The sequence below is a fragment of the Phytohabitans sp. LZ39 genome (assembly GCF_059359075.1).
In genome coordinates this window covers 1-56,507 of the sequence record NZ_JCADBM010000002.1, presented here as the reverse complement: position 1 = coordinate 56,507, position 56,507 = coordinate 1, and the positions used below count along the sequence as shown (strand labels likewise).

53 protein-coding genes and 1 tRNA gene (1 of these 54 running past the window's edge) are annotated in these 56,507 nt (G+C 71.2%); 20 read left to right on the top strand and 34 right to left on the bottom strand.

The window, feature by feature from the left end:
- Together AC5L36_RS03855 and AC5L36_RS03850 are read right to left on the bottom strand one after the other, a co-directional pair.
- Window positions 1-1,429, bottom strand: partial view of an MDR family MFS transporter gene (locus AC5L36_RS03855; protein WP_441213922.1) — the 5' portion only. The gene continues 179 nt to the left of window position 1, outside the view; the window shows 1,429 of its 1,608 coding nt (coding positions 1-1,429); its start codon is at window positions 1,427-1,429; its stop codon lies beyond the left edge, outside the window.
- Window positions 1,430-1,507: 78 nt separating this feature from the next.
- Window positions 1,508-2,056, bottom strand: a complete 549-nt coding sequence (locus AC5L36_RS03850) for a type 1 glutamine amidotransferase domain-containing protein (protein ID WP_441213921.1) — start codon at window positions 2,054-2,056, stop codon at window positions 1,508-1,510.
- A gap of 69 nt (window positions 2,057-2,125) precedes the next feature.
- Between AC5L36_RS03850 and AC5L36_RS03845 the strand changes: the two genes are divergently transcribed.
- Window positions 2,126-2,464 (top strand): PadR family transcriptional regulator, encoded by a 339-nt coding sequence (locus tag AC5L36_RS03845; protein WP_441213920.1) that lies wholly within the window; start codon window positions 2,126-2,128, stop codon window positions 2,462-2,464.
- Window positions 2,461-3,441 (top strand): hypothetical protein, encoded by a 981-nt coding sequence (locus AC5L36_RS03840; RefSeq protein WP_441213918.1) that lies wholly within the window; start codon window positions 2,461-2,463, stop codon window positions 3,439-3,441. Before AC5L36_RS03845 ends, AC5L36_RS03840 begins: the two co-directional genes overlap by 4 nt.
- A gap of 293 nt (window positions 3,442-3,734) precedes the next feature.
- On the opposite strand, the gene AC5L36_RS03835 is transcribed toward AC5L36_RS03840, so the two are convergent.
- The gene (locus AC5L36_RS03835; protein ID WP_441213917.1) at window positions 3,735-4,250 is read right to left on the bottom strand and encodes a DUF2231 domain-containing protein; all 516 of its coding nucleotides are present in this window, start codon (window positions 4,248-4,250) and stop codon (window positions 3,735-3,737) included.
- Window positions 4,251-4,391: 141 nt separating this feature from the next.
- Complete coding sequence (locus AC5L36_RS03830) at window positions 4,392-6,101, bottom strand: metallophosphoesterase (RefSeq protein ID WP_441214468.1); 1,710 nt, start codon at window positions 6,099-6,101, stop codon at window positions 4,392-4,394.
- A 97-nt stretch (window positions 6,102-6,198) separates the two neighbouring features.
- Here AC5L36_RS03830 and AC5L36_RS03825 point away from each other — a divergent pair.
- Window positions 6,199-6,271, top strand: a tRNA-Thr gene (locus AC5L36_RS03825).
- A 41-nt stretch (window positions 6,272-6,312) separates the two neighbouring features.
- Here AC5L36_RS03825 and AC5L36_RS03820 read toward each other — a convergent pair.
- Window positions 6,313-7,155, bottom strand: coding sequence for a PSP1 domain-containing protein (locus AC5L36_RS03820; protein ID WP_441213916.1), 843 nt, complete (start codon window positions 7,153-7,155; stop codon window positions 6,313-6,315).
- A 158-nt stretch (window positions 7,156-7,313) separates the two neighbouring features.
- Here AC5L36_RS03820 and AC5L36_RS03815 point away from each other — a divergent pair, with 158 nt between their 5' ends.
- The gene (locus AC5L36_RS03815) at window positions 7,314-8,600 is read left to right on the top strand and encodes an LPXTG cell wall anchor domain-containing protein (RefSeq protein WP_441213914.1); all 1,287 of its coding nucleotides are present in this window, start codon (window positions 7,314-7,316) and stop codon (window positions 8,598-8,600) included.
- Window positions 8,601-8,764: 164 nt separating this feature from the next.
- On the opposite strand, the gene AC5L36_RS03810 is transcribed toward AC5L36_RS03815, so the two are convergent.
- The 5 genes from AC5L36_RS03810 to tmk form a co-directional block, all read right to left on the bottom strand.
- Window positions 8,765-9,403 (bottom strand): hypothetical protein, encoded by a 639-nt coding sequence (locus AC5L36_RS03810; protein WP_441213913.1) that lies wholly within the window; start codon window positions 9,401-9,403, stop codon window positions 8,765-8,767.
- Window positions 9,403-9,705 (bottom strand): hypothetical protein, encoded by a 303-nt coding sequence (locus tag AC5L36_RS03805; RefSeq protein WP_441213911.1) that lies wholly within the window; start codon window positions 9,703-9,705, stop codon window positions 9,403-9,405. Before AC5L36_RS03805 ends, AC5L36_RS03810 begins: the two co-directional genes overlap by 1 nt.
- Window position 9,706: 1 nt before the next feature.
- Complete coding sequence (locus tag AC5L36_RS03800) at window positions 9,707-10,033, bottom strand: YbaB/EbfC family nucleoid-associated protein (RefSeq protein ID WP_441213910.1); 327 nt, start codon at window positions 10,031-10,033, stop codon at window positions 9,707-9,709.
- Window positions 10,034-10,139: 106 nt separating this feature from the next.
- Window positions 10,140-11,324: a DNA polymerase III subunit delta' gene (locus AC5L36_RS03795; RefSeq protein ID WP_441213908.1), complete on the bottom strand. Its 1,185-nt coding sequence runs from the start codon at window positions 11,322-11,324 to the stop codon at window positions 10,140-10,142.
- On the bottom strand, window positions 11,321-13,333 hold the full coding sequence (gene tmk / locus AC5L36_RS03790; RefSeq protein ID WP_441214467.1) for a dTMP kinase: 2,013 nt from the start codon (window positions 13,331-13,333) through the stop codon (window positions 11,321-11,323). The genes AC5L36_RS03795 and tmk overlap by 4 nt, the downstream gene beginning before the upstream one ends.
- Window positions 13,334-13,616: 283 nt before the next feature.
- Here tmk and AC5L36_RS03785 point away from each other — a divergent pair, with 283 nt between their 5' ends.
- Window positions 13,617-14,822 carry an amino acid deaminase/aldolase gene (locus AC5L36_RS03785; RefSeq protein WP_441213907.1) on the top strand — a complete coding sequence of 402 codons (1,206 nt, stop codon included), beginning with the start codon at window positions 13,617-13,619 and terminating at the stop codon, window positions 14,820-14,822.
- Window positions 14,823-14,830: 8 nt separating this feature from the next.
- On the opposite strand, the gene AC5L36_RS03780 is transcribed toward AC5L36_RS03785, so the two are convergent.
- Window positions 14,831-15,382, bottom strand: coding sequence for a TetR/AcrR family transcriptional regulator (locus AC5L36_RS03780; protein WP_441214466.1), 552 nt, complete (start codon window positions 15,380-15,382; stop codon window positions 14,831-14,833).
- 225 nt (window positions 15,383-15,607) lie between these two features.
- On the opposite strand from AC5L36_RS03780, the gene AC5L36_RS03775 reads away from it, so the two are divergent.
- Window positions 15,608-16,915, top strand: a complete 1,308-nt coding sequence (locus AC5L36_RS03775; RefSeq protein WP_441213905.1) for a D-arabinono-1,4-lactone oxidase — start codon at window positions 15,608-15,610, stop codon at window positions 16,913-16,915.
- A 131-nt stretch (window positions 16,916-17,046) separates the two neighbouring features.
- Here the strand turns inward: AC5L36_RS03775 and AC5L36_RS03770 are convergent, their stop codons facing one another.
- The 7 genes from AC5L36_RS03770 to AC5L36_RS03740 form a co-directional block, all read right to left on the bottom strand.
- Window positions 17,047-17,355: a hypothetical protein gene (locus AC5L36_RS03770; RefSeq protein WP_441213904.1), complete on the bottom strand. Its 309-nt coding sequence runs from the start codon at window positions 17,353-17,355 to the stop codon at window positions 17,047-17,049.
- Window positions 17,356-17,380: 25 nt separating this feature from the next.
- Window positions 17,381-20,191 carry a type I DNA topoisomerase gene (gene topA / locus AC5L36_RS03765; protein WP_441213902.1) on the bottom strand — a complete coding sequence of 937 codons (2,811 nt, stop codon included), beginning with the start codon at window positions 20,189-20,191 and terminating at the stop codon, window positions 17,381-17,383.
- A 175-nt stretch (window positions 20,192-20,366) separates the two neighbouring features.
- Window positions 20,367-20,975, bottom strand: coding sequence for a hypothetical protein (locus AC5L36_RS03760; protein WP_441213901.1), 609 nt, complete (start codon window positions 20,973-20,975; stop codon window positions 20,367-20,369).
- Window positions 20,966-21,496 carry a hypothetical protein gene (locus AC5L36_RS03755; protein ID WP_441213900.1) on the bottom strand — a complete coding sequence of 177 codons (531 nt, stop codon included), beginning with the start codon at window positions 21,494-21,496 and terminating at the stop codon, window positions 20,966-20,968. The genes AC5L36_RS03760 and AC5L36_RS03755 overlap by 10 nt, the downstream gene beginning before the upstream one ends.
- 76 nt (window positions 21,497-21,572) lie before the next feature.
- On the bottom strand, window positions 21,573-23,933 hold the full coding sequence (locus AC5L36_RS03750) for a sodium-translocating pyrophosphatase (RefSeq protein WP_441213898.1): 2,361 nt from the start codon (window positions 23,931-23,933) through the stop codon (window positions 21,573-21,575).
- 203 nt (window positions 23,934-24,136) lie between these two features.
- A complete protein-coding gene (locus tag AC5L36_RS03745; protein ID WP_441213896.1) occupies window positions 24,137-24,574 on the bottom strand; it encodes an ATP-binding protein in 438 nt (145 codons plus the stop codon).
- Window positions 24,571-24,921: an STAS domain-containing protein gene (locus AC5L36_RS03740; protein WP_441213894.1), complete on the bottom strand. Its 351-nt coding sequence runs from the start codon at window positions 24,919-24,921 to the stop codon at window positions 24,571-24,573. The genes AC5L36_RS03745 and AC5L36_RS03740 overlap by 4 nt, the downstream gene beginning before the upstream one ends.
- A gap of 136 nt (window positions 24,922-25,057) precedes the next feature.
- Between AC5L36_RS03740 and AC5L36_RS03735 the strand changes: the two genes are divergently transcribed.
- Window positions 25,058-27,337 carry a DEAD/DEAH box helicase gene (locus AC5L36_RS03735; protein WP_441213893.1) on the top strand — a complete coding sequence of 760 codons (2,280 nt, stop codon included), beginning with the start codon at window positions 25,058-25,060 and terminating at the stop codon, window positions 27,335-27,337.
- Between the two features lie 50 nt (window positions 27,338-27,387).
- Window positions 27,388-27,585, top strand: a complete 198-nt coding sequence (locus tag AC5L36_RS03730; protein ID WP_441213891.1) for a hypothetical protein — start codon at window positions 27,388-27,390, stop codon at window positions 27,583-27,585.
- A gap of 100 nt (window positions 27,586-27,685) precedes the next feature.
- On the opposite strand, the gene AC5L36_RS03725 is transcribed toward AC5L36_RS03730, so the two are convergent.
- From AC5L36_RS03725 to ssd, 7 genes are all read right to left on the bottom strand, one after another.
- The gene (locus AC5L36_RS03725) at window positions 27,686-28,099 is read right to left on the bottom strand and encodes an Rv3654c family TadE-like protein (RefSeq protein WP_441213890.1); all 414 of its coding nucleotides are present in this window, start codon (window positions 28,097-28,099) and stop codon (window positions 27,686-27,688) included.
- The gene (locus AC5L36_RS03720; RefSeq protein WP_441213888.1) at window positions 28,096-28,500 is read right to left on the bottom strand and encodes a TadE family type IV pilus minor pilin; all 405 of its coding nucleotides are present in this window, start codon (window positions 28,498-28,500) and stop codon (window positions 28,096-28,098) included. The genes AC5L36_RS03725 and AC5L36_RS03720 overlap by 4 nt, the downstream gene beginning before the upstream one ends.
- Window positions 28,497-28,715, bottom strand: coding sequence for a DUF4244 domain-containing protein (locus tag AC5L36_RS03715; protein ID WP_441214465.1), 219 nt, complete (start codon window positions 28,713-28,715; stop codon window positions 28,497-28,499). The genes AC5L36_RS03720 and AC5L36_RS03715 overlap by 4 nt, the downstream gene beginning before the upstream one ends.
- Window positions 28,716-29,130: 415 nt before the next feature.
- Window positions 29,131-29,841, bottom strand: coding sequence for a type II secretion system F family protein (locus AC5L36_RS03710; protein ID WP_441213886.1), 711 nt, complete (start codon window positions 29,839-29,841; stop codon window positions 29,131-29,133).
- 174 nt (window positions 29,842-30,015) lie between these two features.
- Complete coding sequence (locus AC5L36_RS03705; RefSeq protein ID WP_441213884.1) at window positions 30,016-30,630, bottom strand: hypothetical protein; 615 nt, start codon at window positions 30,628-30,630, stop codon at window positions 30,016-30,018.
- Between the two features lie 679 nt (window positions 30,631-31,309).
- Window positions 31,310-32,500, bottom strand: coding sequence for a TadA family conjugal transfer-associated ATPase (locus AC5L36_RS03700; protein WP_441213883.1), 1,191 nt, complete (start codon window positions 32,498-32,500; stop codon window positions 31,310-31,312).
- Complete coding sequence (gene ssd / locus AC5L36_RS03695; RefSeq protein ID WP_441213881.1) at window positions 32,497-33,591, bottom strand: septum site-determining protein Ssd; 1,095 nt, start codon at window positions 33,589-33,591, stop codon at window positions 32,497-32,499. The genes AC5L36_RS03700 and ssd overlap by 4 nt, the downstream gene beginning before the upstream one ends.
- 144 nt (window positions 33,592-33,735) lie before the next feature.
- Between ssd and AC5L36_RS03690 the strand changes: the two genes are divergently transcribed.
- Window positions 33,736-34,614: a 1-aminocyclopropane-1-carboxylate deaminase/D-cysteine desulfhydrase gene (locus AC5L36_RS03690; protein ID WP_441213880.1), complete on the top strand. Its 879-nt coding sequence runs from the start codon at window positions 33,736-33,738 to the stop codon at window positions 34,612-34,614.
- Between the two features lie 1,032 nt (window positions 34,615-35,646).
- Entirely contained in the window at window positions 35,647-36,243 is a 597-nt protein-coding gene (locus AC5L36_RS03685; RefSeq protein WP_441213878.1) for a hypothetical protein, read from the top strand.
- Window positions 36,244-37,449: 1,206 nt separating this feature from the next.
- Here the strand turns inward: AC5L36_RS03685 and AC5L36_RS03680 are convergent.
- Window positions 37,450-37,671, bottom strand: a complete 222-nt coding sequence (locus AC5L36_RS03680; RefSeq protein ID WP_441213876.1) for an NUDIX hydrolase — start codon at window positions 37,669-37,671, stop codon at window positions 37,450-37,452.
- On the opposite strand from AC5L36_RS03680, the gene AC5L36_RS03675 reads away from it, so the two are divergent.
- Window positions 37,639-38,382, top strand: coding sequence for a tyrosine-type recombinase/integrase (locus AC5L36_RS03675; protein ID WP_441213875.1), 744 nt, complete (start codon window positions 37,639-37,641; stop codon window positions 38,380-38,382). The two genes, AC5L36_RS03680 and AC5L36_RS03675, sit on opposite strands and share 33 nt — an antisense overlap.
- 211 nt (window positions 38,383-38,593) lie before the next feature.
- Window positions 38,594-39,403, top strand: a complete 810-nt coding sequence (locus AC5L36_RS03670) for an HAD family hydrolase (protein WP_441213873.1) — start codon at window positions 38,594-38,596, stop codon at window positions 39,401-39,403.
- A gap of 372 nt (window positions 39,404-39,775) precedes the next feature.
- On the opposite strand, the gene AC5L36_RS03665 is transcribed toward AC5L36_RS03670, so the two are convergent.
- Entirely contained in the window at window positions 39,776-40,261 is a 486-nt protein-coding gene (locus AC5L36_RS03665) for a PH domain-containing protein (RefSeq protein WP_441213871.1), read from the bottom strand.
- Between the two features lie 22 nt (window positions 40,262-40,283).
- Between AC5L36_RS03665 and AC5L36_RS03660 the strand changes: the two genes are divergently transcribed.
- On the top strand, window positions 40,284-41,126 hold the full coding sequence (locus AC5L36_RS03660; RefSeq protein ID WP_441213869.1) for a DUF1932 domain-containing protein: 843 nt from the start codon (window positions 40,284-40,286) through the stop codon (window positions 41,124-41,126).
- Here AC5L36_RS03660 and AC5L36_RS03655 read toward each other — a convergent pair.
- Window positions 41,116-41,853, bottom strand: a complete 738-nt coding sequence (locus AC5L36_RS03655) for a Fic family protein (protein ID WP_441213868.1) — start codon at window positions 41,851-41,853, stop codon at window positions 41,116-41,118. The genes AC5L36_RS03660 and AC5L36_RS03655 overlap by 11 nt on opposite strands.
- 223 nt (window positions 41,854-42,076) lie before the next feature.
- Between AC5L36_RS03655 and acs the strand changes: the two genes are divergently transcribed.
- The 3 genes from acs to AC5L36_RS03640 all read left to right on the top strand — a co-directional run bounded on the left by acs (window position 42,077) and on the right by AC5L36_RS03640 (window position 47,136).
- A complete protein-coding gene (gene acs, locus AC5L36_RS03650) occupies window positions 42,077-44,038 on the top strand; it encodes an acetate--CoA ligase (protein WP_441213867.1) in 1,962 nt (653 codons plus the stop codon).
- A 232-nt stretch (window positions 44,039-44,270) separates the two neighbouring features.
- Entirely contained in the window at window positions 44,271-46,652 is a 2,382-nt protein-coding gene (locus AC5L36_RS03645) for an immune inhibitor A domain-containing protein (RefSeq protein WP_441214464.1), read from the top strand.
- A 94-nt stretch (window positions 46,653-46,746) separates the two neighbouring features.
- Complete coding sequence (locus AC5L36_RS03640) at window positions 46,747-47,136, top strand: hypothetical protein (RefSeq protein ID WP_441213865.1); 390 nt, start codon at window positions 46,747-46,749, stop codon at window positions 47,134-47,136.
- On the opposite strand, the gene AC5L36_RS03635 is transcribed toward AC5L36_RS03640, so the two are convergent.
- Window positions 47,114-48,232 (bottom strand): C45 family autoproteolytic acyltransferase/hydrolase, encoded by a 1,119-nt coding sequence (locus AC5L36_RS03635; RefSeq protein ID WP_441213864.1) that lies wholly within the window; start codon window positions 48,230-48,232, stop codon window positions 47,114-47,116. The genes AC5L36_RS03640 and AC5L36_RS03635 overlap by 23 nt on opposite strands.
- Before the next feature lie 254 nt (window positions 48,233-48,486).
- Here AC5L36_RS03635 and AC5L36_RS03630 point away from each other — a divergent pair, with 254 nt between their 5' ends.
- Window positions 48,487-49,395 (top strand): alpha/beta fold hydrolase, encoded by a 909-nt coding sequence (locus AC5L36_RS03630; protein ID WP_441213862.1) that lies wholly within the window; start codon window positions 48,487-48,489, stop codon window positions 49,393-49,395.
- Here AC5L36_RS03630 and AC5L36_RS03625 read toward each other — a convergent pair.
- From AC5L36_RS03625 to eccB, 5 genes are all read right to left on the bottom strand, one after another.
- Window positions 49,392-49,757, bottom strand: coding sequence for a UCP033725 family protein (locus tag AC5L36_RS03625; protein WP_441213861.1), 366 nt, complete (start codon window positions 49,755-49,757; stop codon window positions 49,392-49,394). The two genes, AC5L36_RS03630 and AC5L36_RS03625, sit on opposite strands and share 4 nt — an antisense overlap.
- Window positions 49,754-52,345 (bottom strand): SseB family protein, encoded by a 2,592-nt coding sequence (locus tag AC5L36_RS03620; protein WP_441213860.1) that lies wholly within the window; start codon window positions 52,343-52,345, stop codon window positions 49,754-49,756. The genes AC5L36_RS03625 and AC5L36_RS03620 overlap by 4 nt, the downstream gene beginning before the upstream one ends.
- Window positions 52,346-52,546: 201 nt before the next feature.
- A complete protein-coding gene (locus tag AC5L36_RS03615; RefSeq protein WP_441213858.1) occupies window positions 52,547-52,837 on the bottom strand; it encodes a WXG100 family type VII secretion target in 291 nt (96 codons plus the stop codon).
- Window positions 52,838-52,851: 14 nt separating this feature from the next.
- Entirely contained in the window at window positions 52,852-53,169 is a 318-nt protein-coding gene (locus AC5L36_RS03610; protein ID WP_441213856.1) for a WXG100 family type VII secretion target, read from the bottom strand.
- Window positions 53,170-53,247: 78 nt separating this feature from the next.
- On the bottom strand, window positions 53,248-54,552 hold the full coding sequence (gene eccB / locus AC5L36_RS03605; RefSeq protein ID WP_441213855.1) for a type VII secretion protein EccB: 1,305 nt from the start codon (window positions 54,550-54,552) through the stop codon (window positions 53,248-53,250).
- 49 nt (window positions 54,553-54,601) lie between these two features.
- Here eccB and AC5L36_RS03600 point away from each other — a divergent pair, with 49 nt between their 5' ends.
- The 3 genes from AC5L36_RS03600 to rarD are packed head-to-tail and all read left to right on the top strand — an operon-like array spanning window position 54,602 to window position 56,395.
- The gene (locus tag AC5L36_RS03600) at window positions 54,602-54,979 is read left to right on the top strand and encodes a phage holin family protein (RefSeq protein ID WP_441213854.1); all 378 of its coding nucleotides are present in this window, start codon (window positions 54,602-54,604) and stop codon (window positions 54,977-54,979) included.
- Window positions 54,980-55,036: 57 nt separating this feature from the next.
- Window positions 55,037-55,465, top strand: a complete 429-nt coding sequence (locus tag AC5L36_RS03595) for a GNAT family N-acetyltransferase (RefSeq protein ID WP_441213852.1) — start codon at window positions 55,037-55,039, stop codon at window positions 55,463-55,465.
- A 21-nt stretch (window positions 55,466-55,486) separates the two neighbouring features.
- Window positions 55,487-56,395, top strand: coding sequence for an EamA family transporter RarD (gene rarD / locus AC5L36_RS03590; protein WP_441213850.1), 909 nt, complete (start codon window positions 55,487-55,489; stop codon window positions 56,393-56,395).
- Window positions 56,396-56,507 lie beyond the last annotated feature (112 nt).

The following is a 56,507-nucleotide window of genomic DNA, read 5'->3' as shown; positions in this document are numbered from 1 at the left end:
CCTCCCGCAGCGGCTCGGGCAGCGCCCGGATCACGGCGGGCTCGTTGATCGAGAAGTGCGAAGCGCCACCCGACGCTTGGAACCGCGCCGCCTGCTCGGGCGTGAGCTGGCTGATCGCGCCCGGCAGCCGGTCGGCGAGCTCCACGCTGAGCCGAGAGGAGAGCACGGCGCCGAGGATCGCCACGCCGAACGAGCCGCCCAGCGAGCGGAAGAACGTGGCGGCGGACGTACCGGCGCCGAGGTCCCGCACCTCGACCGCGTTCTGCACGGCCAGCACGAGCGACTGCATGCACAGGCCGAGGCCGACGCCGATCACGACCATGTAGACGAAGGCAAGCCACAGCGACGTGTCCACGTGCAGCTGGGTGAAAAGCAGCATGCCCGCGGTCAGCACGATCGAGCCGGCGACGGGAAACCACTTGTAGCGGCCGATCCGGCTCATCGCCCGCCCGGACAGCACCGAGGTCACGATCACGCCGGCCATCATCGGCAGCATCAGCAGGCCGCTGCGGGTCGGTGTGGCGCCCTTGACGATCTGAAGGTACAGCGGGATGAAGATGATCGAACCGAACATCACCAGGCCGAGTACGAAGCCGGCGCTGTTGGCCAGCGCGAACGTGCTGCGGCGGAAGAGCTTCAGCGGCAGGATCGGCTCGCGGGCCCGCGACTCCTGGAGGAGGAAGAGCACCGCGAGCACCCCGCCCGCGACGAAGAGGCCGATGATCGTGGGCGAGCCCCAGGCGTACTGGTTGCCGCCCCAGCTGAGCCCCAGCAGCAGGCTGCTCACGCCGGCGACCATGAGCGCCGCGCCGAGCCAGTCGATCGAGTGCGGGCGGCGGTGAAACGGGATCAGCCGCATCACGTGGTAGCAGACCACGATGGCGAGGATGGCGATCGGCACGTTGATATAGAAGATCCAGCGCCAGTCGTGCTCGGCGAAGTAGCCGCCGACCAGCGGGCCGGCGACCGAGGCAACGCCGAAGACCGCCCCGAACAGGCCTTGGTACCGGCCGCGTTCGCGGGGCGAGACAACGTCCGAGATGATCGTGAAGGCGAGCGTCATCAGCCCGCCCGCGCCCAGCCCTTGGATACCGCGCGTGATGATCAGCTGGGTCATGTCCTGCGACAGGCCAGCCAGCAGCGAGCCGAGCAGAAACGTGCCGATCGAGAACAGGAAGACCGGCCGGCGGCCGTACAGGTCGGAGATCTTGCCGTAGAGCGGCGTCGACGCGGTGGACGCCAGCAGGTACGCGGTCACCACCCACGAGTAGTGGTCGATACCGCCGAGTTCCCCGACGATCGTGGGCAACGCCGTACCCACGATCGTCTGATCCAGTGCGGCCAGCAGCATGCCGGTCATCAGACCGGCCATCAGAAGGAGGATCTGCTGGTGGCTGAGGCGTGGCCGGGTCTCGTCGGCAGTGGTCATGATCTTAGTTTTGACCCGTTCGCAGCCGCCGCAATCGGATTGGCGCGAAAGGTGACCGACGAGACCGGGCCACGGTCGTCAGTGCTTGCCCTCGGCGATCTCCTCGACCATCTTGTCGCAGAAGGCCGGCAGGTCGTCGGGCTTGCGGCTGGTCACCAGGCCGTTGTCGACGTGCACCTGCTCGTCGACCCAGTTGGCACCGGCGTTACGCAGGTCGGTGCGGAGGCTGGGCCAGGAGGTGACGGTGCGGCCGTCGAGCACGCCGGCCTCGATCAGGGTCCAGGGGGCGTGGCAGATCGCGGCGACCGGCTTGTGCGCGTCGAAGAACGACTTCACGAACCGGACCACGTCCGGGTCGGTGCGCAGCGCGTCCGGGTTGGCCACGCCGCCGGGCAGCACGAGCGCGTCGTACTCGTCCGGGTTGGCGTCGGCAACGGTGCGGTCGACCGGGTACGTGGCTGACTTGTCCAGGTGCTTGAACGCCTGGATCTGGCCCGGCTTGATGGAGATCAGCTCGGGCTGTCCGCCCGCCTGCTCGACCGCCTCGCGCGGCTTGGTGTACTCGACCTCCTCGACGCCGTCGGTCGCGAGGAAGGCGACCCGCTTGCCCTGCAATGTCGTAGTCATAACTCCCCCCTTCCCGGGTGAGAGCGAGGCAAACTTGCGATACTAAGATCAACTGAATACTCTACCCACATGAGCACGATGCGAGAGCCCACCTACTTCACGCTCGCCGCGTTGATGGACGGGCCCCTCCACGGCTACGCGGTGATCAAGCGGGCCGAGGAGCTCTCCGGCGGGCAGGTGCGGATGGCCGCCGGCACGCTGTACGCGGCACTTGACCGCCTCAGCGCCGAGGGCCTGGTCCAGGTCGTCGACGAGCAGGTGGTCAACGGCCGCGCCCGGCGCTACTACGAGCTGACCGCCGCCGGCGCGACGGCACTGGAGGCCGAGGCCGAGCGCATGACCCGGGCGGCACGTGTGGTGACCTCACGCCGCCCGGCGCTGGGCTTCGGGGAGGTGCGTCCGGCATGAGCGCGGTCCTGGAGGCTCGCTACCGCTGGCTGCTGCACGCATACCCGCCGGCCTACCGGCGCGAGCGTGGCGACGAAATGATCGGCACGCTGATGGAGGCGGCCACACCCGACCAGAGCCGCCCATCCCTCCGCGAGTCACTGTCACTGGCGGTGCGCGGCCTACAGACCCGCGCCGGCGTGCACCGCCCCCGCCCGGCGGGCGGCGTCATGGCCGGCGCCATCCGCATCGCGGTGCTCCTGCTGCTCGCCCACGCCACCGCGGTGAGCCTCGCCCGCAGCGGCGCCGTCGTCTCCCGGTGGGTCGTCGACCGCGAGCTGGGCCTGGCCACCAACCTGCTCCATCCACTGGAGACGGTCCTGGTCGCCGCCGCCCTCGTCCTCGTGGCGGCTGGCCGCTACCGGCTGGGGCTGCTGACGGCCCTCGCCGGCTGGGTCACGATGTACACGATCGAACTCTTCGCCTTCAACTCGTCCGTGTCGACCGACCCGGCCACCGGCACTTTCGTGTACACCTACCCGGACAATCTGTGGCAGTCGATCACCAGGACGTTCGACGTCATCGGGATCGACGTGACGATGTGGCCGCTGCCGCTCGCCGTGCTGCTGACCCTGCCGCTGCTGCGATGGCGCCCGACCGGCACGCCCCGGCCGTGGCTGTGGCTGCTGGCCGTGCCGGCGGCAATCATCCTGCTGCCGACCGATTTCGACGCGACGACCGAGCTCCACCCGTGGGGCAGCGTGATCGCGATGATCGCCCTGCTCCTCTGGGCGGTCGTGGACGCGCGGACCACGATCGCGGCCGCCACACTCCTGCTCCCGCCGGTCGCGGCACCGATCTTCTTCTACGCCCATCCCCACTGGGCCAAGGAAGGCACGCCAGCCAGCTACTGGACCTGGATGTGGATCTTCGCCGCCGGTGCCGTGGTGCTGCTGGCCGTCGGCACGCTCAGCGCCCGCCGCCAATCCCGGATCTAGTGCGGTGGCCACACTAGAGAGCTTTCGCGGTCGAGGTAGCGAGCCTGTCCACAATGCACGGTCAAATCCGGGACAGATTTCCCACGTCCGTGTCAGCGGCAGACCGGATGCTCCCGCGGGCACCGCTCCCGGCCGGCGGCTCGCGGGGCGAGCCGAAATCCCCGGCCGTCCACTGCCGGCTCCGCGGGACAAGCCCCCAGGCCCGTTCGCGGACAGCCACAGGCCCCTAACCCGCGACATCCTGACCCAGCGTCACCAGCCTCGGGGACCAGACTCTAGTGCGGCGGCCGCGCTTACGGGCGTGAGGACGGTCGCGCGGGCGCTGGGCGGGGACGGCGGGCGTCCGCGGGGAAGATGACGTCGGTGGGCAGGTCGTCGACCGGCTCGGCGCCGATCCGAAACTCACGGACCATCGAGGCGCCCAGCCAGGCCCCGTATCCGCCGATCGCGAGGGCGAGCAGCTCCACCAGGAAGATGCCCGCGGTCGGCGGGCCGGTCTGGTCTTCGACCCGCACCAGGCACACGATCGCGAAGAGCGCGACCATGCCGAGGTTGACCATTTCGTACGCCACGACGCGCCGCTTGCCCGCGCCTGCCGGCACGTCCCACAGGTCGATCAGCCCCGCCCCCACGGCGAGGATCGCGGCGAACAGCCCCGCCACCAGCGTCCAGTAGCCAACCTGCCCGAGGAAGTGCAGCCCGACCAGCGCGCCGAAGTCGAAGAGGACCGCACACACGATCAGCCCCAAGGGCAGCGTCATCATCAACGGGTGAACCGGATGACCGGAGATGTTGAGCCGTGTCTGCATGATGGCTGCACTTCCGAATGGGTAGGCGCTGTCAAAGACGTCGATGCGGTACCCGGATAGCTGTCCACCAAACATACGCCCCCACCAGCCGTCTGCCCGCGTCTCACCACGTGCGGTCGCCCCCGTGAGCGGGTCGCTGGCCTAGCGGATCACGATGGGGGCTTCGGCGAGGCGTACCGTCAGCGGCTCTTTGGGCTCGACCCACGGCGTGCCGGGGGTGCCGCCCGGGTTGGCCTCCCAGCCGTGGCAGACGCGGTCGATCGCGACCGGGTAGATCGTGAGGCTGCCGTCGGCCGCGATGTGCATGCGCAGGAAGCTCTTGGCGTCTTCGATGCCCTGGCCGGCGAACAGCTCGTTGAGGTTGACCCCGAACGCGCCGGCGACCAGCAGGTAAGCCGCCACCAGCAGGCTCGCCGCGTAACCGACGATCGGGCCGTAGACCACGACGGCGGCGACCGGCGGCAGGGGCCAGGGCCAGTCGACGAAGGGGAACTGTAGCCACGCCCAGGTGCCGGCGATGGCGAGCCCCACGTGGGCCAGCCCGTGGCCCAGGCCGAGCAGCCACTGCCGCACGTGGCCCTTGCCGCTCGCGCTGGGTGGTTTGGCGAAGAGCACCGCGCCGCCGATCGTGACCAGCAGCATGATGGCCAGCGGGATGCTGAAGATGCGGGTCTCGCTGGCGCCGTTGCGGTGCACCATGCCGACCATCGGCAGCATCAGCAGCGTGTGCAGCAGGCCGAGCATGATGGCGAAGCCCGGGTTGCGCAGCGGCAGCCGCCCGAAGATGCCCCAGCTGAAGCGGCGCGAGCGCTCGGGCTCGGGATAGGTGCCGGCCAGGTCGTACGACAGGCTGCGGCTGGCCCGGCGGGCGAGGGTGTCCGGCGGCGGCACCGAGATGCGCTGCGGCAGCTTGTGGGTCGGGTACAGGTAGGCGCCACCACCGCCGCAGGTGATGAGCTGGCGGTCACCGTTCGCGTAGCGGGCGTAGTGATGCAGGTCACCCGCGATGATCAGCGGGACGCGGGCGCCGGTCGGGGCGATCACCGTGCGGATGAAGTAGTCGACCGCGTCGTACGCCTCCGGGTTGTCCACCGCCTTCACCCACGTCGGCGCGGGCACCACCAGCACCACGCGGTCGTCCGGCCCCAGCTGGCGGGCGGCCTCCTCGAAGTAGATGAGCTGCGGGTCGTCGAGATACGCCCCGAACTGCTCGTCGATGCCGAAAAGCCACCAGTCCGCCGGCAGCTCGGTGGCGAAGTACGACCTGTTCTGCTCGGTGCGCCACCCGCCGATCGCGCCGTCCTTGCGCCGCGCGAACAGCCGCAGGAAAGCGGTCAGCCCGTCGTACCAGTCATGGTTGCCGGCGATCGCGAAGAGCGTGGGCCGCGGACCTGAGGCCGGCGGCCCAGGCAGCGCGGCCTGGTATGGGCCCTTGCACCGGTCTTCGTAGGCCGCCCCACTCGCGGTGGGATAGACCTGGTCACCACCCATAACCAGGACCTGGCCGCGCGGCAGTCGCCGCCCGTCGAGGTCGAGCTGCGGCTGCGCCAGCAGGTACGCCACCGAGTACGTGGCGTCGAAGCCGTCGCCGAGGTCGGCCACGTAGTCCAGCCACAGCTCGCCGTCGACGCCCTCCTGGCGGTAGATCCGTCCGGGCAACGCGTTTTGCAGCTCGCGCTTGTCGAGGTAGGCGCCGAAGAGGATGGCCAGCAGCGTGCGGAGGCCGGTGCTGAGCAGCAGGAGCGGCGCCAGCCAGGGCACCCGCTTGCGCGGGGTGAAGCCGAGCTCAAGGGGGTCGAGGGTGCGCGGGCGCGGGGGTGCCGTCTGCTGGGCTTCGCTCACCGCAGGCAGCCTAGTGGCGGCGAGCGTCTATGCGCTGCCCCCAGCCAGCCGATGGGGGGAACCCGTGCGACCTGGCCGCCGGTGTGCCGTACACTTGACCACCGTTGCCGCCTTAGCTCAGTCGGCAGAGCGATTCACTCGTAATGAATAGGTCGACGGTTCGATTCCGTCAGGCGGCTCGGCAACGAAGGGGCCCTGGGTCGACGACCTGGGGCCCTTTTCAGCTTCCGTAGGCCTCGTCGTGGGCCTTGCGTGGGCCGCAAACCGACGCCCGGCTGCACATGCACCGCGAGCCGTCCGCGTCCATGCGCACCACGACCGAGTCGCGGGGCACGCTGTGGGCGACCACCCGGCCGTCACCCTCCGGTGTGGACACCCGGCTGCCCACGGCCGGCGCGGACGCCTGAAACTTCTGGTAGAGCGGGTGCTCGTACTTCAGGCAGCACATCAGCCGCCCGCACGCGCCGGATATGCGCAGTGGGTTGAGCGGCAGGTCCTGGTCTTTGGCCATCCGGATGGTCACCGGCTCGAAGTCGGTCAGGAAGGTGGCGCAGCACAGGTCGCGGCCGCACGAGCCGATGCCACCCTGCACGCGCGCGGAGTCGCGGGCGGAGAGCTGGCGCAGCTCGACCCGGCACCGCAGGGTGGCGCCCAGGTCGCGGACCAGCGAGCGGAAGTCGACGCGGTGCGGGGCGGTGAAGTAGATCGTCGTGCGCGCGCCGTTGGTCCCGCCGCCGGACTCCTGCACGTGGTCGACGGCCACCACCTTCATCGGCAGGTCGTGCTCACGGATGAGCCGCTTGGCGGCCACCTTCGCCTCGGCCTTGCGCTTGCGCTGGGTTTCGTCGCGGCGCAGGTCTCGCTCGCTGGCCATGCCGGCCAGCTTGGGAAATCCGTCGGTGTCTTCGCTGACCCACTGCGGCGCCCACACGCACTCGGCGACCTCGGTGCCGTCGTCGGTGGGCACCAGCACGCGGTCGCCGACCTGCGGGCGGAACTCGCCCGGGTCGAGGTAGTAAAGCCGGCCGTAGCGGTTGAAGCTCACCGCGCAGAGCATCCCCATGCGCCCACCCTACGGCGACATCCGACTCGTGTTGAAGAGCAGCCATTCGGACGATTCACCCCTGTCCTTAGGAACCGGACCTATCGCGACGCCGCAACGCGCTCGGAAAGCCTTCGTTGGGCTCCCGCGTACGCCCCCGAATGCCGGAGGTCGCCGCCATGACGCTGTCCAGGATCGCCGCCATCGCCGTCGCCGGTGCGCTCACCGTCGGGCCGGCACCCGCCGTCGCCGCACCGGCCTGCCAGACCCCCACCGGGTACGCGGCGGGTGCGGGCGCCGAGGTGCTGGCGCTCAGTGCGCTGGACCTGCGCCCGCTCGGGCTGCCCGTCGGCCCGGTCACCGACCTCCGCCTCGGCTCGACCCGCTCGGCGATGGATCCCGAGGCCGGCCCGGTCAAGGCCGCCGCGGCGGCGCGCTATCTCGACGCGACGATGCTCGGCGTCGAGTTGCCCACCGGCCCGCTGTCCCGCTCGGCCTACCAGCAGGCACCGCCTCGCAACGCCAAGCCGGTGACCGTCCACGCCGACCGCCGGGACCTCGGGGTCGCGGCGGCCGGGTCGGGCGACCTGACCGCGTACGCGACCTGGCACGCCGGGCTGGCCTGCGGCACCAAGCGGGCGGAGGCGACGCGCACCAGCGCCACGGTCGCCGGCGCGGACGTGCTGGCCGGGCCGGGTGGAGTGGCGCTGGTGCGGATACCGGCCGCGCCGCGCGCCCGTACGGCCACCGGGCTGCGCGCGGGGGGCAGCCCGGTGGCCACGGCCTCGGCCGGGCTGGCCGAGGCGCTGCTGTTCGCCGGGACACCGGCGCAGGTGAGCGTGAAGGTGGTCCAGCCGGCGGAGCTCACGGTGGGGCGGGACGTGGCCTACAAGGCACCGATCGTCGAGGTGTCCGGGCCGGGCCTGGGCGCGCGCCGGCTGGACGCGCCCGGCCAGGTGCTCGACGTGCCCCTGGACGGCCTCGGCGGCACGATCGGCGCGCTGAAGCCCGAGCGGCTCAACGGCGTCACCGGCCGCGCCGGCGACGGCCCGCTGGCCCTGCCCGGCCTTCCAACGCTGCCCGGACTGCCGGAGGTCGGACTCCCGCTGGACGGCTCGCTCCTGCGGGTGACCGTCGGCACGCTCGCCAAGGACGTGACCGCCGACTCGGCGCGCGCCGAGGCCACGACTGTGCGCCTCCAGGTGACCACCCGGCCGCCGGACGAGGACACCGCCGCGGTGCTGGACGTGCACCTCGGGCGGCTCGACGCGATCGTGCTGGCGCCCCGCCCGCACTCCGCCGCCCCACCGCTCGGCAGCGCTGGCGGACTGCCCGTGACCGGCGCAAACGTCACCTGGGCCACAATTGCGGGCGCACTATTGATCATGGCGGGTATGGTGGCTGTGGTAGCCACTCGGCGCCGCCGCGCGACGGTTCGTCCCATTCACGATCGCACTTACGGATGATTCCGGGACGGTGCCCACGACAAAGGTCGGACATCGGCGTTGAGTGGAATGTCCACAGACCTGCGGGGGGTGCAGGAAAGGGCCACGGCGTCGCAGCCGGAGCGGTGGGAGAGCATCCGCCGCTTCAGAGCGCGACGCCGTTGCCATAGGCGAAGACGGATGGCTCAGGCTCGGGTCGTCGGCCCGAACGCCACCGGTCCGGTGTCTGGCGGCCGGTATGGCAGCTCGGCGAGGTCGGCCGCCCAGCGGTGCAGCAGCGCCTCGGCCCGCTCGTAGGCCACGTCGATCGCGCCGAGCACGCGCGCGCCGATCTCCGCCGCGGCGACGGCGGCCGGCACGCCCAGCGGCTCGACGGTGACGGTGACCGCCTCGCGCGAACCCAGCACCGCGGCCAGCTCACGGGCCAGCCCGGCGCGGCTCTGCTCGACCCACTCGGCCACTGCGGCCGAGTAGCCCTCGGTGGCGGCGAGCTTGCCGGCCATCGCACCGAGGTGTGCGGACAGGGCCGCCCGACGCGCACCGAAGACCTCCGCACCCGCCCCCTCCCAGGAGCCGGAATCCGCGATCGTCTCGCCCCGCTGCTGGTACACCTCGATGAGGCCGTGCAACGACGGGCCGGCGGCGGCCAGCGGCGCGGGACGGAGCCCGGCGATGGTGCTTGTCGCGGCGCCCGGCAGGGCGCCCAGCCGGCGCAGGAGCGGCCAGATGGGGTGACTACCGGGGGCGCCGCTGGTGGCGAGCGTGCTGTCGACGCGGTCGAGCAGCGCGGTGGCCGAGCCGGCGAGCTGGTCGAGCGCGTCCATCACACCTCCCCGGCACGGCCGCGGGCGGCATCGTCTACATCGGAGTAGTCGGCGGCGGTGACGCGCAACGCGCCGGCCACCTCGGCCAGCCGGTCGCTGGCCAGGGCCGCCTCGCGAGCGCGTGCGTCGAACGCGTCGAGCCACTGGCGGTGCAGCGCGCGCCCCAGCTCGCCGAGGCGCCCGGGCCCGCCCGCGCCGAAGGACGAGGCCGGCGGCTCGAGGTGGGCCAGGCGCCGGCCGGCGGCGGTGAGCGCTGTGGCCGCGTCGTCGAAACCGGCCGCGAGGTCGCGCAGGGTCTGCATCTCAGACCTCCCGCAGCGACCGGTAGCCGGCGAACATCTCGGCGTGCAGCTTTTCCCGGGCCCACCGGGCGGCATCGGCGGCGGCCGTCACCGCGGCCTGGATCGAACGGGACAGCTCGGTGCTGCTGCGGCCGTCGAGCGGGCCGGTGATGCGCACCTCGGTGACCGCACCGGCGGCGGTCACGACGAGCTCGACAAGCCCGTCGGGCGAGTGGACGGTCACCTTGAGGCCACGGGCCGCCTGGTCGAACTCGGCCTGAAGCGCTTCGATACGCCGATAGCGCTCGACAGCCTCCTCGATCCAGCCCTCGTCGATCTCACGCCCCATGTATGCAGGCCCTTTCACCCGACGTGGCAACCCGACCTCAGACCGTACCGGCCGAGGGCGGCAGCCCGCTGCCCCGTGAACGCGCTATTCGCACGCCTTCGTGGGTTTAGCCCCGCCAGAGGGCCAGCATCATCGACTCGACCGCGATGCGCGGCTTGACGTTGGCCTCGATCGCGTCGCGGCAGGCGAGGATCGCCTCCAGCCGGCGCAGCGTGCTCTCCGCGGTCCACCGCTCGGCGGCGGCCGAGGCGAGCGGCGCGGTGTCGGTGTGTACCGGCGAGACCGGCGCGCCCATCTTGACCGCCAGCACGTCGCGGTAGAAGCCGACCAGGTCGACCAGCGCGCGGTCGAGCGCGTCGCGCTGGGCCCGGGTGGCCCGCGACTTCTGGCGGCGTTCGAGGTCTTTGAGCTGGCCGGCGGCGCCCCGGATCGCACCGGCCGCGCCCCGCCCGGTGCCGCCCGCTCCAAGCGCGGTCTCCAGCGCGGACCGCTCGTTGGCGTCGGTCTCCGCGACCGCCGCCTCTGCCTCCGCCTCGGCCGCCTCGATCAGCGCGGACGCCGCGTCGAAGCAGGCGCCGACGCCGGTCAACCGCCGCGGCACGGCCAGCACGGCCTCACGCCGCTTGCGCGCCTCCGGATCGCGGGCCAGGCGCTTGGCCCGACCCACGTGGCCCTGCGCCGCCGCCGCGGCCCACCGCGCCACGTCTTCGGCGATGCCGTCGCGGGACGCCAGCACCGTCGCGACCGCGGTGGCCGAGGGCTGCCCCAGGGGTACGACCCGGCAGCGCGACCGGATCGTCACCGAGATGTCGTCGGGGTGGGTCGAGGGCGTGCAGAGCAGGAAGACGGTGCGCGGCGGCGGCTCCTCGATGGCCTTGAGCAGCGCGTTGCCGGCCTGCTCGGTGAGCCGGTCGGCGTCTTCGATCACCAGCACCTGCCACCGGCCGCCGGACGGGGTGCTCGCCGCCCGCAGCACCAGCGCGCGCATCTCGCCAACCCCGATCGAGAGCCCTTCCGGCACCACGAACCGCACGTCGGAATGCGTGCCGGCCAGCGTGGTGTGGCAGCCGTGGCACTCGCCGCAGCCCGTGCCGAACTCGCACTGGAGGGCGGCCGCGAACGCGCGCGCGGCCACCGAGCGGCCCGAGCCGGGCGGGCCGGTGAAGATCCAGGCGTGGGTCATGCCGCCGCCGGAGCCTCCACTCAGGACACTGGCACCGGCGGCCGCGGCCCGGCGCAGCGTCTCGACCGCCTCGTCCTGCCCGACCAGATCAGCGAACACGTCGGTCATGACGGCCTCCGCTCCAGGTCTATTTCCGCCACGGTGTTGAGCGCGTCGGCGACCTCGTGGGCCGGCGGCTCGTCCGGGAGGATCTGGCCGACCCGCTCGACGACCGCCTCGGCGATCTCCTCCGCCGGCCGGGTGGCGTCGAGCACAAGGTAACGCTTGGGATCCGCCGCGGCCAGGTCGAGGAACGCGAAGCGCACGCGCTCGTGGAACGCCACCGACTCGCTCTCCAGCCGGTCGGCGGCACCTCGCCGGGCCGCCCGCCCCAGCCCCACCTCGGGTGGCACGTCGAGCAGCACGACCAGGTCGGGCCGCAGCCCACCGGTGGCCCAGGAGGAGAGCCAGGAGACCTCGTCGACCGGGAGGGTGCGGCCGGCGCCCTGGTACGCGAGGGAGGAGTCGACGTATCGGTCGCTGATCACCACCGCGCCTCGGGACAGGGCCGGACGCACGACCGTGGCCACGTGGTCGGCGCGGTCGGCGGCGTAGAGCAACGCCTCGGCGCGGGGTGACAGGACGGACTGCTTGCCGAGCACCAGGCTGCGGATGCGCTGCCCGACCTCGGTCGCGCCCGGCTCACGGGTGACCACCACCTCGCGGTGGTCTGCCCGCAGCGCCTCGGCCAGCGCGGTGACCTGCGTCGACTTCCCGGCGCCCTCGCCGCCCTCGAACACCACGAACGTGCCCCGCCCGACCAGCCGCTCGCCGGCCGACAGCGGACGGCCGCGCATCGAGCCCCAGAGGTCGGGCAGCACCGGCACGCCCGGCTTGTCGTCCATCTGGCGAAACGCGCTGATGCCGGTGAAGATGCTGGCGAGCCCGGCGGCCAGCAGCAGCAGCCGGGTGGAGGAGATCGAGATGTCGCCGACGTGCCACGAGCCGCCGAAGCCGACCAGGCTCGAGGAGAGCGCGATGGCGAGCATCAGCACGACCCGCACGGCGGTCTGCACGAACGCGAAGACCCGCCCGCGCACGTCGTCGCCGACCTCGCCGCCGAGCAGGGTGACGCCGGAAAGGAACGCCATCCCGGCCCCGCTGCCGACCAGCAGCGCGCCCAGCACGGCCATGCTGAGGTGGATGGCGACCGCGAGAAACAGCACCGAGCCGCCGGCCAGCACGATGCTCATGCCGAACCAGCGCCGCCGGGACAGGTCGCGCACCACCGTGGGCCCCAGTCCGATGCCGAGCCCCAGCCCGACGAACAGCGTGCCGAACAGCAGGTAGAAGGCGGCGTCACCGGCGTTGAGCGAGCGGGCGAAGAACTGCGCGGTGCCGATCACGATGCCGCCGCCGGCGAACGCGCCGAGGATGCCGAAGACCAGGCCGCGGACCAGCGGGGTGCGGCCGACGTACTTCCACCCTTCGAGGAACTGCCGCAGCAGGCTCTGCCCGTGCTCCTTGGCGCCGTGTGCCCGGCCGCTGATCTCCTTGATGCCGAAGAACACCACCAGCGCCATGGCGAGGCGGGACAGCGAGTTGAAGTAGAGCGCCAGGTTGGACGCCTCGGCCCACTCCGGCGGCGTGGTGTTGCCCGAGCGCACGATGCGGTCGAGCGCGGCGATGCCGAGGCCGGCCAGGACGGGCGTGATCCCGTACGTGGTGATGAGCGTGAGCTGGTTGGCGATCTCCAGCCGCGAGCGCGGGATCAGGTTGGGGACCGCCGCCTCCTTGGCGGGAATCCACAGCAGCGTGATGGTCTCGATCAGGAAGGTGGCAATGGCCGCCCAGCCGACGGTTATGCCCGCGTTTTCGGAGAACAGGGCCACGATCGGGATCGACGCGAAGAGCACGAAGCGCAGCAGGTCGCAGATGACCATCGTGTAGCGGCGGTCGAAGCGGTCGGCCATGACGCCGGCGACCGGGCCGAGCACGAGGGCGGGCAGCAGCCGCACGGCGATGACCGAGCCGAACGCGAGACCTTTGGCCGCGTCGCCGCTGACCTGCGCGGACGCGAACGTGGCGGTGGCGAGCAGGCCGAGCCAGTCGCCGAGCGAGGCCACGCCGGTGACCATCCAGAGCCGGCGGAACGCGCGGATCCGCAGCACCGATCGCAGGGCCTTGAACCCGGACAGCTCGACCTGGGCCGACGACGAACCCTTCGCCGACCCGCTGGAGCGGCCGCCGCCGCTATCGCTCTCGTCGCGGGAAGTCGCGTCGATGGCCGTGGTCCCTCCGCGTGCGGGTATTCGCTGACACTCTAAACGCGCCGTCTGACTTCGCTGGTGGCGCGCTCGTCCGGATGATTGATACGCGAAGGAGTTTCGCTTTCCAGCGCGGAACCGCTAGCGTGCACCTGTGACGACGACCGCACGCGACGCGCTCCGCGAACGCCTCGACAAGGCGACCGCGGAGCTCGACCCGCCGTTCGCCGTCGTCGATCTCGCCGCCTTCGACGCGAACGCCCGCGACCTCGCCCGCCGCGCCGCCGGCAAGCCCCTGCGCGTGGCTAGCAAGTCGGTGCGCAGCCGCGCCCTCATCGAGCGCGCGCTGGCCACCCCCGGCTGGCACGGGGTGATGTCCTACACACTGGCCGAGGCTATCTGGCTGGTCCGCACCGGGATGACCCATGACGTCCTGCTCGCGTACCCGACCGCCGACCGCAGCGCGCTGTGCGAGCTTGCCGCGGATCCCGGCCTTGCCGCCGCGATCACGCTGATGGTCGACGGCCCCGCGCAGCTCGATCTCGTCGACTCGGTCGCCGCGCCCGGACACCGCGCCGAGATCCGGGTCTGCCTCGACCTCGACGGCTCGTGGCGCCCGCTGGGCCTGCACATCGGCGTGCGCCGCTCGCCGGTGCACACGGCCACCACCGCGGGCAAGGTGGCGCGGGAGATCGCATCCCGGCGCGGGTTTCGGCTGGTGGGGCTCATGGCGTACGACGCGCAGATCGCCGGCCTCGGCGACGCCCCGCCGCAGCAGGCACTGCGCGGCTTCGCCATCCGGCTGATGCAGGGCGGCTCCTACCGCGACCTGCTGCGCCGGCGTGGTGCCGCGCTGGCCGCCGTGCGCGAGCACGCCGACGTGGAGCTCTTCAACAGCGGCGGCACGGGCAGCGTGGCCGCCACCGCCGCCGACCCGGCCGTGACCGAGGTGACCGCCGGATCCGGCCTGTACGGGCCGGCGCTCTTCGACGGCTACCGGGCCTGGCGCCCCGAGCCGGCGGCGTTCTTCGCGCTCGCGGTGGTCCGCCGCCCGGCGCAGGGCTTCGTGACCGTATCCGGCGGCGGGTGGATCGCCTCCGGCCAGACGCACGCCAGCCGCCAGCCGGTGCCGTGGCTCCCGGCGGGGCTGCGACTGGTGGGCACGGAAGGGGCCGGTGAGGTGCAGACCCCGCTGCGCGGCCCGGCGACCGGGGGCCTGCGGGTGGGCGACCGCGTGTGGTTTCGCCACGCCAAGGCTGGTGAGCTCTGCGAACACGTCAACGAGCTGCATCTTGTCGACGGCGCGGAGGTGGTGGAGACGGTGCCCACCTACCGCGGCGAGGGCCGCGCCTTCCTTTGAGTCTGGGCTCAGGCGTCCACGTGGCGGTGGAGGTACTCACGGATCAGCGCCTTCGCTTCGCCCAGCACGGTGTCGTCGCCATCCGGGTCGCGGCGGAACGCGAGCTTGATCAGTGCGTCAGCGGCCTCGACCGCGATCTCCAGCGCGAACCGCAGCCGCTGCGTCTCGGCCACCCCGAACTGCTCGACCAGCACCCGGGCGACCCTGCCGGCGATCACCGCGTTGTTGTCGCGCTCTTCGTCGAGCAGGTGGACGTCGACGACGTCACCGAAGTGCAAGGTGCGGAAGCCGGGGACGGAGCGGTGCATCGCGATGTACTCGTCGATGGCCGCGTCGACGCCGTCCCACCAGCCGGCGAACGAGCCACCGGCCCAGCTGGCCGCCAGCCGCTCGAGGTAGGCCTCCATGTTGCGCAGGGTGAGCGCCTGGACGATCGCGCGCTTGTCCGGGAAGAACTGGTAGACCGAGCCGATGGCGACCTCGGCGCGCTCGGCCAGCAGGGTCGTGGTGAGCCCTTCGTAGCCCACCTCGTCGACGAGCTCGGCACAGGCGTCGAGCATCCGCTGGACACGCGCCACGCTGCGGCCCTGGACCGGGACGCGGCGCAGCGGCCCGGTGGTGACGGTCGCGGTAGATGTCGACACTCGTCGCCACTCCCTTTCGAGGTTTTCGACGGTGAGAACCTTACTCAAGTTAACGAGCGAGGCCGGCCCACGGATCGCGGCTGTTTACGCGGAGTGGTTGCCACTGATATGAATGTTACTCACGTTTAGCCGGAGGTTCGGATGGCCTCGACGACAGCCACCTGGCGTAACTGGGCCGGTAACCAGAGCGCTACACCGGTCACCGTAATACGCCCCACCAGCATCGATGAGGTGACGGCCGTCATACAAGACACCGCCGCCGGTGGGCGCCGGGTCAAGGCGGTCGGCAGCGGGCACTCCTTCACCGATATCGCCCTGGCGGAGGACATACGACTCGACCTCTCGGGCATCGGATCCACCCTTTCGGTCGACCTCGATTCGAGGGTGGTGACCGCACCCGCCGCCATGCCCCTGCGCGCGCTCAACGAGGCGCTCGCCGCGCGCGGGCTCGCCCTGCCCAATCTCGGCGACATCGACGCGCAGACCATCGCCGGCGCCATCTCCACCGGCACACACGGCACCGGCGCCGCGTACGGGTGCCTTTCCACGTTCGTGGTCGGCCTGACCCTGGTCACCGGCACCGGCGAAGTGATCACCTGCGGCCCGGACGAGCGCCCGGACGTCTTCGTGGCCGCCCAGGTGGGGCTCGGCGCACTCGGCGCCATCACCGAGGTCAAGCTGCGCTGCGTCGACGCATTCGTGCTGCACGCCGACGAGCGCGCCATGCCGCTCGACACCGTGCTGGCCGGCCTGCCCGAGCACGTCGGCGGCAACGACCACTTCGAGTTCTACTGGCTGCCCTACACCGAGAGCACCCTGACCAAGCGCAACAACCGCGTCGCCGCCGACGACCGTCCGCTGTCGAAGCTGCGCGCCTGGTGGGACGACGACTTCCTCCAGAACACCGTGCTCGGTGGCCTCTGCCGTGTCGGCCGCCGGATGCCCGCGCTGGTGCCGGCCATCTCCCGCGCCGAGGCCCGCGTGATCAGCCCACGCGTGTACACGGCCCGCTCCGACGAGGCTTTCGTCAGCCCGCGGCGGGTCCGCTTCACCGAGATGGAGTACGCGCTGCCCCGCGCCGCGCTGCCCGAGGCCTTCGCCGGGCTGCGTCGGGTGGTGGAGTCGTTGCCGTTCAAGGTGCTGATCCCGGTCGAGGTGCGCTTCAGCGCTCCGGACGACATCTGGCTCTCACACGGGCACGGCCGCCAGTCCGCGTACATCGCGATACACCAGTACGTGGGCGTCGAGTACGAGCCGTACTTCCGCGCGTTCGAGCGGGTCGCACAGGATCTGGGCGGCCGTCCACATTGGGGCAAGCTCCACTACCGCGACGCCGAGTCGCTGCGCCCCGCTTATCCCCACTTCGACGACTTCCTCGCCGTCCGCGACCAGCTCGACCCCTCCCGCGTCTTCGCCAACGCCTACACCGAGCGCGTGCTCGGCCCCTGACGCTCGTTGCGGCCGGCGGCTCCGCCCTTCCACCCCAGAAACGCTCCGCCGCGCTCCACGTTTCCCGGGTCCGCGCATATGCCCGCACTGGCGGACGGGCGAATTGTCCAAGAAAGGGCGATCCCGAAACGTCAAGCGGCCAGGCTTGGGTGGCGGCGCTCCCAGTCGCGGCGGACGGCTGGGGGCAGCGACAGGCTGTGCCACTCGCGGCGCAGGGTCGGCACGTCGAGCCAGGTGCGCAGCTCGTCATACGACAGGGCCTCGCGCAGCACGATCTCGTACATCCGGCGGAGCGCGGCCGGCTTGTCGAGGTCGAACACGCGGTCGGCGTGCCAGAACATGCGGTGCGGCAGCCTCACCCGGCCCCTGACCGGCCCATGGAAGCCGGACAGGCTGTGGATGACGACGGCACGCTTGTCAGGGACGTCGCGGTCATACACGCGCCTTATCGTACACGTGTTCGAACTACTCGGAAGCCTTCCGCGCGGCCGCCTTCCGTGGGGCGGCCTTCTTCGGCGCCGCCTTCTTCGCGGCGGTTGTCTTCTTGGCGGCCGTCTTCTTCGCCGCGGTCTTCTTCGCCGGCGTCGCACCGTCGCCCGAGGCCGCAGCCGTCGTCTTCTTCGCCGCGGCGGCCTTCTTGCGCGGCTTGGCCGGGCCGCGTGCCCTGCGGTCGGCCAGCATCTCCGAGGCCTGCTCGATCGTGAGCGACTCCGGCGTCTGGTCGCGCTTGAGCGAGGCGTTCGTCTCGCCGTCGGTGACGTACGGCCCGAAGCGGCCGTTCTTGATCGTCATCTGCTTTTCGGTGAGCGGGTCGACGCCCAGCTCGCGCAGCGGCTCGGCGGCCGCGCGGCGCTGGCGGGTCTTCGGGGCGGCCAGCAGCGCCAGCGCCTCGTCGAGCGTGACCGTGAAGATCTTGTCTTCGTTGTCGAGCGAGCGGTAGTCGTCGCCGCGCTTGACGTACGGGCCGTAACGCCCGGCGGCCGCGAGGATCTCGTTGCCCTCCGGGTCGGTGCCGACCAGGCGGGGCAGCGTGAGCAGCTTGAGCGCCTCTTCGAGCGTCACGGTCTCGGGTGACTGCGAGCGCAGCAGCGAGGCGTTGCGGTCGCCGGTGGACACGTACGGGCCGTAGCGGCCGGACTTGAGCACCACTGGCTCGCCCGTCTCCGGGTGCTCGCCGAGCTTGCGCTCGCCGCCGCCGCCGAGGAACAGCTCCTCGACCTTCTCCGGGGTGAGCTCGTCGGGCGCCAGCCCTTCGGGGATGGAGACCCGGTCGTCACCGTTGTCCGACCCCTCCGAAGGCGTGGCGTCGGGCAGGGTGCGCTGGAGGTAGGGCCCGTAGCGGCCGACCCGCACCACCACGTCGCGCCCGTCGTCGTCGCGGAACAGCGGGATCGAGTTGACGCTGCGGGCGTCGATGTCGCCGAGGTTTTCGGTGACCATCTTCTTCAGGCCACCGGAACGTGCGATCGACCCGTCGTCACCCACCGGCGAGCCGAAGTAGAACGAGGTCAGGAAGTCGATCGAGTGGGCGTCGCCGGAGGCGATCTCGTCCAACTCGTTTTCCATCGCCGCGGTGAAGTTGTAGTCGACGAGCCGCGGGTAGTGCCGCTCCAGCAGCCCCACCACCGCGAACGCGAGGAAGGACGGGATCAGCGCCTGGCCGCGTTTGAACACGTAACCGCGGTCCTGGATGGTCGCCATGATCGACGCGTACGTCGACGGGCGGCCGATCCCCAGCTCTTCCAGCTGCTTGACCAGCGACGCCTCGGTGTAGCGGGACGGCGGCTGGGTGGTGTGCCCGACCGCGGCCAGCTCCTCGGCGGTGAGCGGCTGGTCCTTGACCAGGGTGGGCAGGCGCCGCTCCTGGTCGTCGGCCTCGGCGTTTTCGTCGTCGGAAGACTCGACGTACGCGCGCAGGAAGCCCGGATCGGTGATCGTCTTGCCGGTAGCACCGAAGTCGGCCTCCTCCCCCGAGGTGGAGACGGCCCGGATGCGCACGGACACGGACGAACCGACCGCGTCGGTCATCTGGGACGCGATCGTGCGCCGCCAGATCAGCTCGTAGAGCTTGAACTCCTCGGTCGACAGCTCCTTGGCCACCTCGCCAGGTGTCCGGAAGTTGTCACCCGCGGGGCGGATCGCCTCGTGCGCCTCCTGGGCGTTTTTGACCTTGCCGGTGTAGCGGCGCGGCTCCGGCGGCACGTTGCGCTCGCCGTACAGCTCGGCGATCTGCCGGCGGGCAGCGGCGAGGGCGGTCTCCGACAGATTGACCGAGTCGGTACGCATATAGGTGATGTAGCCGTTTTCGTACAGCCGCTGCGCCACCCGCATCGTCTGCTGCGAGGACAGGCGCAGCTTGCGTGCGGCCTCCTGCTGGAGCGTGGAGGTGATGAACGGCGCGTACGGCTTGCGCCGGTACGGCTTTTCCTCCACGCGGGTGACAGTGAACGGCCGCCCGTCCAGGCGAGCGGCCAGCCCACGAGCGCCGTCGGCGTCCAGATGGACGACCCCGGCCCCCGGCCTCACCTGCCCGGTCGTCGGCTCGAAGTCTTTGCCGGTGGCGATGCGGTCGCCGTCGAGCGCGATCAGCGTCGCCCCGAACGTGCGAGGGCCCTCGACCTGGCCCTGCACCGCCAGGGTGGCGGCGATGTCCCAGTACTCGGCCGTGCGGAACGCCATCCGCTGCCGCTCGCGCTCCACGACGATGCGCGTGGCGACCGACTGCACCCGGCCGGCCGAGAGCCGCGGCATGACCTTCTTCCACAGCACGGGCGAGACTTCGTACCCGTAGAGGCGGTCGAGGATGCGGCGGGCCTCCTGCGCGTCGACGAGATCGCGGTCGATATCGCGCGGGTTCGCTATCGCGGCCTGGATCGCCGACCTGGTGATCTCGTGGAAGACCATCCGGCGGACCGGCACCTTGGGCTTGAGCGTCTCCACCAGGTGCCAGGCGATGGCCTCGCCCTCGCGGTCTTCATCGGTGGCGAGGAAGACCTCGTCGACCTCCTTGACCAGCGAGCGAAGCTTGCGTATCTGGTCCCTTCGATCGGGAGAGACGACGTAGAGGGCGGCGAACCCGTTGTCGACGTCGACGCCGAGCCGGGCCCAAGGCTCCTTCTTGTGCGAAGCCGGCACGTCGGCGGCGTTGCGCGGAAGGTCACGCACATGGCCCAGGCTCGCCTCCACGACGTATCCCGGGCCCAGATAACCCGAGATCGTCTTGGCCTTCGCCGGTGACTCGACGATGACCAGACGGCTGCTGGCGTTGCTCGGCACTTCTCTCCTGACCTTTACTACTTGGGCCCTCACGTCCGGTTACAGAATCGGACGCCAGATGTCCAACGTAACGCGCCGTCGGCCCGGCGGTTGCGCGGACCGGTCGGCGACACCGTACACCGAACTGCAACATGGACGTCGGCCACCGCCGTTCTACGAGCCTCTTTTCCCCCGATCAACCAGGCCATTCGGCCGGTGGCGCGGCAGCCGGGCGGTCGCCGACAAGCTCCGCCAGACGGCCCAGCCGGCGCCGTCCCGTTATCCGGTACGCGGGACCGCCGGCACGCGGCCCGAGCAGCACTCCGGGCAGCCCGATGGCCGCCAGCGCCGCACCCACCGGCTCCCAGCAGTGCTCGTCCGGGGCGCCCAGGCGCAGCACGTATCCGTGCTGGTCAGAGCCGCCCGCCGCGGCCGCCCACAGGCGCAGGCGGGGCCCGTTGAGGTGGAACCCGGCCGGCGGGCGCTTGACCGCCGTACGCAGCCAGGCGGCGCCGAGCGCGGCCAGGGTTGTCGCGTACGCGGTACGCACGACCAGCTGTCCCTCGACCGTGGCCAGTTCCCAGGTCGCCTGGAGGCCGCGCAGGGCGAACTCCGCGATCAGCACGTGTACCCGCCAGGCCCCGTCGACCTCGACCGAGACCCGAGCGGTGCCGCCCATCCGGACCACCTGCGCCGGGCCGGCGAGCAGGCCGGCCAGGTCGGCCGGGGTGGGGTCGTGTGCCTCCACCCCGAAAAGCGACAGCTGCCGCCGGGTCGGCTCGTGGGCGCCCGGGGTCAGCGACACTCCGGGACCTCGTCGAAGGCCGCCCGCAGCTCCTCCGAGTCGAGCGAGCTGGTGTCCAGGGCGCTCTGGTTGTACTCCGTGGTCAGCGTGCTCATGACCGACTCGACGCCGTCGTAGAAGGGGTCGGCGCGTCCCGCGTCAAGCCCTTCGATGCTCTGCCTGGCCCGCCCGTACGCGTCGCGCATCGCGGTCAGCGAGCTGACGAAGCCCTTGGCCACGCCCTCGCCGCCGTCGACATCGGGCACGCCGGCCTCTTCGACCTTGGCGCGAGCCGCCTCGCTGGCCGACTCGGCACCGCCCAGCAGGCGTACCAGGTTTTCCTTGGCCTGCGCGGGCGTGGTCTTCGCCGTCATCTGCTGCTGGGTGCGGCTGGTCAGCGTGCTGATCTCGGTGCGCCAGGGACTCAGCGCGGTGCACACGTTGGCCGCCCACGCCCGCGGCGCGGGCCCTCCCCCGCAGCCCCCGGCCAGGAGCGCGAACGCCGTCATGAGTGCGACGAGTATCGCGCGGGGCGTACGCATGCGTTGCAGCGTAGCGGTTTGCGAAAGGGCGCCCCGTACACGTACGGGGCGCCCTTTGTCGTGCACTACCGAGATATCAGGCGTTCACTCGCTCGGGCTCCTGGTCGGACGAGCCGTTACCGGCTTTTCCCGACTCCACACCGGACCCCTCGTCGCCCATCGCGACGGGCTTGCGCTTGCTGAACGCCACCGCCGCCACGATGATGAGCGCGGCCACGATCGCGATGGTGATACGGACCGGGTCGTTCTGGTCGTCGCCGATGCTGAACGACACGACGGCCGGGGCGATCAGCAGCGAGACCAGGTTCATCACCTTGATCAGCGGGTTGATGGCCGGACCGGCGGTGTCCTTGAACGGGTCACCCACCGTGTCGCCGATGACCGTGGCCGCGTGCTGCTCCGAGCCCTTGCCGCCGTGCGCGCCATCCTCGACAAGCTTCTTGGCGTTGTCCCAGGCACCGCCCGAGTTGGCCAGGAAGACCGCCATGAGAACACCCGTGCCGATGGCGCCGGCCAGGTACGCGGCGAGCGCACCCGCGCCGAGACCGAACCCGACCGCGATCGGGGCGAGCACGGCCAGCAGGCCGGGGGTCATCAGCTCGCGCTGCGCGTCCCGGGTGCAGATGTCGACGACCTTGCCGTACTCCGGACGCTGGGTGCCGTCCATGATCCCTGGGAAGTCGCGGAACTGGCGCCGCACCTCCATCACCACCGCGCCCGCCGAGCGGGACACCGCGTTGATAGCCAGACCGGAGAAGAGGAAGACCACCGCGGCACCGATGATCAGACCCACCAGGTTGCGCGGGTTGGCGACGTTGAGCAGTTCGTCGATCGACAGGTCGGAGCCGGCATCGGTGAGCGAGCCGACCACCGTGTCCTGGTACGAGCCGAAGAGCGCGGTCGCCGCGAGGACGGCCGTCGCGATCGCGATGCCCTTGGTGATCGCCTTGGTGGTGTTGCCGACCGCGTCGAGCTCGGTCAGTGTCCGAGCGCCCTGCTCGTCGATGTCGCCGGACATCTCGGCGATGCCCTGCGCGTTGTCCGAGATCGGGCCGAAGGTGTCCATCGCGACGATCACGCCGACTGTGGTGAGCAGGCCGGTGCCGGCCAACGCGACCGCGAAGAGCGAGAGCGTGATCGAGCCGCCACCGAGCAGGAAGGCGCCGAAGACGCCCGCGCCGATGAGCAGCGCGGAGTACACGGCCGACTCGAGGCCGACGCTGATGCCGGCGAGGATGACGGTGGCCGCGCCGGTCTCCGAGCTGTTGCCGATGTCGCGCACCGGCCGCCGGTTGGTCTCGGTGAAGTAGCCGGTCAGCGCCTGGATGGCGGCGGCCAGCACGATACCGATCACGACCGCGCCGATCGCGATGAGCTCCGGGCTGCCGTCGAGGTCCGGCACGCCGCCGCCGAAGTCGGCGAAGTCCGAGGGCAGGTACGCGAAGGAGGCGATGCCCACGAGCACGGCCGCGATGAGCGCGGAAATGTAGAAGGCGCGGTTGATCGCGGTCAGGCCGTTGCGGTCCGAGGCGCGTAGGCGGGTGATGAACACGCCGACGATCGCGATGACCACGCCGATGCCGGAGACAATCAGCGGGAAGATCAGGCCGTCCTCGCCGAACGCGGCCCGGCCGAGGATCAGCGCGGCGACCAACGTGACGGCATACGACTCGAAGAGGTCCGCCGCCATGCCGGCGCAGTCGCCGACGTTGTCGCCCACGTTGTCGGCGATGGTGGCGGCATTGCGCGGGTCATCCTCGGGGATGCCCTGCTCCACCTTGCCGACCAGGTCGGCGCCGACGTCCGCGGCCTTGGTGAAGATGCCGCCGCCGACCCGCATGAACATCGCGAGCAGAGCGGCACCGAAGCCGAAGCCCTCCAGCACGGTGGGCGCGTCGCCCTCGTACAGCAGCACCACGAGCGCGGCGCCGAACAGGCCGAGGCCGACGGTGAGGAAGCCGACTACGCCGCCGGTGCGGAAGGCGATCTTCATCGCCTCCTCGCGACCGCCCTCGCTGGCCCGCGCCGCGGCGGCCACCCGAAGGTTGGCGCGCGTCGCCAGGGCCATGCCCGCGCCACCGATGAACGCGCTGAACACCGCACCCACGATGAAGAACGCCGACCTGCCGATCTTGACCAGCGTCTCGTTGTCGCTGTCACCGTGCACCGGCAGCACGAACAGGACCACAACAGCGATAACGACGAAGATGCTGAGGGTCCTGAACTGGCGGAACAGGTAGGCCGAGGCGCCCTCCTGTACGGCGCCAGCGATCTCCTGCATTTTTTCGGTGCCCTTACCAGCCGCCAGCACGGCCCTGACCAGGGCTGCCGCGAAGCCGAGCGCCACCAGCGCGATCACTGCCGCGATGATGACGTACGTAAGGTTGCTACCGGTGATGGACAGCCCGCCGCTGTCGGCGGCCAAGCTTTCGGACATCTATGTCCTCCTGAGCCGTTGCGATTCCCGCCCAGCCGGCGGACGAACCGGCGGAGCGCCTGCACGCGATTGAGCAATCGAACCCCGGCGCCCGCGCACCCGGGTTCTTGCAGATAACCCGGGTACTGTAGCGGCACACCGTGTCGACGGTCACACCGCCCACCAGCTGTGTGACGGTGATATTCGCCGCTGTGTTAGCCGGTTTACTTCCCCACGGGCCAGACCATACGCACTTCTGTGCCGATGCCGACGTCCACGGGGCGCACCTGTAGATCATCGACGAAGCCGGCAAGGAGCGCAAATCCGACACCAACCGTGAGCGCCTCGTCGGTGAGCGCCTCGTTGGCCAACTCATCCGGCGGAAGGGTGCGCAGCCCCAGCCCGGTCTCGATCGGCGCGCGGTCGATCACCCGCACGGTGTAGCTCTCGTCGTCACTCATCTCCATCTGCACCAGGTCGGGCAGCTGGTACTGCCGGTGCAGCGCCACCGCCCGCGTGCACGCCTCACCGATCGCCAGCCGCACCTCGTCGAGCAACTCCTCGGCCACCCCGGCACGCCGGGCCACCGCCACGCCGACCAGCCGCGCCGTGCGGACGTGCACCGGTGCCGGCGAGAACGCGAGTTTGACCGTCGACATCACGCGGTGGGGCCGGATTGGTCCGTCGCCGCCTCCACCGAGGGGTACAGGGGAAACACCTGGTCCAGGGCGGTGATGCGGAAAATCTTGAGCAGCGGCTCCTTGTCACAGGCCAGCACGCACCGGCCACCGAGCGGACGCAGCCGCCGGTGGGCGCCGACGAGCACGCCAAGGCCGGTGGAGTCCAGGAAGTCCACCCTGTTGAGGTCGACCACGATGCTCCGCGCACCGCCGTCGATCAGCTCGTTGAGCCGCTCGCGCAGCCGCGGCGCCGTATACACGTCCACCTCGCCGCCGACCTCCAGCACCGCGTGCTCGGCGACGGCGCGGGTCGCAAGCGAGAGCTCCATCGGGCCTCCCTCTACTGCCTTCTTGGGCATCTAACCACCGACACGACGGCTGCGGTGAGCCGCCCGGCCAGCGCGTTCAGGTTTCGGCACACTCACCTGTTTGGGTTTTCCGCACACCAGTGCGAGAGTGCATGGCGTGACGACCGTCGCCGAGCCGGCTGAGCTGCTCCGCCGATTGGGCCCCGACTCCGTCACGCACATCGAGCGGGTGCCCACCCGCGAGGGCGAGACGGTGCCCTGGCCCAGCTGGGTGCCCGACCCGCTGCGCGAGGCCCTCGCCGAGCGCGGGGTCGCGGCGCCGTGGCGCCACCAGGCCGAGGCGGCGAGCCACGCCCACGCCGGGCGCCACGTCGTCGTCGCCACCGGCACCGCCTCCGGAAAGTCGCTGGCCTACCAGCTCCCGGCGCTGGCCGCCCTGCTCGAAGACCCGCGCGCCACGACCCTTTATCTCGCGCCGACCAAGGCGCTCGCCGCCGACCAGTTGCGCGCCGTCGCCGCTCTCGGCATCGATGGTGTACGGCCGGCGTGTTACGACGGCGACACACCGCGCGAGGAGCGGGAGTGGATCCGGCAGCACTCGCGTTTCGTGCTGACCAACCCGGACATGCTCCACCACGGCATCCTCCCCGGACACGCCGCGTGGCAGACCTTCCTGCGGCGCCTGCGATACGTGGTGGTCGACGAGTGCCACACCTACCGCGGCGTCTTCGGCTCACACGTCGCCCACGTGCTGCGGCGCCTGCGCCGGGCAGCCAACCGCTACGGCCGCACCCCCGTGTTCGTGCTGGCTTCCGCGACCTCCGGCGACCCCGCCACCTCCGCAAAGCGACTCACCGGCCTGGTCGTCGAGGCCGTCACCGAAGACGCATCGCCACGCGGCGGCGTGACCTTCGCGCTGTGGGAGCCGCCGCTCGTGCCCGGTTCCGGCGGCGAGGACGCCGCACCTGTCCGCCGATCGGCGCTACGCGAAAGCGCCGACCTGCTCACCGACGCCGTCATCAACGGTGTACGCACCCTGGCGTTCGTCCGCTCCCGGCGCGGCGCCGAAGCCATCGCGACCATGGCACGGCGGTCACTCGACGAGGCGGTGCCCGGCCTGGGCGCACGGGTCGCCGCCTACCGGGGTGGCTACCTACGTGAAGAACGGCGCGAGCTCGAAGCCGCCCTGCACTCCGGCGAGCTGCTCGGCCTCGCCTCCACCAACGCCCTCGAACTCGGCGTCGACCTGGTCGGTCTCGACGCGGTCGTGATCTGCGGCTGGCCCGGCACCCGCGCCTCGCTGTGGCAGCAGGCCGGCCGCGCCGGTCGCAACGGCCACGAGGCACTGGCCGTGCTCGTCGCCCGCGACGACCCACTCGACACCTACCTCGTCCACCACCCGGAGGCCCTCTTCGGCCGCCCCGTGGAGGCGACCGTGCTCGACCCCGCCAACCCGTACGTGCTGGCCCCACAGCTGTGCAGCGCCGCGTACGAGGCCCCGCTCACCCGAGCCGACCTCCCACTCTTCGGCCCCGACGCGCCCGCGGTGCTCGACGAACTAGTCGCCGAAGGCGTCCTGCGGCGCCGCCCCAGCGGCTGGTACTGGACCGGCGAGGGCCGACCCGAGGTCGACCTGCGCGGCACCGGCGGCCTGCCGGTCTGCGTGGTCGAGGCCGCCACAGGCCGCCTGCTCGGCACCGTCGACCCCGCCTCCTCGCACTTCATGGTCCACTCAGGAGCCGTCTACCTGCACCAGGGCGAGTCGTACGTCGTGGACACCCTCGACCTGGACGACGCGGTCGCGCTCGTACACCGCGAGGAACCCGAGTGGTCCACCCACGCCCGCGACGTCACCTCCCTCTCCGTCACCTCGGTACGCTCTTATGTGGATGCCGGCCCGGTCGGCCTCTTCTTCGGCGACGTCGACGTGACCAGCCAGGTCGTCTCGTACCAGCGCCGCCGCATCGGCTCGGGCGAGGTGCTCGGCACCTGGCCACTCGACCTGCCCACACGCGAGCTCCGCACGACGGCGGTGTGGTTCACGCTGTCGCCACGGTCACTTGAGGCCGCCGGCGTCGAAGACGTGCCCGGCGGCCTACACGCGGCCGAACACGCCGCGATCGGCCTACTCCCGCTGGTCGCCACCTGCGACCGCTGGGACATCGGCGGCCTCTCCACCGCGGCACACCCGGACACCGGCACACCCACCGTCTTCGTGTACGACGGCCACCCCGGCGGCGCCGGCTTCGCGGAGCGCGCGTACAGAATCGCCGCCGGGTGGCTACAGGCAACGCGAGACGCGATCGACGGCTGCGCCTGCGAGGCGGGTTGCCCGTCATGCGTGCAGTCACCCAAGTGCGGCAACGGCAACAACCCACTCTCCAAGCCCGACGCGGTACGTGTCCTGGATGTGGTGCTGGCGTCGCTACCCCGTTAAATCTTGCTCACGTACTTCGATGAGCATGGATGGGTAGGTAGCGTCAACCCGTGGCCAACACGATCGCCGAGACCATAGAGATCCTCTACGGAATCAACCAAGAAACCCTGACCACCGACCAGCAGATCGCCCTAGCCCAGGCCTACGCCGCTTTCGCCCAGGCCGAACGCCTAGAAATGATCAACCAACGCCTCTACAGCATCCACCAGATCCTCAACGGCCTGGCCGTACGCGTCGCGCAGCCCTAGCGGCGACGCGGCCCGACGCGGCCCGGCGTTGCGCGATGCGGTGCGACGCGGCCCGGCGTTGCGTTCGCGGCGTGGGCCGGTGCGGCGCGGCCGCGCGGCCCTACTCGGTGCGGATCGGGCCGGCGCGGGCCGCCGCACGTGCGGTGCGGGTGAGGCCGGGCAGCGGTGTCACGTCGACCTCAGCGGCGACAATGAGGTCCAGACCATCCACTGTGCACGCGGCTAGCCGTCCGCCATTTCTGGCCACCAGCTCGCCCGCGCGGGCGCAGGCGGTGTCCGGGCCTTCGAGCACCCGCATCGCGCCCGCGAGCGCGCCAAGGTCAGCCGCCGTGCGCGCCTCGTGCCGTGCCACACGCGCCGCGCCCACCGCGGCCCCGGCCACCGCGACGCCGATCAGCACCAGCCCGATCGCCAGGACCATGATGGTCGCGGCACCCCGATCCGCCGCTCGTCTCCCCCGCTCTTCACCGCGGCGACACCGCCCGCCGCGGACCGCGTGTCGTTGGCGGCTCATCCCGCCGGCTCCGGCGTGCCGGGCTCCACGGCGGCGACGGCCGTCGCCGTGACCGTCGTGCCGGGGACGCCGGCCCCGATCGCGCGCACCGGTGCCCTCACGGTCGCCACCACTGTGTCGCCCGCCATCGCGATCGAAACCGCTGCGCCGGGCGGCGCTATCCGCTGCCCCGCCGCCACTCCGCTCTCGCCGCGGGCGGCCGCAAGCGCGGCCTCACGGGCGGCGTCCACGCAGTGGGCCTTGGTCGTCACCGCGTTGACCGCCGTCAGCCCGGCGAACAGCAACAGCATCAGGGCCGGCAGCCCAGCCGCCAACTCGGCCGTGAACGACCCCCGGTCACGGCCCGCTCTCCGATCGCGGTCAGATCGCGGATCGCGGCCGGGCCGCCGGCCCCGGCTCACTTCAGCGCCCCCTCGATGATGCCGGTGAGCGCTCGGAAGATGCTGCCGCTGGTGACCACCTTCAGCAGCACGCCGGCGAACGCGACAGCCGCCATGGTGCCGACGGCGTACTCAGCGGTGTTCATCCCGGCGTCGGCCGCCACGCGGCGCCTCCGCGCCACGATCCCCCGCAACCCGGCTCCCCATAGCCGGGCGATCAGACTGCGCACACGAATCCCCTCTCTTCGTCGAATCCCCCACACCCGCCGGGCTGGCGGGCGAAGCTCCTCCACGCCCTCGTTTCCCCTCAGCAGCGGCCGGACATCGCCAGCCGCCTCAAAGCCGGCGGCTCGACACGGCATCCAGCCTCAAAGCCAGCCGCACGACACCGCCTGCGGCCTCAAAGCCAGCCGCACGACACGGCCTGCGGCCTCAAAGCCAGCCGCTCGGCATCGCCTGCGGCCTCGAAGCAGCCGCTCAACACGGCCTGCGGCCTCGAAGCCAGCGGCTCGGCATCTCCTCGAAGCGGGCGACGCCTCGAATTCGCCAGCGGTCTTGCCGCACGTGGGTCGCGGGCGGCTCTCGAGGCTGGCGGCGGCTCGATGCCGCCGGCCGCGTCGAAGCCGGCAGCGCCTCGGCCGGCTGGCGACCTCAGAGCACGTCACGCAGGACCGCGACCAGCACCGGCACCAGGCCGGCAAGGATGAACGCCGGCAGGAAGCACAGCCCCAGCGGCAGCACGATGAGCACCCCCGCACGCCGGGCGGCCGCCTCGCTCGCCACCGCGCGATCGGCACGCAGGTCGTCCGCGAGCCGGACCAGTGCACCGGCCAGGGCTGCTCCGCTGGCGCTGGACCTCGCGGCCGCCTGCGCCATCCGCCCAGCACCGGCCACCGGCGCGAGATGCCCCCACGCCTCGGCTGGCTCAGCGCCCAGCCGGAGGGAGCGGGCTACCCGAGCGAGGCGCTCGCCGAGCGGGCCACCGACCGCGTCCGCCACGGCCGCGGCGGCATGGTCCACCGGCGCGCCCGCGCGGAGGCCGGCCGCCATCAGGTCGGCCGCTAGCGGCAGGTCGGCGATCTCACGCAGCCGTCGCGCCCGCGCCTCGGGAGGCTCCAGCCGTCGCAGGAAGCGCTCCAGGACCACCGCCGCGACCGCGCCGACCACCAGTCCTGGCAGGCCGCCCACGAAGATCGCGAGGGCGAAGCCGCCCAGGCCCGCCGCGAGCCGCATCGGGTTGGGCCGCCATCGCCGGCGCGTGGATAGGCTGGCCAGTCGCCGCCGGGCCGGCCGGCCACGCACGCCGGCAACGACCGCGGCCGCCACCAGGCACGCGACGAGCAATGCCTCCGCCGGCGTCATGCTTCGCTCCTCGGCTCAGCCCGCTCAGCGGCGACCGCCGCACTGCGGCCGACCGCGGCACGCGGCAGCGGATGATGCGTCGGACGACCGGGGGTGCCTCCGGTGCCGTCCGCCCGCACCGGTCCGGCGGTCTCCGGCCATGGGCTGGTCAGTCCGACCGCTGTCCAAAGTGGATCAGACGAGGCTGGTGCCACCGCCGGCCGCGGTCTCCCGGTCTGTGCTGGCACCGCTCCGGATGCCCCGACGCGGGCCTGCGCCGTCTGCGGTGCCGCCTTCGCCCGTGGCGGCACTGTTGCCGGCGGTGCCGCTGCTGGCGCCGTAGGTGATGCGTTTGCCGCCGGCGATGTCACCCTCGGTCGTAGTGGCACTCTCGATGCCGGTGCTGCTCCTCCGGCCGCCGCCGTGCCTGCCTGTGGTCGTGGCGCCGCCGCTGCCGGCCGTGGCGGCATCGTCGGTGTCGCTGCCGCTCCGGATGCCGCCGCCGGTGCGGGCCACGCCGGCGGTGCCGCCTTCGCCCGTGGTGGCGCCGTCGGAGCTGGTACCACTGCTGGTCTTGGTGCGTCTGGCTGCGATGTGACCTTCGGCCGCGGTGGCAGCGCCGGCGACGGTCCTCTTGACGCCGTCCTGGATATAGGTAGCGCCGTCGATGACGCCGCCGCTCCAGATGTCGTCGTGGGTGGTTGTGCCGGTGTCCGCGGTGCGGACGCAGGTCGCGCGGTGCCCACCGAGGCGATGCGGTCGGCCCAGGCCAGCCCTGCCACCTGGAGCACGATCGCGCCCACGGCACAAGCGGCGCCGATCGAGGTGTGCAGCAATACGGCCAGTGGATCGGCCCCGATGCTGTATCCCAGCGCGATGCCACCCACCGGCAGGCCGGCGAGCAGCCACGCCGTGGCCCGCGCACCCGCGGCCTGGGCCGCCGCGGCCGCGCTCGCCCGGTCCATGGCACGGGCGTCGGCCTCGATCCGCTCGATCAGGTCGGCGATGGGCGCGCCGGTGCGTTCCGCCAGGCGCCAGGCCGCCCCCGCGAGCTCGGCCATCCGGCGGTCTTCGATCGCGCCCGGACCGGCCGCGGGATCGGTGGCGCCGGCCACCTGGGCGGCACCCGTGGCGGGGAGGCCGGCCCGGAGATCCGCCGCCAATCCGCACAGCGCGTCGAGCGACCGGGTCCGCATAGCCGCCGCTGCCCGGGTGGCCCGGCGGCGCAGCACCGTGTGCACCGCGATAGCGCCGTATCCGCCGGCCACCACACCGGCGACCGGTCCGGCGACCAGCGTGCCGGTGAGGGCGGCGAGGGCAACCGCCACCATCATCGCCCGGGGGCCGGAGAGCGACTCGACCCGAGCGTGCAGGCTCCGCTCTGCTGGACGCGACGCGGTCAGCAAGCGGGCAGGGCGACCGCGCCGCGGCCAGGCCAGCACGACGGCCGCGGCGACAAGGCAGGTGGCAGCGACCATCCAGTGTGCTGTCACGGCCGGCCCCCTTGTGGTGACAGCACCGGCGGCACCAGGACCGAGCGGTCGAGGAACATCCGGGCCAACGCTGGAGCCCCCGGCCCTGGCCCGTGTCCCCGCCGCCACGCCGGGAGCACCGCCACAAGCCGCTCGCTGCCGGAGGGCGTCAGCACGCTGATCGAGTCGAGGATGCGTCCGCCACGGGTGCGCCGCACGTGGAGCACCGTCTGGAGCGCGGCCGCCGCCTGGGCGTGCAGCGCGGCGCGGGGCAGGCCGCCCAACAGGCCCAGCGCCTCAAGCCGCGCGGGCACGTCGGCCGGCGAGTTGGCGTGAAGCGTGCCAGCGCCGCCCTCGTGGCCGGTGTTGAGCGCGGCAAGCAGATCGACGACCTCGCTCCCGCGGCACTCGCCCACCACCAGCCGGTCGGGTCGCATGCGCAGCGCCTGGCGCACGAGGTCGCTGAGCGTCACGGTGCCCGCGCCCTCCACATTGGACGTGCGTGCCTGGAGGCCGACGACGTGCGGGTGCACCGGTCGCAGCTCGGCGGCGTCTTCGACCAGCACGATCCGCTCGACCGGCGGCACCAGTCCGAGCAAGGTATTGAGCAGGGTGGTCTTGCCGGAGCCGGTGCCGCCGGTCACCAGGTATGCCAAACGGGCGCCCACGATCGCGGCCAGCAGCGTCGCGATCGGCTCAGGGACCGTGCCCTGCTCGATCAACTCATGCAGCGTGAACGGCCGCTGCCGGAACGTGCGCAGCGACAGGTACGGGCCCTCGGTGGCCACCGGCGGAAGCACGGCGTGCAGTCGGGTGCCGTCGGCCAGGCGCGCGTCGACGTACGGGCTGGCGTCGTCGAGTCGACGCCCGCAACCGGCCGCCAACCGCTGGGCGAGCCGCCGCACCTCGTCGACACCGCCGAGCACAGTGGACACCCGCTGGAGGCCGCAGCCCCGATCGACCCACACGTCCCGCCCGTTGACGAGCACGTCGGTGACCGCCGGGTCGGTCAGATACGGCGTCAGCGGCCCGGCTCCCACTAGATCGCTGTGCACCTGGCTGGCGAGGCGTAGCACGGCGCTGTCGCCTAAAACGGCGCCGGCGGGCTCGCTGCGCACCGCCGACACCACCGCTGACGGCGTCGCCTCCACGCCCTCGACAGCGAAGCGCCGGCGCACCCGGCCCGCGAGATCGATCTGCCCGCTCATGCCGCGGCCTCCATCGACGTGCTGGTCAGCTCGGAAATCAAGCGCTGGCACAGCGCCGCCAACGGGCCGCGCCCCTTCGACGTCGGCGCCACACCCTGCTCCAGGCTGCGGCACAGCGCCGGCTCGGGGCGCAGGGTGCCGGCGAGCGGCATGTGCAGTGAGTCGGCGATGTCGCGGGCACGGAGACGGCCTGGAGTGGGGCCGCGCACGATCAGCGCCACGTCGGCGCAATGCAGGCGGGTGAGCGCGGCGATCCGGCCAGCGGCCGCGGCAGCGCGGAGCTCGGCCGGCACCACCAGGTAGACCCGGTCGGCCGACTGCAACGCCACCACCGCCGCGTCGTCGAACTGCCGTGGCAGGTCGACCACCACCAGGTCGCAGGCGCGACGGCCGGCATCGATGGTCGCCGCCATCGCCTGCGCTGGAAGGCCGACCATCTCGCCCCGATCCCACGAGAGCACCACCAGCCCGCCGCGGTTGGGCAGTGCTCCCACCAGCGCGGTCGCGTCGATGCGGCCGTCGGCCTGGCTGAGCGCCGGCCACCGCAGCCCGTCGAGATCCTCCCAACCGAGGACCAGATCGAGCCCGCCCCCGAGCGGGTCGGCGTCGACCAGGAGCGTGCGGAGGCCGGCCCGCTTCGCGGTCATCGCCAGGCCGCTGGCCAGCACGCTCGCACCTGCGCCTCCCCGCCCGCCGACGACGCCCAGCACCCTGCCGTGCCCCCGGCTCGGCAACCGCTCGGCGAACCGCTCCACCAGCCATCCCTCGGCGGCCGGCAGTATCGCCACGTGCTCGGCACCCAACGCCTGGGCGAGCTGCCAAGGGTCGTCTCGGTACCCCGATGACCTGCCGACCAGGACGACGCGTGGGCGGCGCGGCAAGGCGGTGCGGAGAGCGGCGTTGGCCTGGTCCATCCCGATGAGGACCAGCGGCGCGCCCGGATATCGCGGACGGGCGGCGGCCGGGTCCGGCGCGACCTCGATCTCACAGCCGCCGGCGGCGGCCAGGCGGAGGAGGTCTTCGAGGAGGTCGTCATCGGTGGTGACCAGCAAGGGCAGGCGACGAGCGGCGGGCATGGACGGCATTGGCATTCGCTGCTCCTACGGCGGTGGCGGGACTGCGAATACCGTCCCGGCCGAGGCGCGGGAGGCCAATGGGTCCAAGATCGATCTGTGGACAAGCAGACCCGCTGTGGAAAACAGCCAAAGAGTGAGTCGATCTGCTAAGCAGGACGGGTGTCAGGCGGGTTTGAGCCGCGCGTGCCTTCGCCGGTCACAGAGCTGGCCGATGACCGGCTGGCGCGGTTCGGCGTCCGGCTCCACCTCAAGCGCGACGACCTGATCCACCCGGAGATCCCGGGCAACAAGTGGCGGAAGTTGAAGTACAACCTCGTGGCCGCGCGCGAGCGGGGCCACCGGACGTTGTTGACCTTCGGCGGCGCCTACTCCAACCACATAAGGGCCGTAGCCGCGGCCGGGCACTACTTCGGTTTCTCCACGATTGGCATCATCCGTGGCGAGGAGCACCGGCCGCTCAACCCGACGCTGGCGTACGCGGTCGACCGAGGAATGCGCCTGGCCTATATGGACCGCGGCACATACCGGGCGAAGACGGATCCCGAGGTCGTCGCCGGCCTACGGCGCGAGTTCGGCGACTTCTACCTGGTGCCGGAGGGCGGCAGCAACGCGTTGGCCCTCCGCGGCTGCGCCGAGCTGCCGGCGGAGATCCCGTTCGCGTACCACCACATCTGCTGCGCGACTGGCACCGGCGGCACCCTTGCCGGGCTGGCACTGGGGCTGACCGGCGGCGAGCGGGTGATCGGTTTCGCAGCGCTCAAGGGCGGCGACTTCCTGGTGGACGACGTCCGCCGGCTCCAGGCGGAGTACGGCCGGGTGACCGGCAACTGGTCGGTGCAGACGGGCCACCACTTCGGCGGGTTCGCCCGCCGCGACGCCGAGCTCGACCGCTTCATCCACGATTTCGCGGAACGCCACGACATCGTGCTGGAGTGGGTCTACGTGGCGAAGATGATGTACGGGGTCTTCGCGCTGGTGCGGGCAGGGCACTTCGCGCCGGGCAGCGTCGTGGTAGCAGTTGTGACAGGCAGCGGGTGACTTGAAGATCCACAACGGACAGAAACGGCCTCTGAGCTGGGACGAAAGCGCTTCCACAACGAGGACGACCGTTCGGCGTCCAACTGCTCGCGAAGGTCCATCAGCGCGGCGAACACGCTTACACCAGATGCCGTCCACGTCCGGTCAGCGGCGGACAGCGAAAGCATCAGCTCTCGATGAGGCCCCGTTGATGACGTGCAGAGGCCAGGATGACTGGATGCCATCGCGTACGACCGGGATGTCGTGCCGGTCAGCGGAATTGACGGTCACGGCGGCATCGTAGGGCTGGTGCGGCGTGCCGCGGGCGCCCGAGGACGGGCCGGAGGCCCGCCCGCAGGGCGATCGGCGAGCGCGCACGGTGCGCCGCGCTCGCGCGGCGCCTTGATCCAGAAGAGACGAAATCGGCAATACCGAGCCTGCGGCCACCGGCCAATGGGATCCACCTCCGGAGGGATGGACTGAACAACGCGCTGTACCTAGGCGTGGCCTGCGCAAACGATCGCGGCGTCACGGACCGATCGGGTGGTCTTGGGCACGTATTCGGCACGACGTCTGTGGCCTGGGCTTTCCTGTCTCCGCCGCGCTCGGGATAATCAAGGAGTTGGGTGGAGGGCTCCCACCTAGTTGCGTGTCATGCGGGCCTCCGGCGGCGGTCCCTCTAGACAGAAGGACCGCCGCACCCGTTGCAAACACCCAGCGCGGCAAGTGCCGAGATCAGCGCGGCGATCACCATCTATCGCGCATACCGGCGTTCCCATGCCGAACGGGGCGCGCCGGGGTCGCTTGTCACCAGGGTTTTCCCTCCTCCGGGCTGACAAGGGTCCCGTGGGTTGACGATAGGGCAACGCCAATGCTACTGCTCGATATCCTAGAGATTGTGAACGGGTATGGATCTGTAGATGGACCTCCGGTACATTGTGTGGCGGCAGCTCAACAAGAAACGTCCGCCGACACCAGTCGCAATCAGTGCCCTGGGGAGGGTCAGTGACGGCTTGGTCAAGCAGTTCCAGCAAGCGTATTTTGTGGTCGGTCATGGCAGTGGCGATCGGCCTCATGTTGAGTGCCGGGCCAGCAGCGAGCGCGTCAGCGTCGAGCGTGCCGGTCATCTCCGGCGAGCCGGAGGTCTCCATCCCGGTGTTGCCCGATGTGGTCCAGAGGATCGACTCGGATGGCACGAGTTTGATCCTCATGGATATTGTTCCCGGCACTCATGTTTGCGAAAACTTCGGCGAAGTCGTATCCGGATACCGTGCTGGCCAATGCGTCGATGTCGACTACTACGTCAACAGCGAAGGTTTCGGCCACTTCCGGGCACGAGGTCAGTCTTTCTGTCAGCGGGTGTCGGACGAGGTCATCGTGCAGTGTGCCGGTATCTCACAAAGCACGTGGATGTACGACGCACCACTTAACCATCTTAGCGAGGAACGGAATGTGCGGTGTGGGCGCTACACAAACCACGACCCGACGTGTCCGACGGATCGCTATCAAAGCTTCGGACACCTCGCATTCCCTTACTACTGTAATGTTAATTACGCGGTGGTCCGAAGCACGGTGATCCTCCCGGTTTCCGGGACCACGCAGCGAAGCGAAGACCTTTATTCCAACTACGCGGTCCCGCCGGGATGTTGAGGTCGCCGAGCAGCACCCGCAGCGACGACATGCTAGTGTCCCGCGCCAGAAATTCGTTGTAGATATCGGGCTCGCGCTTGCACTGCAAACCAGGATAGTACCGGCAATGCTGGTAATTGCGACTAGTCGGTAGTAACGGGTCCGAGCCATTCACGTGCGTTCCAAGCATCTTGCCGCATCTTGGTACGTAACAACTTTGACCGACCTTCGGGAAAATCCCAGAGGAGTCATCCCGCGCCAGGCTCTGCCCCGGTTCTCGGGTTCTCCCAGCCAGTCTAGGGTCTGCCGTAGGCCGGGCCCAGCGAGCGCTAGACCGGCTGAGAGGTTCCGCGTAGGCCTCGGTAGGTGGCGGGATGACTCCGGCAGTCGCATCCTGCTGTCTGCCCGTCCGGCGAGGACATAGCTCTTAACAGGAAGCCCCGGAAACTCCGCTTCGCACACGTAGGCGGCCCAGGGCTTTCCTCATCTGTGGGCCGTCGCGCCGTCCGGCGGGGCTGGTAACCGCCCGGCACCGGGAGCGAAGCGGCAGGCGCCGGGCGGCGGGCCTTGGCCCGGCCCCTGGTCGGCGGCGCGAAGGGCCAGCGGCAGCGGGCCTTGAACGACGTACAGAAAGTTCTCACGGCGACTGTGATGGACTGGTGACCCGTGAGCGGACCACCCGTCAATCTGATCGTGTGCGCCGCGCCTCTCGCGGCGCGGACTCCGTTGCTGGTTTCGGCGCTGAAGGGCGCGGGCTGGCGGCCAACGGTCATCTGCACGCCATCGGCCTCGCAATGGATTGACCACACTGCATTGACTGGGTAGACCGGAGAGGCGCCGGTCTCTGGCTTCCGGTCGCCGACGACGCCCAAGGAAGGTCCGTCTCCGGTCGCGCTAGTCGTATGCCCCGCGACGTTCAACACGGTCAACAAGGGCAGCAGCGGGAATCGCGGACACCTACGCAGCAGCCACGATCTGCGAGGCGCTTGCTACGCAGCTGCCACTCGTCGTGGTGCCTACAGTGAGCGCCCGGCTGTGGGGACACCCGGCCTGGGCAAGGAGCCTGAGCGTCCTGCGCGGGGCAGGGACCGTCCTAATCGACGTACAGACTGGAGGGTTCGACCTCGCGCCGACTCCATCCGGCTCCGGCGACGAGATTGCGGCGCGATTCGGCCCACAGTGGATCCTCGCGCAGCTTGATCGGCTCGTTCCTCGGTAGCTGACCTATTAGTCGGTCGGCTCGGTGCCGTGTTCGGCGTAGACGGCCTGCCCGCGGTTCTTTGCGGCGATGGCGGTGTGGATGCGGCGGGCCAGTCTCGCGATCGTGTACTGGTCGAGGTCCTCGCCTGCGACGAACCGCCATTCGGCCAACTCGCCGTCTGGGAAGGTGATGCCCGCCTGGGCGTCCTCGGCGAGTTGGCCGGCGTCGAAGATGAGGCGGAGACGCACGGCGGCATCGCGATCCGGCCGTACCCGAAGAGCCGCGCGGGCGTCCGCACCGTGCCCATCCCGGACTTCCGGGGCGAAGAGCTGGGCAAGCGCAAGCAAGACCACACGCTCGTCTTCACCGATCGGGCCGGCCACCCGATGCGCCGCTCCAACTTCCGGCGCCGGGTCTGGCTACCCTCGCTCGTCCGGGCTGGCCTGCTCGGCGACGTGAGCCAAACAGGACCGCACAAGTATCGGGCCACCTGGCCAGATGACGAGGGCATCGAGTGGTCGGCCGAGTTCACTACCAGGCGGGAGGCCATCGCTCACGTAGCCGGCAAGGCCGCGGGCGGGCTCCGCTTCCACGACCTACGCCACTCCTACGCGACCTGGCTGATCACCGACGGCGTGCCGGTCAACGTGGTCCAGCGGGTCATGGGACACGAGCAGGCGTCGACGACTCTCAACCGCTACACGCACGCGCCCCGCGACTACGCCGACTGGGTCCGGAAGAGCTTCGCTGACGATCCGCTGACTTTGCGGCCTCTTGAAGATCCACAAGCGACGGATCATGGCCTTGACCTGCACCGAAAGCGCTTCCACAACGAGGACGACCCCCGCCGGGGGGAGGCGGGGGTCGTCTGGGGTCCGGCTCCGGGGGGGTCGAGCCGAAACCCACTCAGCGGTCACGGGGGGTGCAACCGCCGAGAGCTTCGCGGACACGTCGCGTAGGGACGTGAAACCGCGTCGTAAACAAGCATGCCTGAGTGGACCGGCGCGCGTCGAGTGGCGTTTGCCGCAACTATCGCGACACGCCGACTCAATACGGTGATCCGGGTCGCCGTGTCGCTGATCGGCGGCTCAGAACCGCAGGTCGGCGTGCGCGACGGCCATGACCCCGGGCACCCGCTGACCTTACGTCATCCGGCTAGACTGGCGCGTCGTGGGCCGGAGTGCCGCCTTTTTTGACCTGGACAAGACGGTGATCGCTAAGTCGAGCGCTTTGGCGTTCGGCCGGCCCTTCTACCGCGATGGGCTGATCACGCGTCGCGACGTGGTGAAGTCGGCTTATGCGCAGCTGATGTTTCGGCTGGGTGGCACCGATGAGCAGAGCATGGCCCGCACGCGTGACTACCTCGCGGAGCTGTGCAAAGGCTGGCAGGTCGACCAGGTCCGGCAGATCGTCACCGAGACGCTGCATGAGCTGATCAACCCCTACGTGTACGCGGAGGCCGCCGCCCTGATCGAGGAGCACCAGGCGGCCGGGCGTGACATCGTGCTGGTCTCGGCGTCGGGTGAGGAGATCGTGCGGCCGATCGGCGAGTTGCTGGGGATCACCGATGTGATCGCCACGCGGATGACGATCGAGGACGGGCGGTACAACGGCAAGGTCGAGTTCTACGCCGCCGGCCCGAGCAAGGCCATCGCCGTGACCGAGATGGCCAAGGAGCGTGGATACGACCTCAGTGAGTCGTACGCGTATTCCGACTCCTCCAGTGACGCCCCGCTGCTGGAGGTGGTGGGGCACCCGACGGCGGTCAACCCGGACCGGGGGCTGCGCCGCCTCGCCACCGAAAACGCGTGGCCTGTGCTGGAGTTTCGCCACCCGATCCCGCTGGGGCGGCGGCTGCGGGAGCGACCGGCCGTGCCGGTGGCCGCGGCCGCGATCGGCGTGGGGGTGGGGGTCGCGATCGGCATCGCGTGGTACGGCCGCCACCGCCGCGCGCGCACGACCCGCACAGAAGCCAGGTAGGGCCCACACAAAGCCAGGTAGGGCCAGCACAAAGCCAGGTAAGGCCGCTCAGAAGCACAGAAGCCAGGTAAGACCCCGGCCAGCACACACGCCGGATGACCCAGTAATCACCCACCGTCACACAATCTTGCAGAGGGCTAGCGATCAAGGCCGGACCGGCGTAGAACAAGGGGTGCGGACCTCGCTCGATGCGGGCTCCGTGCACGGCCACCGGGCACCCACGCGCGACCAGCCGCGGCAGGCGCGTTGCGGCGGCACCGTTGAGGACCGCTGACAACGACTTTAGAGGTGCACGCTTGGTAACCCGGCCGGACGTGTGGTGACGGCGCCTCGTCCACGAGGCGCCGTCCACGTGTCTGAGGCCGGTGAGCCCTAGGCCGGGGCCGGGCGGAGCGCGGCGGCGTGGCGCTCGCGCAGGTCGTGGTAGACCGCGCGAAAGACGCCGGGCTGGTCGTGAAAGTCGACACCCTTGGCCCACAGCGAGGTCGGCACGTGCCCTCCGCCGGCCCGCTCGATCAGCACCGTCATGCCGCTGGGGATCTCCAGCCGTCCGATGCGGTGGGCGGCCTCGTGCAGGCGGATGTGCTCGACCTCGCGCCAGGCGATCGTGCGGGAGCGGACCAGGCCGCGCACCCGCACGCCGTATCCGCTGACGTAGACGCCCATCCGCGCGATCCGCCAGCAGCCCAGCAGCCACAGCGCGGTCAGCCCGAGGCCGAGCGCGACGACGCCGGGGCCGCGCAACTCGAACAGCTCGGCGGTGGTCCAGCCGAAGATCGCGAGTGCGGCGAACTCCCACACCATGATCAGGCGACGGCCCCGACCTGGGGCGTATGGCCGCAGCCATCGAAAACTCACCCGGCAAGGCTAGCCTCCCGTCATGGTGATCGGGATAGTCGGTCCGGGCTTCATGGGTGCCGGTCTGGGTGGCGCGTTGCGTGCCGGTGGGGCTCGCGTGGTGACCACACTCCAGGGCCGCTCGGCGCGCAGCCGCAGGCTCGCCGAGGCCGGCGGGCTAGAGGTGCTGGACACCCTCGACGAGGTGTGCGCCACCGCCGAGGTCATCCTCGTCGTGACGCCGCCGGGCGCGGCCACGAGCGCGGCGGAACAAATCGCAAAAGCCGCAGATCGCACCAAGAGCCGGCCGCTGGTCGCCGATCTCAACGCGATCGCGCCCACCACCGTGGCGGGTATCGAGGCCGTGCTGGCCAGGGTGGGCCTCGACCTCGTCGACGGCGCGATCTCCGGGCCGCCGCCGAGCGCCCGCCCGGGCGCCCGCGTCTACCTGTCCGGTCCGCGCGCGGCCGAGGTCGCCGACCTGCCGTGGCGCGATGTCCGCCCGATCGTGCTGCCCGGACCGACCGGCCGGGCCAGCGCGGTGAAGATGTGCACCGCGAGTGTCTACAAGGGAACGACAGCGATCGTCGCCCAGGCGATGCGGGCGGCGGACCACTTCGATGTACTCGATGTGGTCCTGGAAGATCTCGGTGACGAGGGCGACCCGGGCGCGGTGGCCGCGGCGGCCGCGAAGGCCGCCCGTTTCGTCCAGGAGATGCGGGAAATCGCGAGCGCCCAGCGGGCCGCCGGATTGACACCTGCCCTGTTCGAGGCCTTCGCCGACGTGTACGAGGACATCGCCGCTACCGACCTCGCCGGCAGCGACCCGGAGAACACCCGGCGGGACCTGCCGGCAAGCGAAGTCGCCCGCCGGCTCAGGAAGTGATGGAAGCGGTAGCCGAGGCGGCGTCCTCCAACTCGACCGCCGCCAGCTCCACCGCCGCCGCGTAGTGCCGCAGCCAGGCGCGCAGGCCGTCGGGCGTGCCGGTGGCGAAGGCGTTGGCCGCGCCCACGTACTCGGGCTCGCGGGCCAGGTGGCCAACGTCGAGAGCGAGCAGACCGCGCGGGTCGAAGCCGCTGGCGATCAGCGTGAGCCGCGCCGCCGCGCGGGCCACCACGCCGGACGGGCCGGCGAAGGGGCGCAGGGCGAGCAGCTCGCCGTGTACGACGGCGGCCACCACCAGCGGCGACGCGCTGGTGCCGCCGGTAACCAGGTCCATCAACGCGTCGAGGCGCGGGCCGGGGGCACTTGGACGGCCCAGCGCGGCCGGGTCCACCACGTCGCGCGCGGCGAGCACGTGCACCTTGGCCAGCACCTGCCGCGGGGCACCCGACCACCGCTCCGCGAGGCCGCCGAGCGCGCCGGCGACGCGCAGCGCACCCTGTACCACCGGATCGGTCACCGTGCCGGCACGGACCGCCTCGCGCTCGTACGCGTACCCCTCGAGTGCGGCGCTGGCCACCGCGGACCGCAGGCTGACCTCGGCGGCCACCTGCCCGCCCTGACGCCGCAGCGTGCGATGCCGCATGGCGGTGTCGGCCCGCTCGCGCGCGGAGGTCACCGCCTCGCGAACACCGGCGAGGTCGAGCAGCGGAGCGAGCGGGTCGGCCATGGTCGCCAACGGTAACCGGCGTGACCAGGAGTGCGCGAAGTGTGCTCGGGACTGTTCGTAACAGGCTCGAAACGGCAAGATATGCGCAGGCACACCCGGCCGTCGCAGCTTTCGCCACGCTCGGCGATCGATCCATCCCGCGTGGCGGCGGTCGGATCGTGCCCGCACTAACCTCACAAACGGAAACCGAGACTGACATCACATCCGCAGGAGGAGCCGACCCATGAGCGAGACCCTGGAGAACCTGCTGCAGGAGAACCGCCAATTCCCGCCACCGGACGCGCTCGCCGCCAGCGCCAACGTCACCGCGGCCGCGTACGACGAGGCGGCCGCCGATCGGCTCGGCTTCTGGGAGACTCAGGCACGCCGGCTGAGCTGGGCCACCCCCTGGGAGAGCGTGCTCGACTGGTCAAACCCGCCCTTCGCGAAGTGGTTCGTGGGCGGCAAGCTCAACGTGGCCTACAACTGCCTCGACCGGCACATCGAGGCGGGCCGGGGCAGCAAGGTCGCCATCCACTGGGAGGGCGAGCCGGGCGACACCCGCACGATCACGTACGCCGACCTGCACCGCTCGGTCTGCCAGGCCGCCAACACGCTCACCGAGCTCGGCGTCAGCGCGGGCGACCGGGTGGCGATCTACATGCCGATGATCCCGGAGGCGGCCGTCGCGATGCTCGCCTGCGCGCGCATCGGCGCGACACACAGCGTGGTGTTCGGTGGCTTCTCCGCGGACGCGCTCTCCGGCCGCATCCAGGACGCCAGCGCCAAGGTCGTGATCACGGCCGACGGTGGATACCGGCGGGGCAAGCCGTCCGGGCTCAAGGCGATCGTCGACGAGGCGGTCGCGCAGTGCCCGACGATCGAGCACGTGCTCGTCGTGCGCCGCACCGGGCAGGATGTCGCGTGGAGCGACAAGGACGTGTGGTGGCACGAGACCGTCGAGCAGGCCAGCCCCGAGCACGAGGCGCAGCCTTTCGACGCCGAGCACCCGCTGTTCATCCTCTACACCTCGGGCACCACAGCAAAGCCCAAGGGCATCCTGCACACCACCGGCGGATACCTCACCCAGGTCAGCTACACCCACCACGCGGTCTTCGACCTCAAGCCGGACACCGACGTCTTCTGGTGCACGGCCGACATCGGGTGGGTGACCGGCCACTCGTACATCGTGTACGGGCCGCTCTCCAACGGCGCCACCCAGATCATGTACGAGGGCACGCCGGACACGCCGCACAAGGGCCGCTTCTGGGAGATCGTGGAGAAGTACCGGGCGACGATCGTCTACACCGCGCCCACGCTCATCCGCACGATGATGAAGTGGGGCGAGGACATCCCGGCCAAGTTCGACCTGTCGTCGCTGCGGCTGCTCGGCAGCGTGGGTGAGCCGATCAACCCCGAGGCCTGGATGTGGTACCGCAAGTACATCGGCCGCGACGCCTGTCCCGTGGTCGACACGTGGTGGCAGACCGAGACCGGCGGCATCATGATCTCGCCGCTGCCGGGCGTGACCGCCACCAAGCCGGGCTCGGCGATGAGCCCGTTGCCGGGCATCAGCGCGGACGTGGTCGACGACCAGGCCCAGTCGGTGCCCAACGGCGGCGGCGGATACCTGGTGCTGCGCGAGCCGTGGCCCTCGATGCTGCGCACGATCTGGGGCGACGACCAGCGCTTCATCGACACGTACTGGTCGCGTTTCGACGGCATGTACTTCGCGGGCGACGGCGCCAAGCGCGACAACGACGGCCACCTGTGGCTGCTCGGCCGGGTCGACGACGTGATGCTGGTGTCCGGCCACAACATCTCGACCACCGAGGTGGAGTCGGCGCTGGTAAGCCACCCGAGCGTGGCCGAGGCCGCGGTCGTGGGCGCGACCGACCCGACGACCGGGCAGGCCATCGTGGCGTTCACGATCCCGCGCGGCCACGTCGACAGCGAGGGCGAGGCCGGCGAGGCGCTCATCACCGAGCTGCGCAATCACGTGGCCAAGACGCTCGGCCCGATCGCCAAGCCGCGCCAGATCATGCTGGTACCCGAGCTGCCCAAGACGCGTTCCGGGAAGATCATGCGGCGGCTGCTGCGCGATGTCGCGGAAAACCGTTCGCTGGGCGACGTGACGACGCTCCAGGATTCGACCGTCATGGACCTGATCGCGTCGGGGATGAAGAGCGGCAAGGACGAGGACTAACCGGCGATAGGACGAAAGAAATATGGGCGGGCCCTGTGCGGGCCCGCCCTTCTTTTTATGACATAACGGACACGGTAAACAAAGAGCCTCTTCCCACCCGTGTGCTCAACTGTTTAGGTTTCACTCTGGCCCCAAACGTTTGGGCCACCCCCATACGGACGTCGCACGCCACCAACCCTTGTGGCGGGCGCCGTTCTACAAACCGGAGGTACCACACGTGCGTAAAGTCATGGTGGGCCTGCTCACCGTGTCGCTCGCCTCGGGCATGGGCGTCTCGCTCGGCCCTTCGGCGCTCGCGGCACCGCCGGCAGATACGCCCGCTGCGGCCCCGTCGACGGCTGACAACCCTCGGCGAGACGAACTTCCCAACCCCCTCGAAGACAAGCGACGCGAGCTGCGCGAAGAAGGCCTCACCAGCGTCCTCAATGGACAGGCGAAGCCCGAGGTGCGCAACGGCAGCACAGTCGTCAAGGTGGGCCAGTCGGATGGCACCGGCCCGCTGGCCAAGAAGAGCGGCAAGAACACCAAGAAGGACCAGTACGTCGAGCTCGCCCGCGAGCAGACCGACAAAATCTTCGTGATCCTGACCGAGTTCGGCAACGAGCGGCACCCGGACTACCCGGACATCGACAGCGACCCGTCCGTGCCCGGCCCGCAGCGGTTCGACGGCCCGCTGCGCAACCAGATCCCGGAGCCCGACCGCACGGTCGACAACTCCACGGTGTGGCAGGCGGACTACAACCAGGAGTACTACGAGAAGCTGTACTTCGGCACCGGCAAGGGTGTGGAGTCGGTCAAGACCTACTACGAGGCGCAGTCCTCGGGCCGGTACAGCGTCGACGGTGAGGTCAGCGACTGGGTGAAGGTCCGCTACAACGAGGCCCGGTACGGCCGCGACACCTGCGAGGTGTGCGACGGCCGCAACCCGTGGAACCTCGTGCAGGACGCCGCCAACCAGTGGGTGGCTGATCGGAAGGCCGCCGGCCGCACCGACGCCGAGATCGCCGCGGAGATGCAGTCCTTCGACCAGTGGGACCGCTACGACCACGACGGCGACGGAAACTTCAACGAGCGCGACGGGTACATCGACCACTTCCAGATCGTCCACGCGGGCGGCGACGAGGCCGACGGCGACCCGTGGCAGGGCGAGGACGCCGTCTGGAGCCACCGCTGGTACGCGTTCGTCGACCAGGCCGGCATCACCGGTCCGGCCACGAACCCGCTCGGCGGCACCCAGATCGGCAACACCGGTGTCTGGATCGGTGACTACACCGTGCAGCCGGAAAACGGTGGCCTGAGCGTCTTCGTGCACGAGTACGGGCACGACCTGGGCCTGCCGGACGACTACAACGTCCTCAACGGCGGCGACAACAACAGCGAGCACTGGACGCTGATGGCGCAGAGCCGGCTGTCCGCCAAGGAAGACCCGGCGATCGGCACCCGTCCCGGTGACCTCGGCGCATGGAACAAGCTCCAGCTCGGCTGGCTCGACTACGAGCTCGTGGTGGCCGGGCAGAAGCGGACGCTCAATCTGGGTCCGCAGGAGTACAACACCGCCAAACCGCAGGCCGCGGTGGTGGTGCTACCCAAGCGGGCCCGGACCATCAACAACGGCGCACCGGCCGAGGGCGAGAAACAGTGGTTCTCCGGCAATGACGACGACCTGCGCAACACGCTCACCGCGCCGGTCAACCTCACCGGCAAGTCGGCGGCCGCGCTGACCGCCAAGGTGCGTTACGGCATCGAGGCCGGCTACGACTACCTCTACATCGAGGCGTCCGAAGACGGCAGCGCCTGGACGCCGCTCGGTGGCACGGTCGACGGCCACGGCTTCAGCAAGGACAGCGCGGGCCGGCCGGCGATCGACGGCCGCAGCACCGGCTTCGCCGAGCAGAAGTGGGTCGACCTGTCGGTGCCGCTCGACGCGTACGCGGGCAAGTCGATCCAGCTCCGCTTCCGGTACGTCACGGACGGCGGCACGGCGTGGGGCGGCTTCTACGGTGACGCGATCACGGTGACCGCCGACGGCGCCACCGTGGTGAGCGATGGTGCCGAGGGCAACGGCCCGTTCGTGCCGGCGGGCTTCACCGCCCTGCCCGGCTCGGAGGTCAAGTACTTCGACAACTACTACATCGCCGGTCACCGCTCGTACGTCTCGTACGACAAGTACCTGAAGACGGGTCCGTACTTCTTCGGGTACCTGCCCACGATGCCGGACAAGGTCGACCACTACGCGTACCAGCAGGGTCTGCTCGTCTCCTACTGGGACACGTTCTACAACGACAACGACACGTTCGAGCACCCCGGTGAGGGGCGCAACATGATCATCGATGCGCACCCGCGGCCGTTCTACCGCATCGACGGGCAGCCGTGGCGGGCCCGCGTCCAGGTGTACGACGCGCCGTTCAGCCTCACCAAGGCCGACTCGATGACGCTGCACGTCAACGGTCAGCCGTCGTACATCCGCGGCCAGGACGCGCAGCCGCTGTTCGACGACACCAAGCAGTACTGGTACGAGGAGCTGCCGAACCACGGGGTCAAGCTGCCCGCGATCGGCGTGAAGATCCGCGTGGTCGAGGTCGACGGCACGTCGATGAAGATCCGCATTTCCTAGTTTCGAATAGTGACGGGGCCCGGCTCATCGAGCCGGGCCCCGTTTCCATAGGCCGGAACCTCAGCGTGCCGCCCACCGTCTGAATAGAGTGGCTTTGCGGAAACTTGTACTGCTGGCAGCGCTTCTCCTGCTTGCCGCATGCGCCGAAACGCCAACGGGCGACGCGTCGTCCACCCCGCCGCCGACCGGTGGCGCCTCCTCCACGCCGCCGCCGACGATGAGCCCGCCGGCCTCCCCGCCCACGTCGGCGAGCGATCCGCGCCCAGCCAAAAACGTGCTGGTCGGGCGCATCACCCGGGGCGGCGAGGGTCCCTGCTACGGCCTGGAGACCGACGAGGGCAAGCAGTACGCGCTCTACAACGCCGACGGGATGTCGCTACCGGTCGGCACCACCGTCCGCGTGGAGACCGCCCCGCTGATGCTGAAGATCAACTGTGGTCCTGGCGAACACCTCAGCGCCGTCAAGATAGACCGAGTCGGATAAAGCCGTACTTGTGGCCGCACGGTGGCCCCTCCGCAAGCCCGAAGCGCCGCTCGTCGAGGTCGAGCAGCACCGAGAAGACGGTTTCGGCCCGTTCCAGCGGCTCGTCCCGCTCGTCCACGTGGCGGCAGATCGCCATCGGGTAGCCGCCGTGGTCGCGGAAGACCACCTTGAGGTCCTCCTCGTTCACCTTGCGGTCGGGCCGGTCATCCATGATCGCGGCAAGCAGCCGGCGGGCGCGGGCGCCGCGAAAGAGCGAGGCGCCGCCGAAGTCGCGCTGCCGATCGTGCACCGCCACCGCCGTCTCGATGTGGTTGGCGTGCGTGACGAACCCGTCCACCGGGTGCAGCCAGCCCAGGTCGCCGGGCACCACCTCGACGTCGATGACCTCCCCGCCGTACTCACCGGCCTTGCCGGCCTGGCCCAGCAGCAGGTTGAGCGACGCGCCGCGCGGCGTACGGGCGGCCACCCGGAGGGCGCCGCCGAGGTGGTCGGACTCCAGCACCGCGCGGAGCAGCACGTGGTACGGCACGACGCCGGCACGCGGGCCGTCGCGGTCGGAACCGAGCATGTTGAGGCACACGCCCAGCCCGGCCGAATTGAGCCCCGCCTTGGCGAGCATGCCCGCCTCGGCGAGCGTGACGACCTCGAACCCGTGCTCGTCGCGCGTCTGGAGCACGACCATGGCCTCGCGCTGCGCCGGGTGCCAGTCCCAGTTTTGCCCGAGCAGCGTGCCGCCGGTGGTGGTGTGCGTGTCCAGCACCCCGATCGAGGTACAGCCGCCGTCGCCGTCGTGCCGCGTGCCGTAGATCAGCTCGGTGCGGCCGTTGAGCGCGTACAGCTCCTCGGCGTTCGCCCCCGCGCCCTCGGCCACCGCGTCGAGCATCGCGGCCACCCGCGGGTGCACCTCGGCGGAGGCACGGCGGAAGGCGGCGCCCGCGGCCCGTACGGCGGCGGCGTCCAACCCCGCCTGGTCGCGGAAACGCTGAAGGTAGAGGCGCACGTTGGCGGCGATGAGCGGGGCGGCCGCGGCGCCGTAAGCCGCGCCGCACTCGGCCGGGGTGCCGGACACGGAAATCACTGAAATCGGCAGGGTCACCCCCTGAACGGTAATAGCGCGTCCCGGCCCCGGGGCTGGCGACCGCCGGCCCGAGGAGCGCAGCGACGAGGACGGTGGGAGCCGGCACCGGGGCCGAGCGAGCGGAGCGAGCCTGCAAGCAGGGCCCCGGGGCTGGCGACCGCCGGCCCGAGGAGCGCAGCGGCGAGGACGGTGGGAGCCGGCACCGGGGCCGAGCGAGCGGAGCGAGCCTGCACGCAGGGCCGCTCGCGCCGCGTGACCGTACGCTGGGCGGCATGGATGACTCTTGCGTCCTGGTGGACGGGCCCTGGACGCACCGTTTCGTGGGGGCCAACGGCACCCGCTTCCACGCTGTCGAGGCGGGCAGCGGGCCGCTGGTGCTCCTGCTGCACGGCTTTCCGGAGTTCTGGTGGGCCTGGCACGACCTGCTGCCGGGCATCGCCGACGCCGGCTTCCGCGCCGTCGCCGTCGACATGCGCGGCTACGGGGCGAGCGACAAGCCCCCGCGCGGGTACGACGGCTACACGATGGCGGCCGACGTCACGGGCCTGATCCGGGCGCTCGGCGAGCGGTCCGCGGTGATCGTCGGCACCGGCTTCGGCGGCATGCTCGGCTGGACGGCCGCCACGTTTCACCCCAAGATGGTGCGGCGCCTCGTCGTGCTCGGCGCCGCCCACCCGCTGCGGCTGCGCGCCGCGCTCTTCGCCGACCCGCGGGGGCAGTTCTCCGCGTCGGCGACCACCCTCAAGTTCCAGATCCCGCGGTACGAGCACACGCTCACCAAAGACGACGCCGAGCTCGTCGGCACGTTCCTGCGCCGGTGCGCCGGCCCGTCCTGGGTGGCCAGCGCCGGATACCCCGACTACGAGCGGCGCTGCCGTGACGCGATGCAGATCCCGCAGGCGGCGTTCTGCGCGCTGGAGGCATACCGGTGGGCGTTCCGGTCGGTGCTGCGGCTGCACGGCTACCGCTTCGTCAAAGCCCTCCAGCAGCCGCTCGTCACGCCCACGCTCCAGCTGCACGGCGCGCTGGACGCGGCGATCCTGCCGCGCACGGCACAGGGCTCCGGCCGCTACGTGATCGCGCAGTACGAGTGGCGGCTACTCGACGGGGTCGGCCACTTTCCGCACGTCGAAGCACCCGAGGTGGTGCTGGGCGAGGTGCTGAGGTGGGCGAAGTCCTAGATCCGGTGCTCGCGTAGGTCGGTCACTTCGTTGGCCGGGGCCCAGCCCTGGTAGACGCCGAAGTCGAACTCCTCCAGGCCGAGCGACTGCGCCATCGGCCAGCGGCCGCCGGTGTACTCCACCCGCAACCAGGTGTCGTGCTCGGCCAGCACGATGAACGGCTCGCCCTTCCAGGTGCAGGTCGTGCGCACGTACGCCACGTCTTCCAGCTCGGCGACCGGCAGCACGCGGACGAAGCGGCCGGGGCGCACCTGCTCGAAGTCGTCACCCGGCCCCGGCTGGTAGAGGCGCATGCTCTCGCCGTCGGGGCTCGCCTCGTACTCCCGCCCCCGCCAGCGGGCCACGTAGCCGTCGCGCATCATGGCTCGCCCACCTTTCGCCAGGTGGGTGCGTCGGCGTCGAGGAGCGCGACGAGCTTTTCGCCGCCATCCGCGGTGATCCGCCACAGCTGGGCGCCGTGCGGCAGGCGCGCACTGTCTACTTTGAACTCAGCGATGACGTCGCCGCTCTCGCTGGGCGCGAACCCGTTGCCGCGGAACGGAGAGCGCTCGATGACCCAGCCCTCCATGGCGCGCATGGCCGGCTCGTTCTGCCCGCCGTATGGAATCCGGTAGAGGCTGGGGCGGTAGGCCGGCCAGCGCAGCACGTAGATCTCCTCGGCGTCGCGCTTGAACGCCGAGCCCGCGTAGCCGAGCCCCAGCGCCGTGTACACCTTCGCGGGCGTGTTGAGGTGGGCGACCTCGTTGGCCCGGTGGACGAAGCCGGAGACACGGTCGTATCCACGCTCGATGTAGTAGTCGACCTGGCTCGGCGCGACCGCCTTCTGCATGAGCGTGGGCTGGTTGGGATCCGGGGTCACGCTCTTCTTGACCGGGCGGGAGGCCGGCTCGATCTCCTCGGTGTCGCCGCCGAGCCCGACGTCGGCCGCCCAGTTGGCCAGCGCGAGGATCTGCGCGCCCGGCAGCTTGGCACCGACGGGGGTGCTCGGGTTTACCGCGAACGACCACGCCGGGTCTGGCCACGCCTTGATGAGCTGCATGAACTTGACGTCGATCGTCTCGATCGACTCGCCGAGGTGGTCGCGGAGCCGGTCCATCGAGGTGAAGACCACCACGTATGGCTCGCTCTCGAGCGTCTCCGTCAGCCAGGCGAACCCGGGCTCACCCGGACGGGTGCCGTCGGCGGAGACCGGTGACACCGGCAGCAGCACCTTGGCCAGCAGCAGCGTCGAGAGGAAATTGTCGGTGCTGCCCTCGGACGCGGCCGCGAGCAGGCTCTTCTCCACGTCGTTTGCCGGCTTGAAGTCGATCGGCGGCGCCTGCGGCTTGTGCGCCGGCGGCTCGTGGCGCTCCCCCCACGGCTGGGTGGGCGCCGCTGACCCTGGCACGGCGGCGGCCGCCGCTCCCGGCGCCGCGGCCGCCTGCGCCTCCCATGGCTGCGTGGGTACTCCCGGCACGGCGGCGGCCGCCGGCGCCTGGGCAGCGGCGCCCGGCGCCTCCCACGACTGCGCGGCCACTCCGGCTGCCGGCGCCTCCCACGACTGCGCGGGCGCCCCGGATGCCGGCGCCTCCCACGGCTGGGTGGGCGTGCCGGTGGCGTTCGGGTCCCACCCCTGCGTCGGAGCGCCCGCGGCGTTGGAATCCCAGGCCTGGGTCGCCGGTGGCGTATCCCAGGGGCGGGGTCCGGTGGTGGCGTCGGTGCTCGTGCCGTTGGTCGGCGGTGCGCTCACCGGCGGGGCGCTGGTAGGTGCCGCGCTCGCCGCCGGGGTGGACTGTGGGCCGATCGGCGGGAGGTTGGCGCCGATGGGGCCGAGCGGGATCGCGGGCGCGCTGCCCGCCACCCGCCGCGGGAGGCCGGCATTGCCGCCGCCACCCAGGCCGCCGGGCGAGTCGGGCACCGGCGGCGGTGGCGGCGCCGCGAGCGGCGAGACCGCGCCGGCTGGCGGTCCGCTGGTGGGGGCGCCGCTCGACGCCAGCCCCCGGTATCCGCCTCCCTCCGGCTGGGAGGAGACGTAGCCGGGCCCGCTGGGTCCGACCACGGTGTCGCTCGGGGCTGCCGGCGACATGGCGCTTGCCGCGGCGCCGCTCTGACCAGGCCCGCCCGAACCGGCGCCACTCAGCCCACCCGGGCTACTCGCACTGCCCTGGCCGAAGCCGCCCGAACCGGTGCTGCTCACGTCGCCGGGGCTGCTCGCGCCCCGCTCGCCCGCGCTGAGACCGCTCTGGCCTGGGCCGCTCTGGCCCCTGAGGTCGCTGGGCCCGGCCGCGGCGAGGCTGCCTGGGCCTGCCGTCGCGAGGCCGCCGCTCTGTGCCAGGCCACCGGGCCCGCTGGCACCAGCACCGACCAGGCCGCCCGGCCCGGCCGCGCCGCCGTAGCCGGCGCCCGCGGGGCTGGTCGGGGCGGGGCTCGTCGGGGCGGGGCTCGTCGGGGCGGGGCCGGAGGCGGGGCTGGTGGGCTCGGTGCCGGGTGGCGTGATGCGGCCCGGCACGACGGCGGTGGCCCGCGCCCGCGCCGCCGACTCGGCCTTTTCCAGCCGCGCGCGGGCGGCCATCGAACGCCCGGGCAGCCGCACGTCACCCCGCGCGAGCTGGGTCACGAACCACGCCGGCAGGTAGCCCTCGATGGGCAGGCCCGGGTTGATCGCGAGCCACCACTCGAGGTTGGGCCACGCGGCGGCCAGCTCCTGGTAGGCCATGCGGCGCGCGGAGCCCGCATTTTCCGCCAGGCAGGCCTGGAGCGCGATGCCCGAGGTGAAGGCGAGCACGTGTGTGCGCCCGCTGGTGGTCCAGGTGCCCCAGCCGACCGGCGTCTGGCCGGTGATCGAGTCAGCGGAGACCGGCAGCAGCAACTCGGTGCGGGCTAGGATCCGGAAATACTCCTCCTGATCGCCGCCGCGCAGCGCGTCGCGCATGGCAGCCTCGGCCTCGGTGGCCGGCTCCCATTCGGTCACGGCCACCTCCTCTCCACCGAACAGGCCACATGCATCGCGTACAACCTACAAGGTAAGAGCAAGATCACAATGGCCGGCTTGTATCGGGAACCGCCTCCTGGTCACCGACATCGCCGACTCACACCCTCGCACGTGACGCGAGCAACCAACAGGCCCGTCTCACACCGGCCTCCACCTGCGCCGGCGCCCCCGGACGGACCGCTAGAAGCGACCGGCGGCGCGGCGCTCGGTGTCGTGGTAGTCGGCGGCGCTCTCGTCGACCGCGAGCTTGATCTCGCGCAGGATCGCCTGAAGATCGCGCGAGGCGCGGCGCCACGTAGCCTGCCGGGCGTCGTAGGCCTCGCGGGCGGCGCCCTCCCACGTCGCGACGAGTGGCGCCGCGTCGCCTTCGAGCTGGCTCAGGTGTGAGTCGAGCAGGCCGAGTGCGCGCTGGATGTCGGTGCTGGCCTGGTGCAGGGCGGCGAAGTTGACCACCAGCCGGCTATCGCCCATCGGACAAACTCCCCTCAGAGTGGCAGCTCGATGCCGCGGTGGGTGCTGGCGAGCCGGGCGGCCGCCTGGTCGTCGGCGGCGTCGTAGCCCCGGCCGGCGGCCCGGAGCGCGGCCGCGGTCTCGGCCAGCGTGCGCTGGATGGCCGCCTGGTCGTCAGCCCACTGGGTCTTTACCTGCTCGAACGAGCGCCCACCCGCGCCCTGCCAAGCGCCGCGCAACGCCTCGAGCTGGCTCATCAGCCCCTTGAGCATGGCCTCCAGATCGCGATTGACCTGGTCGAACTTTGCCGCGGTGCGCTCCAGCACCACGGCCTCGGCTTCGGTGCGCTCCACCGCGACCTCCATCAATACCCGACGACCCCACCGACCGTAGCGACCCGCTCACTAGATCGACAGGCCCTGTGGATAACCTCAGTCGCCCAGCGGGGCGCGGGCGAGCGCCGGGTCCAGCCGGACGCCCTCGGGGATCAGCGCGACCACCCGCTCGGGCAGCGGGACGGGACGCACGTCCGCGTACCCGAGGAGGGTCAAGGCCTCGCGGTCGGACATGGCGTGCCGGCGGCCGCGGTCGGTGACCAGATAGATGGTGCCGCCGGCCTCGACCAGGGCGGCGCCGCCCGACGGGACCACGACGCCGGTGCGCGGCACCGCCCCACCGGCCCGGACCTCGCTGGCACCCGCGGCGCTGGGCACCGTGGCGCACACCGTCGCGGCCGGCGGGACCAGCGGTGGCGTGGTCGGCGGCAGGCCCGCCGCGCTGGGCAGGGCGGTGTGCGGCAGGTCGGCGAAGTCGCCCTGCGCCAGCTTCACCGGCTCGCGCTGGTCGAGGTCGGTCAGCAACAGGTCAGCCTGGAGCTGGGTGATCGGGGCCAGGCCGCCGGCCAGCGCGACCGCGTACTGGCGGCCGCCGCCCTGCGACTCGACCACGAAGACGTCGCCGACCGCCGCGCCCGGCACCGCCGGCGCGTCCTCGCCCGCGTCTGGGATCGGGACGCGGGCGAGCTCGGGCCCCTCGGGAAGCGCGGCGAGCAGGCCCGGCGTGACGGCGGCGGGCCGCTCGGCGGTCCAGCCCAGGGCGGGTAGCACCAGGTCACGGTCGCGGAGCAGGTGGCGGCGCTGCTGCCAGAGCAGATGGAGATCGCCGCCCGCCCGCACGAGCAGGCCGCGCTCGGCCAGCGGCGCGCCACCCTCGGCGGCGGCGCCGACCAGCACAGCCGCACCGTCTGATGTGGAGCAGACACTCCACGCGCCGGTGGCCAGCCGCCGCGGGTCGGGCACGGCGTCGGGGGCGTGCTCAATCCCGAGGGGTACACCGCGCGGCAGCCCGTCGATCGACCGTTGTGACACGAGCACGGTCTCCACGCCGTGGCCCACGATCAGCAGTGCCGACACGTGGTTGGGCACCGGGTGCAGCGTGCCCTCGCGAAAGACGAGGCGGGCGCCGCTCTCCCGCTCGACCAGCACCGCCGGGCCGTCGCCCCAGCGCGGGGTGGCGGCGTCGACCACCGTGCCGTACACCGCGACGGCACCGATCGCGATGGCCGCGAGGAGCACGCTCGCCACCGTCGCGCCGGCCGCGCGGGGAAACGGCGAGCGGCCCGGATCGGCGTCGCGCAGCACCAGGGCGGCCACGACACGCTGAAGGAGAAACTGGTGCGAATGGAGCTGATCCTGACGGGACGACAAGGCGCACCCCCAAAGACCGCGAGCGTCCACACGCTAGCGCCCCCCACACGTTGATCGCTGTCCCTTAATATCGCCGGCCATGGGCATCCTCATCCGGCTCGCGGTCAGCGCTCTCTCGCTGTGGATCACGACCGTCATCGTTCCCGGGATCACGCTCTCCACCGACTCGATCGGTGAGGCGATCCTCACGCTGGTGGTGGTCGCGGTGATCTTCGGCGTGGTCAACGCCGTGCTCCGGCCGATCATCAAGACGGTGGGCTGCGCGTTCTACGTGCTCACGCTCGGCCTCGTCGCGATCGTCGTCAACGGCGCGCTCTTCCTCCTGACCAGCTGGATCGCGGGCGAGCTCGACCTGCCCTTCCACGTCGACGACTTCTGGCCCAGCGCCGTGGTGGGCGCCCTCCTGGTCGGCATCGTGAGCTGGGTGCTCAACGCGCTGGTCGGCGACAAGGACTGACCACGAGCTGGGAATTGGCCGGCGGCCAGGGCGTACCCCCGCGCTAGCGTCGGAGGCGTGCCGACGATCACGCACCCCGAGGGCTACGCCTTCTCGTCCGATCCGGCCCTGGTCGACGCCGACCTCGTCTACACCTGGCTCTCCACCGACGCCTACTGGGCGCTCGGCCGCCCCCGCGAGACAGTCGACAAGTCGTTCGCGGGCTCGCTGGTGTTCGGCCTCTACGAGCCGGGGGGTGGGCAGGTCGGATTCGCGCGGGCGGTGACCGACGGTGCCACGTTCGCGTGGCTGTGCGACGTGTACGTCGACCGCTCCGTCCGCGGCCGCGGCCTGGGCACGTGGATGGTCGAGCAGGCCCGCGACGAGCTCGAACGGATCGGCGTGCGGCGCATCCTCCTCGCCACCCTCGACGCCCACGCGGTCTACTCCAAGATCGGCTTCACCCCACTCGCCGAGCCTGACCGCTGGATGGAATACCGCACGTGAGCGAGCCAACCCGGAGGCACCGTGAGTGACCTCAAGCGGGGTTACCTCTTCGGCATCGCGGCGTACGGCCTGTGGGGCTTCTTCCCCCTCTACATCCGGGTGCTGCGACCGGCCGGGGCGGTCGAGATCCTGGCCCACCGGGTCGTGTGGTCGGTGGTGTTCGTGGCGCTGCTGCTCACCCTGGTGCGCCGGTGGCCGTTTCTGCGCGAGCTGGCCCGCCGCCCCGGCAAGCTGGCCGGCATCACCCTGGCCGCCGCGCTCATCGCGGTCAACTGGGGCATGTACATCTTCGGCGTCAACAGCGAACGCGTGGTGGAGACCGCCCTGGGCTACTTCATCGGCCCGCTCGTCATGGTGCTGCTCGGCGTCGTCGCCCTCCGCGAGCGGCTCAACCCGGCCCAGTGGACCGCGGTCGGCATCGGCACCGTAGCCGTGGCCGTGCTGACCGTCGACTACGGCCGGCTGCCCTACATCGCGCTGACGCTGGCCGCCAGCTTCGGGGCGTACAGCCTGGTCAAGAAGCGCCTCGGCCTCCCCGCCGCGGAAGGGCTCTTCGTGGAGTCGGCGGTGCTCGCGCTGCCCGCGCTGGCTTACCTGGGCTGGCTGACCGCGCGGCACGAGTCGACGTTCGGCGACTCGGCCGGGCACACCGCACTGCTCATCTTCGCCGGCGCCGCCACCGCCACCCCGCTGCTGCTCTTCGCCGGTGCCGCCAACCGCATCCCGATGACCGGCATCGGCATCCTCCAGTACATAGCGCCGATCCTCCAGCTCGGCTGCGGCGTGCTGATCTTCCACGAGCCGATGCCCCCGGCCCGCCTCGCCGGCTTCGCGCTGGTGTGGCTCGCCCTGATCGTCTTCACCGTCGACGGCCTGCGCACAAACCGCCGCCGCCGCAGTGCCGCCCGCGAGCCTGCCCTGGTCTCGTAGGGTTTACCTTTTTTGATGATTTGAGCTACCGCGACGATGCTCCTATGGTTGTCAAGCGGCGGGGTCAGGGTCGTTTGTTGTGATGATTTGGTAGAGCTCGCGGGCGATGTAC

What these genes read in the sequence shown, in the direction of transcription:
- AC5L36_RS03850 (WP_441213921.1), bottom strand. Translation starts at nt 2,056, where the DNA reads ATGACTACGACATTGCAGGGCAAGCGGGTCGCCTTCCTCGCGACCGAC.
- AC5L36_RS03845 (WP_441213920.1), top strand. Translation starts at nt 2,126, where the DNA reads ATGAGCACGATGCGAGAGCCCACCTACTTCACGCTCGCCGCGTTGATG.
- AC5L36_RS03840 (WP_441213918.1), top strand. Translation starts at nt 2,461, where the DNA reads ATGAGCGCGGTCCTGGAGGCTCGCTACCGCTGGCTGCTGCACGCATAC.
- AC5L36_RS03835 (WP_441213917.1), bottom strand. Translation starts at nt 4,250, where the DNA reads ATGCAGACACGGCTCAACATCTCCGGTCATCCGGTTCACCCGTTGATG.
- AC5L36_RS03820 (WP_441213916.1), bottom strand. Translation starts at nt 7,155, where the DNA reads ATGGGGATGCTCTGCGCGGTGAGCTTCAACCGCTACGGCCGGCTTTAC.
- AC5L36_RS03815 (WP_441213914.1), top strand. Translation starts at nt 7,314, where the DNA reads ATGACGCTGTCCAGGATCGCCGCCATCGCCGTCGCCGGTGCGCTCACC.
- AC5L36_RS03810 (WP_441213913.1), bottom strand. Translation starts at nt 9,403, where the DNA reads ATGGACGCGCTCGACCAGCTCGCCGGCTCGGCCACCGCGCTGCTCGAC.
- AC5L36_RS03805 (WP_441213911.1), bottom strand. Translation starts at nt 9,705, where the DNA reads ATGCAGACCCTGCGCGACCTCGCGGCCGGTTTCGACGACGCGGCCACA.
- AC5L36_RS03800 (WP_441213910.1), bottom strand. Translation starts at nt 10,033, where the DNA reads ATGGGGCGTGAGATCGACGAGGGCTGGATCGAGGAGGCTGTCGAGCGC.
- AC5L36_RS03795 (WP_441213908.1), bottom strand. Translation starts at nt 11,324, where the DNA reads ATGACCGACGTGTTCGCTGATCTGGTCGGGCAGGACGAGGCGGTCGAG.
- tmk (WP_441214467.1), bottom strand. Translation starts at nt 13,333, where the DNA reads ATGGTCACCGGCGTGGCCTCGCTCGGCGACTGGCTCGGCCTGCTCGCC.
- AC5L36_RS03780 (WP_441214466.1), bottom strand. Translation starts at nt 15,382, where the DNA reads ATGCTCGACGCCTGTGCCGAGCTCGTCGACGAGGTGGGCTACGAAGGG.
- AC5L36_RS03775 (WP_441213905.1), top strand. Translation starts at nt 15,608, where the DNA reads ATGGCCTCGACGACAGCCACCTGGCGTAACTGGGCCGGTAACCAGAGC.
- AC5L36_RS03755 (WP_441213900.1), bottom strand. Translation starts at nt 21,496, where the DNA reads ATGCGTACGCCCCGCGCGATACTCGTCGCACTCATGACGGCGTTCGCG.
- AC5L36_RS03750 (WP_441213898.1), bottom strand. Translation starts at nt 23,933, where the DNA reads ATGTCCGAAAGCTTGGCCGCCGACAGCGGCGGGCTGTCCATCACCGGT.
- AC5L36_RS03740 (WP_441213894.1), bottom strand. Translation starts at nt 24,921, where the DNA reads ATGGAGCTCTCGCTTGCGACCCGCGCCGTCGCCGAGCACGCGGTGCTG.
- AC5L36_RS03725 (WP_441213890.1), bottom strand. Translation starts at nt 28,099, where the DNA reads ATGAGCCGCCAACGACACGCGGTCCGCGGCGGGCGGTGTCGCCGCGGT.
- AC5L36_RS03710 (WP_441213886.1), bottom strand. Translation starts at nt 29,841, where the DNA reads ATGACGCCGGCGGAGGCATTGCTCGTCGCGTGCCTGGTGGCGGCCGCG.
- AC5L36_RS03700 (WP_441213883.1), bottom strand. Translation starts at nt 32,500, where the DNA reads ATGAGCGGGCAGATCGATCTCGCGGGCCGGGTGCGCCGGCGCTTCGCT.
- ssd (WP_441213881.1), bottom strand. Translation starts at nt 33,591, where the DNA reads ATGCCAATGCCGTCCATGCCCGCCGCTCGTCGCCTGCCCTTGCTGGTC.
- AC5L36_RS03685 (WP_441213878.1), top strand. Translation starts at nt 35,647, where the DNA reads ATGGCAGTGGCGATCGGCCTCATGTTGAGTGCCGGGCCAGCAGCGAGC.
- AC5L36_RS03660 (WP_441213869.1), top strand. Translation starts at nt 40,284, where the DNA reads ATGGTGATCGGGATAGTCGGTCCGGGCTTCATGGGTGCCGGTCTGGGT.
- AC5L36_RS03655 (WP_441213868.1), bottom strand. Translation starts at nt 41,853, where the DNA reads ATGGCCGACCCGCTCGCTCCGCTGCTCGACCTCGCCGGTGTTCGCGAG.
- acs (WP_441213867.1), top strand. Translation starts at nt 42,077, where the DNA reads ATGAGCGAGACCCTGGAGAACCTGCTGCAGGAGAACCGCCAATTCCCG.
- AC5L36_RS03630 (WP_441213862.1), top strand. Translation starts at nt 48,487, where the DNA reads ATGGATGACTCTTGCGTCCTGGTGGACGGGCCCTGGACGCACCGTTTC.
- AC5L36_RS03625 (WP_441213861.1), bottom strand. Translation starts at nt 49,757, where the DNA reads ATGATGCGCGACGGCTACGTGGCCCGCTGGCGGGGGCGGGAGTACGAG.
- AC5L36_RS03615 (WP_441213858.1), bottom strand. Translation starts at nt 52,837, where the DNA reads ATGGGCGATAGCCGGCTGGTGGTCAACTTCGCCGCCCTGCACCAGGCC.
- AC5L36_RS03600 (WP_441213854.1), top strand. Translation starts at nt 54,602, where the DNA reads ATGGGCATCCTCATCCGGCTCGCGGTCAGCGCTCTCTCGCTGTGGATC.